This is a genomic window from Levilactobacillus huananensis (assembly GCF_003946145.1).
Lineage (GTDB): Bacteria > Bacillota > Bacilli > Lactobacillales > Lactobacillaceae > Levilactobacillus > Levilactobacillus huananensis.
In genome coordinates this window covers 1-57,671 of record NZ_RHOC01000002.1, presented here as the reverse complement: position 1 = coordinate 57,671, position 57,671 = coordinate 1, and the positions used below count along the sequence as shown (strand labels likewise).

Sequence of the window (57,671 nt, the reverse complement as noted above, 5' to 3'; positions counted from 1 at the left end):
ACTTTGCTAATTCTAAGATTGGTGTCATCAGCTTCATCATGGCCGTGACAGCCATCACCGTCTTATTGACCATGGCGAATGCTGCCACAGGCTACCTACGGGTCATCACCGCACTTGCCATCTGGCTGATCCTAATCCTAGGGTATGCCCTGGTGATCTCGCTGCTGACTAATCTGACGGTGCGCTTGATTCTACGTCGGTAAGGTCGCTGGTCCCCATGGCCGATGACAACACCCGGCGATGACTTTCTTTTGGAAAATTAGGCGCATGGGCTCTATAAATACAAACGTTCACCTAAAAGAAACCACTCTGACATGTTAAGCTCATCGCTGGATCCTTCGTTACCGAGTCACTCTGGGGCTTATGATCGAGAATCCTAAATGCGTTAAAGTCATCCAATAAGACATTTGATTTGGCCTGGCAACATTTTTGTTGTGGGGCCCTTTTTGTCTAACCAACGCCTTCTCAAACCAGACCACTTGGCTCGCTAAAATGACGCAACCGTCAGCTCTTTACCGAGCGATTATTTATGATGAAGTCGCCTGTTCATGGCCTTAAAACGCCCTTTATCGCTGCACTTGCGATATGCTTGACAACTTCTATTACCGTGACTACATTTAGGCCAAAACTGGTAGAAACCCTTCGAAGTAGGCTGCGATCAGTTTCTAAATCATCACCCGGGGAGGCAACATCATGACCAACAATCACTCTTTTCACGATAAATTCAGCAAATGGTTTTATGGGGTCAATGGCGAATTCGATGATACCAAGCGACTGGCGGCCCAGCGGCTTGAAGATCGGGCCCTCTTCTGCAGCCTGATCTTTGTGTTACTGGCCCCCATCGTCACCAGTTTCTTCGCTCAGCGTCACCTGACCACTGCACTCTCGTGGTTAGCCCTCATCAGTCTCTTTTTCCTAACCGGCATCGTTATCTATCTGCTGGGGGCAAGCTATGTGTTGGGCATCGGCAACCGACAGCAACAGAGACTCGATCGTGCTCAGCCACATTGGCTTCAAGCCATCACCACTGGCATCAATTATGGTTTAATGTATGGCTGCCTGACCTATCTTTACTTTGCCGTCATCGACGCCATTGATTCGAAGACGGGCGTCTGGGGCATCACTCAAAAATCAGCTTTTTCAGAAGGATTTCCTTCCGAAAAAGCTGATTTTTTTGGCCATTATAGTGTCGAAACGTCCGCCACAAGGCAGTTTGTTGCGCTTAACCCGAGAACAGGAATTGCGCCAAGACCAGGCATACCCTCTGTTCTCACGTTAATACTCGCAAACTAACCGCCTGATGTCCCATGCTCATTCTTGTTACTTATCTGTTTTTTGATGTTTGAATACAATTGCATACAAGCCAAAGTTTAAAAGGCTTAGAACTAGAATCAAACCGAAGGCGAGCTGACTCCCCTGTGCCGTTTGTTGTGACGTTGACAAGCCTGGTGTCTTCACCGAAGACATCAGCGCTGCTAAAATCGTCGTTCCCAACGACCCGGCGAACTGTTGCCCGGTATTGTAAATGGCATTGGCATCAGCCCGCTGCGACAACGCGACCTCCTTCAACCCATTAGTCAGGGTGTTACTGAAGGCCATCGACCGGCCAATACTGAACAAGACATAAAGGATTGCAATGATTAGCACGCTCAAGTGTTGCCCCAACACGGTGAAGAAGACGGCTGCTAAAGTGAACAGACTACTTCCCAACAAGATCGGCAGCCGAGCCCCGTGTGCATCCAATAAGTGACCAAACCAGGGTTGGAGCAGAGCCGTCACCAGGCTTCCAGGAAGCAACATCATTCCTCCAGCTAGTGAACCCGCTGCCACGACAATCTGAGCGTAGTTGGGTAACGCGAAGTTAATCCCAATATTACAGAACTGTAGGCTCACGTAGGCTAAAAAGCTAAACGTGAAGACCGGGTTTTTAAAAATTTCTAGTTTAAGAAGTTGGTGCTCGCTGTGCTTGGACAGCTGAATATAGCCCCAAATCATCACCAGAGCCAGACCAACACCACCCAGGAATTCCCAGCTCAGGAGACCCGCAGTACTGAGACTGTTTACCCCCATCGTGAAGCTGACAAAGGCGATGGCGAGTAAAATAAATTGTCCCCAGTCGAAGCGAACCTTTGACACCGGATCAAACTGCTTAATCGCCCGGAAACCCAGGAGTAAGACCAAGGCCTCTATCGGAATTGTGGACCAAAAAATCATCCGCCAATCGGCTAAGGCAACCATGATTCCACCAAAGGTCGGACCGCTCGCCGGCGCAATCATAAGGATTAACCCGGCCATCCCCATGTAGAATCCGAGGCGCGAACGGGGCACACTTTCCATGACCACGTTAAACATCAGTGGGATGGCAATCCCGGCACACCCCGCTTGAATGACCCGGCCGAACAACAGAATTCCAAAACTGGGTGCGAGCGCACAAATCGAAGCGCCCAAAATAAAAGCGGTCGCGGCCGCCACGAAAAGTTGTCGATTCGTAAAGCGTTGTTTGAGGAAGGCTGAGGTAATCATCAGCAAAGCTACCGTCAACAGATACCCCGTGGTAATCCACTGCACGGTGCTAAGGGACACATGCATGGTTTTCATTAACGTTGGAAATGTCACATTCATGGACGTTTCCACTAGGATTCCCAGGAAGGCCATCAGCGCTACCGCAAAGATGGCAATTAAGTTACTCCGCGAGACCTTGTCTGGGTCAGAATTTACTTGCGTCATTTTAACATCTCTCTTTCAAATTAGCGTCACTGCTTACTATCATACGCACATTTTTCGAAAAATGCATGGGTAACTTGATATTTTCTCATTAAATCACACCACTTCCAGTTCCGACTACTGATTAAATTCAAATTTCTAAAAGCTTGTTACCACTATCTCCAATGCATCACACAATAAAAAAGGACCAGCATATGGCCAGTCCCTGATATAGGTTCAATTCAAAAGTTTACTTCTTAGCTTTGTCGACCGCGTGACCACCGAAGCCATTCCGCAATGCGGCAACAACCTTCCCCGTCATGGTGTCGGTTTCCATTGAGCGGTAACGCATCATCAGCGAAAGCCCGATGACTGGCGTTGCGACTTGTTGGTCAAGGGCTTCTTGCAAGGTCCACTTACCTTCACCAGAACTGTGCATAATACCCTGAATATCGTCTAATTTCTCATCATCCGCAAAGGCTTCTTGAATCAATTCCATCAGCCATGAACGAACGACAGAACCCGAGTTCCAGAGCTTAGCAACGGCTTCGTTATCGTAGTCAAAGTCGCTGTGAGCCAGAACATCGAACCCTTCACCGATGGCTTCCATCATCCCGTATTCGATCCCATTGTGGACCATCTTTAGGTAGTGCCCGGAGCCAGCGGCACCGGTATAAAGGTAACCGTTCTTGTCAGAGATACCTTCGAAGAGTGGCTTCAGGGTTTCAAAGGCTTCAGCGCTTGTCCCACCGATCATGAAGTTCCCGTTCTTACGGGCGCCGGCCTGACCACCGGAAGTCCCACAATCAAAGAAGTTGATGCCTTTAGCTTCCGCCAACTTAGCAGCGGCAGCTGAGTCTTTCCAGAAGGAATTCCCACCATCGATAATGAAATCGCCCTCACGCAGCTTTTCTGTCAGCGTGGTAATGGTCGAGTCAGTTGGCTTGCCGGCTGGCAACATCAACCAAACAATCTTGGGCGTGGTTAACTTGCTTAACAAGTCTTCGAGTGAGGTTGCGGCCTGAGCACCAAATCCCGCAGCTTCATTGACAAAGTCCTGGTTCAAATCGAACGCAACAACTTCATTTCCGTGGTCCATCATGTTTTGAGCTAAGTTACTACCCATTTTTCCTAATCCAACTAATCCAATCTTCATGGTTTAAGTTCCTTCCTTTAATCGAAAATTCGCATCAACCTAACGATTCCTAGTATATGAAAAAAAGTTACAAATTTCAAGATATTTTTGTAAATAATATACAAAACAAACTAAGAAAGCCGTTATAATGGGATTTTACTTTTGCCATATTGTGAAGAAAATAACTGAAAAAAATGACCGACATCCTGTCATTTTATTTAAGCCTGAGCATTCCATTCTGCCTTGTATTCTGCCAGGAAGTCGCGCATCACCTGTTGCCGGTGTTCAGCCACCCGCTTAGCGGCATCGGTGTTCATCAGATCTTTCAGTTTCAATAATTTTTCGTAGAAGTGGTTAATAATGGTTTCGTTGTCCAGATTCCGGTACTCCTCATGCGTCATGCTTGTTCGGGGTTTAACAGCCGGATCGTAGATCTTTTCACCGAAATGGCCGCCAAAATAAATAGCCCGAGAAATTCCAATTGCGCCAATCGCATCCAGCCGATCGGCATCCTGAACGATTTGACCTTCCAATGGTAATGGCTTAGCGGTCCCATCAATCGTCTTGTGATAAGACATGTTATCCATAATCAGAAAAACCGTGTCACTATCGGCAGCACTGAAGCCCTGCTGAGTCAGAAAGTCACGCACTTCGGCGCTGGCCGCGGCAGTATCCGCAACCAGCTTCTCATCAATAACGTCATGTAAATAAGCCGCGGTGACGGTTAGAACCCGGTTAGCTTTGGGATATTCCCGCACTAACTTGTCGGCGAGACTAACAACCCGTTGGATATGATCGAAGCCGTGACCGGTTTCATCATCCCCCATTTTGCTCTGTGAAAAGGTTCGAACTGCTGCTAAAACATCATTTTTCGTCATATTTGCGCTCCTTAGAAGTTTTTTCTTCTGCATCCGAGGCAATCCCCACGAACCCATAGAAGAATAAGTGCATTAGTTGGTCAATCAGTTGCCGATACTCTGGAATATCATGGTCCGGCGAACTAAAGTAGTCGACATACATATCCAGATACATCGTCAGGGCCGCATTGGAAATCTCAGGGTTAATCATCCCTGCGTCCCGGCCCCGTTGAATGACGGCATCCCAAAAGGACTGCTTGCCGGCAACATACGTCGCCTTGGCTTCACCATTACCAAATTTACCCTGCATGTCCGCAACCGTGAAATTATAAAAATCCTGACTCATCCCTGCGGAAACTTTAACCTTAGTCTTCATCATGAACTGAACGACCTCACGGAACGACTTCTTGGGATCATCAACCACCGTGCGGTACTGGGCATAACCACCTACGATAAGATCCAAGACGACTTGGTGAGCCAGGTCATACTTGCTATCAAAGTATTTGTACAGGGTGACCTGCGACACGCTGGCCTCATCCGCCACGCCCTTAACGTGCGTGGGTTTATAGCCATCACGTAGAAATAGCTTGGTTGCGGCGGCCAAAATTTTACGCCGCTGTTGGTCCTTTCTCTCTTGGTTCGTTGCCATTTGGTTCACGTCCCTTTGCCTGCTTTTTAAATGTCAGCGGTTTCTTCTTAGCTGTTATTATTTTAGCACATTCGACCTTGGTGTATTTAAATTTGATGAACTATTCAAGAAAAATAGTTCACTTTTCTATTGACTTCCCCTAAACCAAGGCTTACGATGATAGCGATTTAATAACCGTGAGGAGGGGATTTAAATGGCGACACAGCCTATTTTACAAATTCATCAATTACAAAAAAAGTTTGGCCGCTTTCAAGCGTTAAAAGATATCACCTTCAGTGTGAATGCCGGTGAGGTGTTCGGGTTCATTGGACCTAACGGTGCTGGTAAATCAACAACTATCCGGGTACTTCTGGGCCTAATCCGGGCGACTGGCGGTTCGGCCACTATCTTCGGTCAGGACGTCTGGCACGACAGCGTTACGATCCATCAACGTCTGGCCTATGTCCCCGGCGACGTCTACCTCTGGCCGAATCTGACCGGTGGTGAAATCATTGACCTCTTACTCAAAATGAATGGCGCGGCTCATTCCGACAAGACTGAGGCGCTGATCAAGCAGTTCGGTCTCGACACCACCAAGAAAGCCCGGACTTACTCCAAAGGAAATCGCCAGAAGGTCGCGTTGATTGCTGCGCTCTCTCAAGATGCCGCCTTCTATATCTTCGACGAACCCACCTCCGGACTTGACCCTCTCAACGAGCGGGTCTTCCAGGATGCCGTTTTAGATCTGAAACAACGCGGCAAGGCCGTCTTACTCTCGAGTCATATCCTTTCGGAGGTCGAACGCATGTGTGACCGCATCGGCATTATTCGTGAGGGGCAAATTATTGAGACCGGAAGTCTCGCCGAGATGCGTCACCTGACACGTACGATGGTGACAGTCACACTGGGTGATGACTTTGACGTCAATACCCTGACTGGGGTTCACGGCGTCACCCCCGGCCATCAGGCACACGAATGGCAATTTGCTGTCGAGGATTCCCAACTGGCCACAATCATGGCTACCCTGGCCCAGCACCAGGTCATGGCCCTACAAAGTACGCCACCAACCCTGGAAGATCTCTTCATGCACTACTACACGGGAAAGGAGTGATCGTCATGTCACGTTACGGACGTACCGGTCAATTGATCCGGTTAGCCTTTCGCCGTGATCGCTTCCGAATTCTTATGTGGATTGTGATTCTGGCCGCTCTGATGGCCAGTGTGGCTTGGAAATTTGAGGACATCTACGGGACCCAATCCGAGATTGACGCCATCAAGGGAACCCTTGCTAGCCCGGGGATCGTCGCGATGTTTGGGGCCTTCTCCTTTAAAGGGAAGGTCACCACTGCCGAAATATTTGCCAATGAAATGCTCTTATTCATGGCATTGATTCAAGTTGTCATGAACCTCGCGCTCAGCATTCACGCCACCCGCGGTGAAGAAGATCTGGGAATCACTGAACTCGTGCGGTCTCATGCGGTCGGCACGGCTGCGCCATTGGCAGCTGCCGCCTGGGAACTGGTCATCATCAACAGTCTGCTGGGTGTCCTCTACAGCGTCGGTCTAACCGCCGCTAACATGCCAGGTGCTTCGATTGAAGGGAACTGGTTAATTGGGATTGGCTTGGCCTCCACCGGACTTCTATTCGGTTTCTTAGGCCTCCTCATGGCCCAAATCGCCGATCACGCGGCCAGTGCTACTGGTCTCGCCTACACACTTTTCGGAATCAGTTATTTAGCCCGGATGGTCACCGACGTGCAACATCCAAGACTCACCTGGTGGTCACCACTGGGCTGGGTGGAAAAGCTAGCCCCCTACAACGATGCCAATTGGATACCTGTCTGGTTGAGTTTGGCCACCGCGCTGCTGCTCTTTAGCCTAGCCGTCATGGCCAATAACCGCCGAGACCTCGGAGCCGGTGCACTGACCACCCGTCCCGGTAAGCGTCAGGCCTCAGCCTTTCTACGAGGACCGCTTTCCTTACTGTGGCGCCGCCAACGCAACATCATACTTGCGTGGCTCTTAGCAGTCATCATCTTTGGCGTTGCCTATGGCACGGTCTTCAATACTATCGGTAATATCTTAAAAACCAATCCGACAATGCAACAAGTCTTCGGAGCCGCAATGGTCCACGAGGCAAATCACAAAGTGTTGTTAAGCTTCACGTCACTTCTGGCCGTTGTCATGGCCGCCGTGGCCACGATTCCCGGTATTCAGTTGATCCTAAAGACCCACACGGACGAAACCCGTGGGTGGCTGGAAGCCGTTTATGCACGGCCAGTAAGCCGCACGCGACTCTTCTTCAGCTACATTGGTCCCGCTTTTTTGACCAGCACCCTGGCCTACATTGGCGGTCTGGGTGGCATCGTCGTCATGGGTGATGCTAGCCTGGATCATGTGAAGGACGGCATCAGTGCACACGAATTTTGGCAAGGAATTGCCGGACAACTTCCCGAAATCTGGGTCTTCCTGGGCATTGCCGTGTTACTCGTCGGTTGCTGGCCACGGATCAAGACCTTGACCTGGCTCTATCTGGCATTGGGCTTCGTTTCCGTCTACATGGGGAGCCTACTCAAGTTGCCTAACTGGGTTAAAAACGTCACTCCTGCCGGCTGGATGCCGCGAATTCCGCAACATACCGTCAACTGGACAACCTTTAGCTGGATGGTGGTCTTAGCCATCGTTTTGATTATCGTGGGGTGGCTGGGTTACCGCCGCCGTGATCTTCAGATGCGATAAGATTGGAAGTGGCTGTAGCCGATCGCTATCTACACAGTCAAAACCCGCTAACTTTCGTCCGACAGCTCACCACGATATCAAATTGGCGACGACCAATTTGATAATAAAGCTTGTCCACCAAATCTGCATCGCAACTGAGATTATTTAAAAATCATCATAAGCGTAAAGCCCTCAACCGTGCTGACCAGCACGGTTGAGGGCTTTTTGACTATTAACTTTGCGAGACCAGTAGCTGATCCTGATAATTCCAACCAGAATCATCCCCGTCGTAACTCACTACCTGAACCGGGGGCCAAGGGACAATAAGACTAAATCCAAGCCGTCTGACGACCTTTTAATGACAAGATCTAGTGGGATAAACGGTCCACGTCGCGGACAATCATGAGTTCTTCGTTGGTTGGAACGACCAGAACTTTAACCGCCGCATCGTCAGGACTCACGACATGTTCTTCTCCCCGGAAGTCATTCTTAGCGGGATCGATTGCAACCCCGAAGACACCAAGTTGATCAGCAATGGCCTGGCGCATGGCAATACCATTCTCACCGGAACCAGCCGTGAAGACAATGGCATCTAAGCCACCGAGTTCGGCCACATAACTTCCCACGTAGCGAACCACTCGGTTGACGAACATATCCAACGCCAGCTTAGACTTTGGTCGTTCGTCTTGGGTATCTTCCAAGTCACGTTGATCAGGAGACAATTCGGATACCCCTAATAGACCCGACTTATGGTTTAAGATATCAACCATGGCTGGCATATCAATCTGAAGTTTCTCTGCCAGAAAGGCAACCAGAGAAGCATCAATGTCTCCCGAACGCGTCCCCATCATGACCCCTGCGAGGGGTGTGAAGCCCATCGAGGTATCGAGCGCCTGACCGTGGTCAAATGCTGTGACCGAGGATCCTGAACCCAAATGAAGCGTGATCATTTTCAGGTCTTCCAGCGGTTTACCTAGAATTTCTGCTGTTCGGTGAGCGACGTAACGGTGACTGGTTCCGTGGGCGCCATATTTACGGGCCCCAAACTTTTCGTAGTATTCGTAAGGCAAGCTATACATGTAGTTCACGGCTGGCATCTCAGTATACAGAGAGGTGTCGAAGACCGCGACCTGTTGGGCATCTGGCAATAACTGCTGGAAAACTTCAATGTAATAGGCCTGAACCGGGTTATGAAGCGGCGCATAGTCCTTTAAGGACTTGATCTGGTCCAAAACTTTCGGGGTAATCAGGGCGGAGTCCTTGAAGATTTCACCCCCGGCCACGATTCGATGACCGACACCGGTGATGTCACTCAAATGATCCAAAATTCCGTAGGTCTTCAAGTGCGTCAACACCATAGCCGCCGCCTCTTGATTGGTGATATTGTCCTGGGTATCCGTAAATTTTTCGCCATTAGCCAACTTGACCTTGAAGATCGAGCCAGGTAGATTTAAGCGATCAACCAACCCAGATGCAATGACCGTCTCCTCTGGCATTTCAAAGAGTTTCCACTTCAGCGTTGAACTTCCCGCGTTAATTGCCAATGTTTTTCCCATAATTTCCTCCTACGCTTTTTCTCAGTTAATTACTAGTGTAATCAACTTTGTATCCGCTTTCAAGAATTATTTGAAAAATTCGTCATTTTCACCCACCAATTGTTGTGGCGACAATATCCGCGTTGCCTTAAAGATCGTATAGGCGTGCTGTGGCGGCAAGACCACATCTCGTGTCAGCCAATAACGAATAAAGTCAAGAATGCCCTGCGCAACAATTTCTTGGGCAAAGTCGTGTGGAATTAAAGCTTGTGCGTCAACTGAAACTGCCACAATGGACACGATAAGTTCCTTGAGATGCGGTCCTATTTTTGACGCTGGGCATTGTAACAAAGCTTTGCTAAGCACGTGTTGGCGGTAGAGATATTGGAACAATTGCCAAAAAGCATCTCGTTGGTCCAGTGCCATGTCCCCCGTTGGCTTGGGATATTGGGCAAAAATTTTCCGCACCGCTTCCACCAATTCATTTTCATAGCTAGTTAGTAAATCGAATTTATCCAGGTAATGTTGATAAAAAGTGCCGCGATTAATCGCAGCCTCACGAGCCAAATCTCGAACTGTGAGACGATCAAATCCCTTGTCCGCCAACAGTTTAACGAAAGCGCGCTGTAACTTGACCTCTGTTGTCAAAATTCGCATATCCGTTTCCATAACTTCATCACCTCCACTGAATGACGCGATTCTAAAACTATTAGATAACTTTTCTTAGACAGCGTCAATGAACACTCTTGGTAAAACTGTCGTTGGCCTTTTCAGTTAATCAGCCGGTCTTTTATGCGCGACCGCTCTATAATTACTGTCCTTCTTTCCGACACTTTCCCCCAGATTGTCGATTGCAACACTTGCCTGATGGCCTTACGCTCGAGATGTTTTAGAGCAACACAACATCTCCTCGAAAGGTGGGATTTTCATGTTAAAAAGTGAATGGCATGCCTTATGGCAACACAAACCTCTGATTCTAGTTCTACTCATGATTGCCTTAATCCCGGCAATCTACTGTTATCTTTATCTATCGTCCATGTGGAACACATATGGTCATACCGATAATATTCCCGTGGCCATCGTGAATCACGACCAACCCGCAACCATCCATGGCAAAACAATTGCAATTGGCCGACAACTCACCCACACTCTCAGTCGATCTGATGGTCTCGACTTTCACCACCTCTCAGAAGCCACGGCGAAACGACGGTTGAAGGCCGGAAAAGTTTACCTCATCGTCACGGTTCCTCGTGACTTCTCTCAGGACGCAACCACCTTACTCACGGCCCATCCACAGCAAATGCAGCTTCACTATACCCAAAACTCCGGCCAAAACTTCATCGTTTCCAAAATTACTAGTGGGATGGCCACGAGCATTACAACCAGGGTCAGCCGAGAAGTCACGAAATTGAACGTTCAGGCCCTCTTAGCTGCGGTTCACGGCGCGGCTACTGGCATGGCTACCGCAGCTAAAGGATCGACGGAACTTGCCTCTGGAAGCCAACAACTCGGTCTGGGAACGCAAAAACTTCTGACCGCCACAGCACCGGTTCATAACCATACGCTAACCACGGGTCTAACTGCTTCACAGCAAGGTATTCAGCGTCTCCAGCAAGGAGCCACTACGCTGGGGCAAGGCCTCACTAAGGGCCATCAACAACTCACAACGATTGCCGATACCACCACAACAGCGACTGCTCTCGCACAACCGGTGGCGGTCCAAAGTCACGATATTGCCAAGGTTCCTAATAATGGCACCGGTATGGCGCCGTTCGCCATTGCAATTGGCCTTTATGTCGGCGGGATTGCCCTAGGGACCATGTATGACGGGGCAATATTTTATCGCAAACCCCGCTTAGCCCTCACTTGGTGGGGCAGTAAAGCCAGCGTCGTCGGGGCGGTTGCCCTCATTCAAAGCGGTCTACTCTTCTTCACCCTACGACAAGCTAATGGACTAACCGTCCGTTCAGAATCCGCCCTCTTCTGGGCCATTCTTCTGGGATCAGTCCTATTTCTTTCCCTCATCTTCTGTCTCCGACTACTACTCGGTGGTTTCGGTACCTGGCTCATCTCGATCGTCTTAGTTCTCCAACTCGCCAGTTCTGGCGGCCTATATCCGACACCATTGGTCAGTACCTTCGCTCAGCGGCTTAATCCATGGTTACCTATGACCTATCTGATTGATCTCTTACGATCGGCTATCTCCACGAATACCGACACCAATACAGCTTGGGGGATTCTCTTAAGTATGATCGTGGGATTCAATCTATTAGTTATTCTAAAATTTCACTTGCTCATGAAACAAGACCCCCTCGCTAAAGCCTGATTAAAAATGACGTCATAACCAGCGTAAGTGCTGTCTATGACGTCATTTTATTGCAAGTGGTAATCGCCAATTCTAAATCTTTTAAAGGTATTAGGGTCTGCCACAACAAGGACAACCATCAAAAAAATGGTGATTCTCCCCAAAGGAAGAACCACCATCGTGATAATTTTTAGTTTAGCCGGTTAATCTTAGTACCAGCCGTTTGCTTGCCAGAATGACTTAGCAGCAGACCATGAACCGTAACGTGAGGTCACATAGTTGTTCGCAACCTTTTCTTGGTTGGCAGCAGAGTAATCCCCATTCAAGTAAGAAGCGCTCAATTGGTACTTCCCAATGTATTGGCCGTTACGAGCTGAGTATGACCCACCGGATTCCTTATTGGCAATCCAGGCCTTGGCAGATGATCCGTTGCCTGAAGTTGACGTCGTTGAAGCAGAGCTGGTCGTCCCAGTTGTAGCAGATTGACTGCTGTAGTTGTTAGTTTTGCTGTAATTGTTAGTTCCACTGTAAGTATTCGTTGAACTGTAATTAGCAGCGTTATTTGTATTAGTCGTCGTATTGTTAGACGTTGTGGCTTGGCTAGGCGTTGAAACTTGGCTATTAGTCGTAGTCGTGCTGGTTGCGGCAGCTGATGGCACAACCAGAGATTCACCCACGTAGATTAAGTTAACATTCTTTAAACCGTTAGCCTTTTCGATTGATGACACACTGGAATTGTATTGGTTTGCAATCTTAGAAACCGTGTCTCCGGACTTAACCGACACCCGGACGTCGGCGTTAGCGGAAGTGGTGCTGGCAAAGAACCCGGCACCTAATACTGCGGCAGTACCTAATGTAGAAACTAAAACTTTTTTGATATTCATAAAATGAATGTCCTCCTTTGATTAGTGAAGCGTTCTGTGTCTCAATTACTTAACGAGACCTATCATAACCTGTGGACGTTACACGGTGGTTGTTGCTGCGTTACACGCTGGTTAAGAAAAATCGCCTTGCGTGACAAACCGTAACATGGTTAATCACGCCGCAACATAGGCTAGCTTTTCAAGGCTTATGTTGCCACGGTGTAACGAATTCTTGGGTAAAGGCGGGGGTTCAACGAATTCCTCGGTGTTAATTTCCGCCGTATACCGCGATCTTTCGCAAATAAAGTGGCAGTTTTTAACCATTCTGCAGCGTAATCCTTCCTAACTATAGGTAAAAGTCGTCGTAGTTAAGTCAATTCTGCCGAAAAGAACTAACACTTACCCGACTTCTTTACGAACGGCTCTTCTCCAAGTCAGTAAACACGTTCACTGATAGAGGCAAGTTATTCATAAAAGCCACGCAACGTTCCGTGGCTACCCAATGGCTTTCAAAAAATCATGCTGATGCGACTCTAATTCTTCAGCGCACCAAAAAAGCACAGTGGACCTGCATCCACTGTGCTGACTTGAATTTAAACATTAAATTGGCTGAGTTTTAGTACCAGCCGTTTGCTTGCCAGAATGATTGCGCAGCAGACCATGACCCATAACGGGAAGCAACGTAGCTGTTCGCAACCTTTTCTTGGTTGGCAGCTGAGTAGTCACCGTTAAGGTAAGAAGCACTCAATTGGTACTTCCCAATATATTGGCCGTTACGTGCTGAGTAAGAACCGCCAGATTCTTTACCGGCAATCCATGCTTTGGCACTAGATTCTGAACCAGATACACCAGTAGAAGCAGTTGTATTGCTGCTAGTCGTAGCTTGTTGTTGCGTAGAAGTCGTGTTTTGCGTTTGGCTAGCCGTGTTGTAACTTTGACTAGCAACGTTAGCTGAGCTCGTCGAAGTCGTTTGCGTGCTACTTGGCACGTTTAACTTTTGACCAACAAAGATCAAGCTGCTGTTAGCTAGGCTGTTTGCCTTTTCGATAGCATGTACAGATGAGTCATACTTGTTAGCTAATGACCAAACAGAATCCCCCTGCTTGACCGTAACCTTAACATCGGCATTTGCCGTGTCACTAGTGGCGAAGAATCCGGCACCGACAACAGCAACCGTTCCAAGAGTCGTAACTAAAGCTTTTTTGATATTCATAATAAATGAATGTCCTCCTTTGTTTGCTTAACGGCTATTAGAATAACTGATGGTTATGTCAGCGAGATTGGCGTTAGGTTACACCAGCATTAAGAAAAATATTACAGTATGACAATCCGTAATATTTGTTACACATCTGTCATATAAACCGCTTTAAACGCCCCGTTTTTACCCATTTTAGCCAAAAAGACCGCCTTTTTCCCGTGTCTTTTGCACCTAAAAAAAGAAAAAAATCGTCATTTTTCATGATAATTTGATGAAATTATGACGATTTCCAGCCATTTTCAACCAAAATCATCCGAATTTCATGCGCGATCCCCCCCATGTTTGTCAAAATTAGGGGGGATGACCTATGTTGTGATATAAATTTGCTTGTTTTTAAGCCCCCTTCTCCCCAAATACCCGCCCATTAACAAATACCGAACAGAGACCCATCCATTCATCAAGATGTTAACTTCTAGCTGTTATAACTATAGTAGAAAACGGATCATTTTTTTGACAAGTATGACTTAAAACCGGCTGCCTAGTCGACATCTCGTGACGATTGTCGTTAACCATCTCATCATATCGACCACTATCTCCATCATTACCACAACCAGAGAGAACCCTTGGAATCCAATTCTCGACCAGTAAAAAGGCGGTACCCTCGCTGGAGTACCGCCTGGTATCACTTATTCTTCGACGTTTTTCCCGTCGTATTCGTCAATCATAATTTGCTTCAGCTCAGACACGAGTGGTTCCCGAGGATTGGCCGTCGTACACTGGTCCTGGAAGGCCAATTCAGCTAGCTTGTCCACAGTCCGGTCAAAGTGTGCCTTATCCACACCGTTAGCCTTCAAGCTCAAGGTAACGTCAACGGAGTGCGCCAAGTCAATAACCTTGGCCACAAGTGCTTCCTTCAACTCTTCCTTGGTCGTTCCAGTTAACCCAAGGTAGCGGGCAATCTGAGCGTAATCTTCATCGGCTCTGAAGGTTTCATACTTAGGCCACATGGCCAGCTTCGTTGGCTCCTGGAAGTTATAGCGAATAACGTGTGGCAAGGTGATGGCAATAGCCAACCCATGAGGTAAGCCGAACTCCCCACCTAATTTGTGGGCAATCGAGTGGTCAACCCCGAGGAAAGCGTTGGCAAAGGCCATCCCGGCCAACGTTGAGGCGTTGTGCATCTCCTCCTTGGCCGTGACATCCCCATTGTAGGAAGCCGTCAGATTGTCCATAACTAACTTGATAGCTTGCAGAGACCATGGTCGCGTGTAATCAGAAGCCATAGCAGAAACGTAGGATTCGATGGCGTGGGTTAACACGTCTAATCCGGAGTAAGCCACCGTCTTTTGGGGCACCGTTTGGATAAATTGTGAGTCCACAATCGCCACATCAGGTGTCAAAGCATAGTCTGCTAATGGATATTTCACGTGCGTCTTGGAATCGGTAATAACAGAGAATGGTGTCACTTCTGAACCTGTCCCAGATGTCGTTGGAATGGCCACAAATTGTGCCTTGTGTGGCTTGTGGAACTTGTAGGTTCGCTTCCGAATGTCCAAGAACTTCTGCTTAGCCCCGAAGAAACTAGCGTTAGGGTCTTCGTAGAATAACCACATGTTCTTAGCTGCATCGATTGGTGACCCCCCACCTAAGGCGATGATCGTATCTGGCTTGAAGGTCCGCATCTGTGCAACCCCACGTTCAACCGTATAGGTCGTTGGGTCGGGCTCCACGTCAGAAAACAGAGAGTATTCGATCCCATTTGGCTGACGCTTCAATTCGTTTAAGACGGTATCGATGTACCCCAGTTCAACCATTGATGGGCTGGTAACCAGGAAGACCCGCTTGATGCCAGGCATGTCGTCGAGGTAACGAACGGACGTCTTTTCAAAGTAAACGCGAGGTAATTTAATCCACTGCATATTATTTCGCCGCTTTGCAATAGTTTTGATGTTCAACAGATCGAATGAGGAGACGTTATGGGACACGGAGTTCTTTCCCCATGAACCGGTTCCCAATGTTAATGACGGAATCATCTCATTGTAGAGGTTCCCAATCCCACCAATTGCGGAAGGCGTGTTGACGAGGACCCGGCTGGCCTTCATCTTGATCCCGAATTCCGTGGCAAGATCATCGTTAGTCGTGTGAATGCCGGCCGTATGGCCCAACCCACCGAAGTGGAGGAGGTCGTCACAGATTTGGAAGGCATCTGCCTTGTCCTTCGCCTTATAAACAGAGATCACTGGCGACAACTTCTCTTGAGAGAGTGGGAACTTAGGCCCAACACCCTTCAATTCAGCAGCTAGTACTTTGGTATTAGCGGGAACTTCAATCCCAGCTAATTCTGCGATCTTAACGGCAGCCATCCCGGCGATTGGGCCCTTGACGCCACCCTCTGGTCGGAACATAGCATCAGCCAAGGCTTTTTCGTCGGCCTTCTTAATGAAGAAGACGCCGCGATCTTGCATTTCTTGCTTAACTGTCGCATAGATTTCTTGGTCAATGACGGCACTGTTTTCAGAAGCACAGACCATCCCATTATCAAATGTCTTCGAAAGGACGATGTCGTAGACGGCACGCTTGATCTTCGCCGTCTTTTCAATATAGGCTGGACCATTACCAGGGCCAACTCCTAAGGCTGGCTTTCCAGTTGAGTAAGCGGCCTTAACCATGCCAGGACCACCGGTTGCCAAGACACTAGCAACCATTGGGTGATTCATCAATGCCGTCGTGGCATCCAAGCTAGGCTTGTCAATCCACTGAATCACGCCTTCTGGCGCACCGGCAGCGATCGCAGCGTCGCGGACAACCTTAGCCGCCATTACAGAAGACTTCTGTGCCTGTGGGTGAAAGGCAAAGATGATTGGATTCCGAGTCTTCACGGCAATCAGTGACTTGAAGAGAGTCGTTGAGGTCGGGTTCGTCACAGGGGTCACCCCTGCTAAAATCCCTAAGGGTTCAGCGACGGTAATCAGTTGACGCTCGCGGTCATCCTTGATGATGCCGACAGTTTTGTCATGCTTGATAGAATGCCAAATTTCCTCGGTGGCAAACATGTTCTTAATTGCTTTATCTTCCATTACGCCACGGCCAGTTTCTTCGAAAGCCGCCTTGGCCAACGTCATATTTTGGTCAAGACCGGCAATCGCCATCTGGTGCACGATATGGTCGACCTTGTCTTGCGTAAAATCGTCCATGGCGCACAGCGCGTCGTGGGCTTTAGCCGTCAATCGGTCAATCATCTGGTCAACGGTTTCAGTTTTTTCAGTTACCTTTAATTTTGGATTTTCTTTCACGTTCTTTAACATGCTTATGCCTCCGTTTTTGAAAACAGTCTTGTTAAGTTATTCACGAGTTACATCTTAGCACGTTTTAGGAATTTCGCAAGGCGATATGTTAAAAAGATCACAAAAAAGTTTTTGAACTTATCAAACGTTGATTTATCAAGATTAACCGCATAAGCGCATGTAAGCGCATACACATAAATTCACTCATCAGCACAATTTTATTTGTGTGAATGTTATCACTTTCAGACTGTTACATTTTCACATGCTGTTTTGCTTCTTTTCAATCGGCTCGAACTGGCTTCATTTTCCCAAGATATTTTATCTACCGCCATAATTCTTCAAATATTTCAAGAGACTCTATGCTAAAGTAAAGGTATCAAAACAATTTTAGGGGAGAAGGATTGATCCCATGCGACCTTGGGCCTTTTGGCAGGAAGCCACCCGCCACTTTTTCAACCATTGGGGAAGCTACGTTACCCTGGTCTTCATGACAAACATTGTTGTTAGTTATCTCGCAGTTCCAGCCTTTACTTGGTTAACCGCCGAACTCATGCGTTGGCAACACGTGCCCTATATTTCTTATACCAATATTGGGTCACTCGTCATTACCCATCCACTAGCCCTCATTGGCTTGGCTCTGATTTTATTGACGATTATCACGCTAATTTACTGGCAATTTGCCTATCTATTACTCGGCGTGACCAATATTCGCCACGGCCGACCGCAGAGCTCCCTAGCAGTCTTGGGCGATACTGTCCGAAGCATTGCCGGCGCCTCACCCAGCACCTTTCTTTTCTTTATTGGTTACTTCATCGTCATTATTCCCTTTGGCAGTGAACTCTTCTCTACGCCCCTCCTCAGTAAGGCCAAGATTCCAGCATTCATTGTCAGCTATCTGATGGAAAAACCACTCATGGCCATAGCCCTGGGCCTTTTCTACGTTGGAGCTGCCTACCTGGGAATACGCCTGATCAGTGTGTTGCCCCTAATGATTCTCGATCAACAACACAGCCACCAGGCCATTCGCTTGAGCTGGCAGCGCACCCGCGGCCACTTCTGGACCTACCTTAGCCGCATTCTGATTACCCTGGCGCTAGTTACCGCCACCGTATGGATCATTTATGCTGCCATCTATCTCGCACAATTAGTAGCCGATCGCACGCACTTCGGGCTAGCCGTAGCCACGATTAACCTGCTCATCATGGAGATTATCACTGAATTTATCGTCTGCTACACGACCGTCATCTTCATGATGGTTATTCTCAGCAGTCATACGGATCAGCGCCTGACCCCCACGACCCTCTTGCGGTTCCACGAGCCCGCCAAGACGAAACTTCGGACTCGTCTTTTCATTACGGGTGGCGTCATCCTCATTTCTGGATTACTCGTCATCTTCAACCTGGTTTACCTCAACGGCTTTGCCATGAGTCGTCCCCTGACGATTGCCCACCGGGGCGTGGACCACAATAACGGGGTTCAAAACACCATCCCTGCTATGGTCAAGACGAGCCGGAAACATCCAGATTTCGTTGAAATGGATGTCCGCGAAACCAAAGACCATCAGTTTGTGGTCATGCATGACGGCAATCTCAAGGCCTTAGCGGGCTTAAACCGCACTGTTTCTAAGATGACATTGAAACAACTCACCGCAGTAACCGTGACCGAAAATGGCTATCAGGCCAAGATTCCCAGCTTTGACGCCTACCTCAATTCAGCTATTAAGCACAAACAAAAACTCCTGATTGAGATCAAGACAAGTCGCCGAGATTCCAAGGATCTGCCCGCACTATTCTACCGCCAGTTCGGGCAACGTATCATGGCCAATCATGATGAGGTTCACACGCTAAGTTACGGGATTATGAACACCTTGAAGACGGCTTATCCCAAACTCTTCGTCAGCTACATCATGCCGTACAACCTCACCTTCCCACACACCAAAGCCAATGCTTATACGATGGAGTCCACAACCCTGAACGATACCTTCATCGATCAGGCAGAGAAAAACCACAAACGCGTCTACGCCTGGGATATCGACACCGTTACCCAGACTGATCAGATGATGTTCCTCGGCGTCAACGGTGTCATTACCAATAACCTCAGTACCATTCAACAAGAAATTAAGGACAATACAGATCACCCGAGTTACGCCAACCTGCTGTTAACCTTCATGAACGACTTATCCTTAGAATCACAAACCCAATAACAAAAGGAAGCCACCGTAACAATTCCCAATGGGGAAAGTTACGGTGGCTTTGTGTGATCACTTATTTCTTTTCAATTTTACGAATTGGTCTTTTGATAAGGTGCAGGAGTTTCTCGGACTGAAGCCGGGAAACGACGGCATCGATAGCCACCTGCATCAGCTTTTCATTTAAGTCCTTCGCGGCCGGCTGAACCTGTTCTTCACCCAAGTGGTGCAAACGGTCTTCCAGCTGACTAATGAAGTTGTCATAAGCCTGCTTCGGATAATCCCCCGCTGTAATCTGATCGATCCCGGAACGAACCGTATCCGTCTGAAACATCGGCTTTAAGAGACTGATCATCAGAATATCCGTGAGCTGCATGGTCTGATACTTCTTCTTGACTGGCGCCAAGATCACGTGGTGCTTCACGTAGTTGTTAATCATTGCTGGCGTGATCGTATCAATGCCCAAAGGTCCGAGAATATCGTTAATTAGCGCTGTTACCTGGTCCATGTAAAGATCAAACTTAGGGAGATCGTCCCACCGTGGCAATTTAACACCATGCATCTGGTGTTCCCACCGCGTGTATTGATTGAAGTCAGCCATGTCTCTTTCCTACCCTTCCGGTTCTTACTGACAAGTATAACATATTACCTAGTTTTAATGACTAGATAAGCATTAATTGTTCAGTTTTCAGCTAGCGCCAACGTATGCGGCTCAAGATGCGTTTCCCCAAGATCTCCTGAACGACTAGGAAGATCGGTTGGACACTGATCATCAGCGGGATATAAATCAAGGCTAATCGCCAGTTCAGCAGGTTAACCAAGGAGAAAAGCGATCCAAAGAAGAGGAAAACAACGGCGAATAATCCCGCCATCAACGCTACCAAAGCAATCTTGAACCGGTTGAGGGGCCGGGCCACTCGGAGTAAGGCGTTGAGGCTGATCAATCCAGTCATCAAGACACTCAGCGTTGAGGTTGTCGCGAAGTCGAGGTGAAATTGTGTGCCCAAGGCAAGAATGACCAAAATGTATCCCACCACGCAGACTGCAGCCGGGGCCGCAATTTCCATAACCTGTTGCATAAACCGCCCCTGAATGCGGGCATAGTTGGGCTGCAGGGCCAAGAAGAAGGTGGGAATTCCCACCATCAGTGAAGAAATCGGTGTTAACTGAATGGGTTCAAATGGATAGCTTCGACTCATGAAGATAAAAATCAACGTCAGTACTACTGAGTACATGGTTTTGATTAAGTAAAGTGACGCCACCCGCTCGATATTGTTAATGACTCGACGTCCTTCATTGAGGACATTGATCATCGCATCAAAATTAGAGTCCACCAACACGAAATCCGCGAGACTCTTAGTGGCTTCACTCCCAGAAGCCATGGCAATGCTACAGTCCGCCTGGCGTAAAGCCAACAAGTCGTTGACCCCATCTCCGGTCATGGCTACGGTGTGCCCTGCTGTCTGATAGGCCTGAATCAGGCGCTGTTTTTGACTCGGCGTCACACGACCAAAGACCGTGTAGTCTTCAACTAATTTCGCGTAATCGGGCGTGGCCCCCACCTGACTCATGTCGATCAACTGATCAGCACCAGCAATCCCAGCGCGCTTGGCAATGCTAGCCACGGTCACAGGATTGTCCCCAGAAATAACCTTGAGGGCCACTTCCTGGGTTGCAAAATAATCAAAGGTATCCTTAGCCCGTGGCCGCAATTCATCCGTAATACACAGCAAACCCAGCGCCTGTGGTACGGTAGGTTGCGGCGTCGTCAGCTGATCAACTTTGGCCAACACAAGCACACGGTAACCTACAGCCGCTAGATCCGTGATCCGACGCTTGATTTCAGTAGGGATCGTGGCAAAGATGAACTCTGGCGCACCTAATACATAAGCCTGGCCACTAGATAACCGCGCACCACTCCACTTTCTCCCGGATGAGAACGGTAAGACCTCGGTTGGCGTCACACTTGGCGTCCCTAGGGCATTTTTTATCGCTTGGGCAGTCTCGTTGTCATCACCCGTCGCTGCAACCATCTGAGCCAGCGTCGTTTGCAAGTTTTTGGCCGACTGGTTCCCCACAGGTTCGATGCGGTCAAATTGCAATTGACCGTTGGTAATCGTCCCAGTCTTGTCCAGACACAACACATCAACTCGCGCCAAGGCCTCGATTGCCGGTAATTCCCGCACCAACACATTACGTCGGCCCAAAGTAAAGGCACCGGCCGCCAAAGCCACGGACGTCAACAGGACAAGGCCCTCAGGGATCATCCCCACTACAGCAGCCACCGTTCCTAGAATGGCTCGGTTCTGAGCCTGTCCCCGTAAGAGAGAGGAGACGAAAAGCACGGCTCCCAATGGGATAATGGTAACCGTCAACACTTTGATAATCCGATTGATAACCGTGAGAAGCTCACTGGCTCCCCGTTTTTTTTCTTTAGCGGAATTGGCTAGTTTTTTAACAAAGCTCCCATGACCAACCGTGGTAGCCTGGACGATAGCACTGCCCCCCAGAATGACACTCCCGGAAATCAGTTCATCCCCGGTCCCCTTCATAATGGGCGTCGACTCTCCGGTAATCTGAGACTCATCAACTTCGATTCCAGTCGTTTCTCTGACGCGACCATCTACGGGCAACTGGTCCCCACGACCTAAAATCATCAGATCGTCGACAACCAAGTCATCCTGTGAACGTGCCGTCACTCGGCCGTTACGTCGCACCTTAATCTTGCTTTCAGAGAGCAATGCCAACTTATCTACCTGGCGCTTCGATCTGATTTCTTGGAAGATTCCGATCCCCGTATTGAAGACCACAACACCAATGAATAGAAGATTTTTATAGCTTCCCGTCAGTAGCACCAGGCCTCCGAGAAGAAGGTTGATCAGGTTGAATAGCGTTAGTAGGTTATCACGAAATATCTGTTTAACGCTTCTGGTCAGCGGGGGTAACGGATCGTTCTGTTGGCCGGTCGCAATCCGCTGACGGACCGCCGTGTCATCTAGACCCCGATCCAGTAAGGGTAACTCACGTTCTGGCATCGTCAATTCCTCCCTTTACAGGTTCTTTAACCACCATTGTACGCGATAATCCGCTTTCAATCCTGTAATCACTCGACATTTTCAGGAACTTTAAAAATTCAGTAATAGTTCACAGGACCTCGTCAGAGTGGTTAAATGGAAGTATAGGCTGCGGAAAATGGGGACTAGCGCTTATGGCTTGGACGAACTCTTTTCGCCACAGGATTGGCCTCTTAACCTGACAAATTCGTCAGTGTGGGTCTACAGCATTATGATCAGTGACGTTTTCACTGGTCCGAATTATCACGCTTCACTACATAAAGGAGGAATCATCATGAATCACAAGTCTTCATCAGTTATTCTGTTTATCCTCTATATTGTTCTTCTTGGTTGTATGTTAGCCCACAAGGATATGTTGGCCATGTGGCTAATGACCTTCGGGATGTTGATTGAGGCTTCAATCAACCTGTACGACCAATTCAAGCGACCACGCTAAATTAACCAAGGAGACGATAATCATGACCATTAAAAATCTTGCTTCAACCCGTTTGCTCGCGGATGGCAACACCATTCCCGGTCTGGGATTCGGGACCTACTTATTGAGCGACCAGGATACCATGGACACCACGATTAAAGCCGCTTGGGATGCTGGCTACCGACTTTTTGATACAGCGATGCTCTACCGCAACGAAGATATCCTCGGAACCACCCTACAACATCTACAGATTCCCCGTCAGGAACTCTTTTTGACCAGTAAAGTCGCCGAAGTGGCCCAGGGCTACGACAAAACGCTGCAGGCCGTCACTGGTTCTTTAAAGCGGCTTCAAACCGATTACTTGGATCTCCTGCTGATTCACTGGCCCGTCCGTGACCACTTCTTTGACACCTGGCGTGCTCTCGAACAACTAAAAGCAAACGGCCAGGTGAAGTCAATTGGCGTATCCAATTATACTGTGGCTCACCTGGAGTTGCTGGCAACCAAGGCTCAGGAAATGCCCGTCATCAATCAGGTTGAATATCATCCCTACTTGAACCAGCAAGCGTTAAATGACTTTGATACTGCCAATCATATCATTACTGAGGCTTGGAGCCCCTTGGGTCGTCGCGTAGACTTGGCTGATCCGATGATCGCTAAGATTGCCGGTCACCATAACAAATCGGTTGCCCAGACCATTCTGCGCTGGGAACTTCAGCATAATATCTTGCCAATTCCAAAGTCTCAGCACGCCGAACGAATTCGCCAGAATGCCGAAGTTTTTGACTTCACCCTCAGCGAGGATGAAATGACGATGATCGACCTGCTGAACAAGAATCAGCGAAACGGGAATGAACCCGAAATCGTTTACGAAACCGGGAAACAATATTAGTCAGACACTAAGCCATCAACACTACTAAATGAAAATAAGGCGTCGGATCTCTTATCTTGATGATAGAGATCCGACGCCTTATTCCTTTGTTTCCTGAAGGTTTTTAAAAGAAACACACGCACATTTCTGAAATCACGAAACTAAAGACTACTCTCTGTTAATCAATACTAATCTCGTGATTATTATTAACTTCCGCTTGCTTAGGCAAGGTCAGTGTCAAGACACCGTCCTTAAAGCCAGCCTTGACCTGCTTCAAATCGATGTTTGGCAGATAGAAGGAACGTGCCACGTTCTGACTGTGGCGTTCTTGCCGTAAGATCCGGCCGTCGTCATCCTTAGTGGATTCATTGACGTCTGACTTACCGGAAATCCGCAAGGTTTCATCACGATAGTCAATGTGAATGTCATCCTTCTTGAAGCCTGGCAATTCAGCGGTAACCACATAGTCCTTGTCGTGTTCGACCACATCGGTCTTCATAGCCGCATCACCACTAAACATATCGTGACCTAAGTTGCCCACTTCATTGAAGAAGTTCATTGGATCAAAGAAATCATAATTCCGGTTCATTACATCATTAGCCATAATCAATTAACCCCTTTCTGCTTTACTTGATTACATTTTCTATAATAGTCAGTATTGGTCAAAAATGCAAATAATTAGCACTCATGTCGTTAGAGTGCTAATTTATAGTGCTTAACAACTGAAAATACTGAACTATTAGGGTTCATATCCTAGATCATTTCCCTGCCATTTTCAATTATTTTATCTAAAGGTCAAAAAAGGTAAGCAATTCATCACGAATTGCTTACCTTTTCGACTCACTAAATTAACGTGCCGTTTCGATCACGACATCGTCTGGAATGGCCGTGACATCTTCCACAGTTTCCAGGTTAGCGACTAACCAATTTTTATCATTTTGAATGAGTTTATCTGTAAAGTTCCGAGCCCAACGACCGTTAGACTTTTCTTCGGCTGGTAAACTGGCATACTTGTTCGCCACCAGGTGCCGTAAGAGTGATTCATTGACGTGCCACTTTTTGCGCAACGTCCGACAAACAATCTCCCCAATCTCATCCGGCGTGTAGTCGGCGAAATTCAGAGTCAGCGGAATCCGTGACCGCAATCCGGGGTTAGCCCCCAAGAATTCATCCATCTGGTCGGTATACCCAGCGAAGATAGCGATGAACTTATCACGGTTGTTTTCCAGTTGCGTGATCAACGCTTCGACGGCTTGTTTCCCAAAGTCATTGCTCCCGTTACCACTCGCTGTTAACTGATAGGCCTCATCGACGAAGAGCACACCACCCATGGCGTCTCGTACGGCGTTCGCGGTCTTCTGCTCCGTCTGACCGATGTACTGGCCAACCAGGTCAGGCCGTCCAACTTCCATGACCGTCTTCTTTTCTAGAATGCCAAGATTATAGAAGAGTTGTGCAAGGATCCGCGCAACGGTCGTCTTACCCGTCCCGGGATTCCCAGCAAAGACCATGTGGTAAGTGGGCTTCTGGTCTTCCGGCAAGGCGCCCTTTAACTTCCGGTCACCAGCGACTCGGTCCACCAGCTTGTGAACGAAATCTTTGACCTCATCCAATCCAACCAACTGATCGATCTGCGTCAAAAGTGCCTGAACCTTGGCTTCCTTTTCTTGTTCGTCGCCACCGACAATCTCGTTCAGATCGCTATCTAAGATAGCCGTCACATCACGGTCTGGATCCTCGATACAGTTATTGGCGACGATCCGGACCAATTTTTCGTTAAAGTTCCGGACCCAGCGTCCGTTACTATTTTCAATATTCATCTTGTAGGCATCTTCGATGGTCGTGGCGTAAAGATCGCGATTAAAGGTAAACTGCTGGTCATCCAGCAGTTTCATCCCGATCTCAACCACTTCCGTTCCAGTGTAATCCTGGAAATCAAAGATGTTCGGTGCCCGCGAAATTAAGCCCGGATTCATGTGCATGAAGTCCTTCATTTCCTTGGTGTACCCGGCAAAAATGATCATCAGGTCGTCACGGTGATCTTCCATAAACTTCAGAATAGTATCGACCGCTTCTTGGCCCCAGTTCACCGAGCCGCCATCCTGATACAGCGTGTAGGCTTCATCGATAAAAAGCACCCCACCAAGCGCTTTTTCCAGAATTTTTTTAGTCTGAATGGCCGTGCCCCCAACGTTTTGGGAGACCAGATCTTGGCGAGAAACCTCAACGTAGTTATCCTTAGGCAAAATGCCTTCTTCAAACATAATCTTACCGACTAGCCGCGCCACCGTGGTCTTCCCAGTCCCAGGATTTCCTAAATACAGAGAGTGGTAAGACTGTGCCACGCCCTTAAGCCCCTGTTCCTTACGCTTCTGATTGAAGACCGCGAGCCGAATGAACTGGGTCACCGCTTCTTTAACTTTGTCTAACCCGATCATCGCGTTAAGTTCATCTAGCGCTGATTCTTCTGGTTCAGCTTCGATTTCCGCAACCTTTTCCTCTGGTTCCTGGGTTTCAGCCACTGGTGCTGGCTTCTTTTCCGGTTTCGGTTCTGGTTCTGTAGGGGTGCTGCTGACTCCCACCAGACGAACCTCCGCGCCTTCCACTTCGGCTGAGGACTGTTCATCCATCGAGACTGTGAGCCGAATCTGATCACTCAGGTTACTACTACCCGCTTTCAAAAGTGCATGCGTCAATGAGGCCGTCGTTTGCGGACAATCAAAATTCAAAGCATCCACCACGAACTGTGATCCCGAACGCAAGGTAATCATGTTATCCTCGCCAGCGGGGCCACTAAAGTAAACGTCACTCCCCTTATACTGGGAATTGTCGACGCCACCTAAGTCCCGCAGAATCTGTGTGGTCTGCACATCAACAACTGAACCATCCTTGGCCCAAACGCCATTGATAACAGACTTACTGAGGAGAATATTCGCCCCGTTTAAACAGTAGAGGCCTTCCCCATTAGCTTGGCGAATCTCCGAGTTGGTCAGCGTAACATTGCCACCCTCAGTCCACAGAGCAGGGTAAGTTTCTTCCGTCCGACTGTCGAGGATGGTGCGATTCAAAATGACCGTCCCATTCCTCTTATTAGAAATAATATTATGTTCTGATTCCTGGATTGTCAGATTTTCAACTTCAAAATAGCCATTTTCCTTCAGAGAGAAGTGAGAGTTAATCACCACATCTCCGGGTTGTTGACCGTTCCCACGTAAGCGTAAATTACCCACGTTAAACCCGTTTGGAAAGACGTAAGTTCCCGGGTCGATAACCACAACATCCCCGACGTGAGACGCCTTAATGCCTTCATCAAAGGCCTTTTTCCCAAAGCCTTTTCCAACTGAAATTGCTTTCTTCAACTCGCCATCTCCTTACGCGACCAACTTAAATGTGCATCTTCTTCGCTTGACTGTTCATGTAAATTAACCCAATAGTTCCCAGAATAAATCCCAGGCCCCAACGGACGAAGAAGAGCACCACTTGGCTTAACCACACAACGGGTGCCATAATGCCCCCCCAACCGAGACGCTTAAAGTCCCCTAGGAGAAAGAAGGTGACGTTCCGCAAGCTGCTTGGGAAGTTTTCAATCGCATTATCGGCTTCAAGCATAATCGTCGTCGCAACCGGGTACAGCACCAGGTTCAGCAATAGCCACAGTGGCTCTAACGGCACATTGAGTGACGAATCCCAGATGAAGACACACGCAATAATCGAGAAAATATACTGCTTAACCCAAAACTTCGTGGGTTGTAAGGCGTAAATCCGTTGAATAAAATTCGATTGAGTTTCGGTCGGCGACTCCGCGGCCTGAGTCCCAAATTTAGGGGCCGACTTGGCCTTCGGCTGTTCTTCTGGAGCTGATGCCTGCGTTCCGAACTTAGGGGCTTCACTAGCCTCTGGCTGAACTTCAGTCGGTTGCTGCTCTTGTTCGGCTGGTGTACTATCGACCCCAAACTTAGGCTTGTTTCCATTATCCATGTTCATTCCTCCTAATATATAGGCCAGATGATCGGTCATCTTATCAAAATTTCACCACTGAAAATGATGCTACCTCAGCAGTTAATTGGTCTCAAAAACTATGTATAGCACCCAATAGCGTGCTCAAAATGATTATATCACAAGGATTTCCCCGTCAAAAGGCCGAATCACACCACTTTACGCCAACTTGATCGCGCTAACTTCACAACCCAAACGCGATCTCGAATTCTTCACTCACACTAGCGACACTTCGCTAAAATTTTTCGCAGGTTTAAGAAATGAACACGGAAAATGGTGGTCTATCGGCATCAATTTCACGAAAAAGCGGCTAACAACGTGGTGCTTGACGCTTCACACCGAACCTTCGTGGAAAATTTTTGTCTGCGCGTATGTAATCCTAGACACGATAAGCGACTTTAAAAGCCCACAGAACTGAAGCATTACCACCACAAGCGATTAATTCTAACAAATTACCCAGCAACATAAAAAGAGGCACCCGGAACAAGTCCGAGTGCCTCTAAATTCACTAACAATTTTAGTAAGTTTCTTGATCTTCAACTGGCTTAGGCTTAACAATCTTTTCGCCTAAAACATTCGCCAAATCCTTCAATGCAGCTTCACGAGTTGGAATAATGTCCATATTAAAGATAATGGAATCGATGTCCCCACCAGCAAAATCGAATTGTTCGAAGTAGACGTATGGGTCATGCTCGTCGTCATCGTTCAAGAAATGCGCTGTAACGGCTTCTGAAAGTGCGGTTGCCCAAGATAAATCTTTCATCTTTGGTAGATCGTGCTTCGTCACATACCCCGGTTCCAACAACAATTTAGCTGCCTTATCCACGTCTTCCGTTGGAATTTGAACAGCTTCTTTTTCCGTGTCTTCCTTTGGTGTATCTGCCATAATCAAAATCTCCTTTGATGTTACTATTTTTAGTCTAATCCTTTTTCCCGGAAACGTTAAGTATCTCATTGCTAAATGGTAATCACGTGTTCTTACGCTGTTCGGTTGCCAGGCGCGTGAAAAACAGGTACAATTTTGGTCAATTCACCTACTATAAAAAGGCACGGAGACGCGCTATAATAAGGGGATAGAAATAACGAAATGAGGAATGATGTGTGGATAGCGGTCAGATAGTTGTGAACTTAATTATTATTTTAATTACTTTTCTCTTTGCAGCTTTCTTTGTTGCCTGCGAGTTTGCCTTAGTTCAGACGCGGCCTAGTGCCCTCGAAGAAAAGATCGAGGCACAAGACAAACCGTCGACGAAGCTTAATCGGGCTTTGAAAATGGTCACCAATTTAAATGAATATTTATCAACAACTCAGGTTGGGGTTTCCCTAGCCGGAATCATCTTAGGGTGGATCGGGGAAACGTTCTTCGTGGACATTCTCCTCGCCGGGATTGCCCCGGCCCACATTAACAGCGCCACGGCGCACACGATCAGTGTGATCATCGGGGTACTCCTGTTAACCTACCTAGAAGTGGTCTTTACCGAAATTGTGCCAAAGAACATTTCCATTGATATGCCAATGCGGGTTCTGATGCTCGTCGTCACGCCCTTACACTACTGTCACGTGATCTTCTACCCCTTCGTTTGGTTGCTAAATTCCAGTGCGTCTGGCGTAGTCAAACTGATGGGCTTGAAGGTTGCCAATGAAAGTGACGAAGTCTTCTCTCAAGCTGAAATTTTGAACCTTTCACGGAGTGCCGTGGAAGGTGGGGAACTCGAAAAGAATGACCTGGTTTACATGCAACGGGCCTTTGAACTCAATGATAAGGTTGCCAAGGATATCATGATCGACCGGACGCAATTAATCGTGATTGACATTACGTCGACGGTTAAGAGTGCCCTTAACGTTTATCTTCAAGAACGTTTTAGCCGCTTACCCGTCGTTGCAGATGGTGATAAGGATAAGATCCTGGGTTACGTCTATAACTATGATCTGATTCGCCAACAACAGGTGGATCCTAAGGTCAGAGTCGATAAGCTGATCCGAGACATTTCCACGACGCCGGAAACAACACCAATTACAGAAGTTCTCCAGCAGATGATTAAGAAACGGACGCCAATCGTGGTCGTTGTCGATGAATACGGGGGAACCTCCGGCATTATTACCGACAAGGATATCTACGAAGAGTTGTTTGGAACCGTTCGTGATGAAATCGACGATGCCAATGACCAGTACATCTTCAAACAACCAAATGGCACCTTCCAGGTTAACGGAAAGATGACCACTTACGACTTTGAACGATACTTCAACACCGATATCAAGGGCTTTGAGACAACGGAAATTGTGACGATGGCCGGTTATATCATCGACAATTACCCAGATGTCAAAGTGAACGACGTCGTTCACCTCCAGAACTTCGATCTGAAGGTCTTGGACTACGAAAACTCCTTCATTAACTGGTTCGAAGTCACGGTTAAGCCGCAACTACCAGTTGTTAATCCGGATGAGTCGGACGATGATGAGTCAGACAAGTAAAGAATTAATGCCAAACAGCCGTTGGGGATAACCCCAACGGCTGTTTTCGTGTGCCATGAGTCTATACTTGATGAAAACTTTTCGTAAACAGGTTTTGGCCAATGCCATCTCTAGTAAACAAAGACTTAGGTCGTCATACCCGCAAACCATGGACACAGTTAATCGCGGCCATCTTTGCCGTTGACAGGCTCCCCACGTCACGACCATAATAAACGGTATGCTCATTTAGAAAGGAAGCCGCGTCGTGGCTATCGCACAATTAACCAATCAAATTATCCTCATGTTTCTCTTAATGGCCGTGGGTCTGCTGATCAACAAGTTGGGGTTCATGCGTGGTCAAACAGCCAGTGACCTCACCAATATCTTACTCTATGTGGTATCACCTTGTCTGATTATCAAAGCCTTCGAGCAACACTTTTCGGCACCCCGGCTGCGGAGCCTTGGCCTCGTCATGCTCGGAATCATCCTCACTTACCTGGCGATGGTGCTCATCACTCAAATCGCCTTTCGGTCAGTCCAAGATCTCAATCTCCAACGTATCATGCGGTTCGGTGCCGTCTATTCTAACGCTGGCTTCATGGGGATTCCCCTAGCCAGTGCCCTTTTTGGAAATAATGGCGTCTTCTTTGCAGTGGCCTCATTAGCTGGCTTCAATCTCTTCTGTTGGACACACGGTATTGCTCTCTTTCGAGCCCACTCCGGTGATCGTAATTGGCGCATGATCCTGTTGAATCCGAACATCATTGCAATTGCCCTGGGCCTATTGCTCTTCGTGAGCCCATTCCATTTGCCTAGCCTGTTAAATCAAACCGTCACGGCGATCAGCTCAATTAACACCCCACTCTCCATGATCGTCATCGGTAACAGTTTGGCGGTGGTTCGGCTGAATCGACAGGCTTTGAACTACCGATTATTGTGGGCCCTGGCCTGCCGTAACCTGCTATTTCCAATCATCGATATTCTGCTGTTACGACTATTGGGTGTCACGGGAATTCCGTTCTACACCACAATTCTTATGGCGGCTTGTCCGGTCGCTGGTAACGTGGTGTTGTTCACCCTTCAAGCCCATGGTGATACGACGCCAGCCGTAACGTTAATGAGCGTCTCGACTATCTGCAGTCTTGTGACGATCCCCTTGGTATTTGCTTTAGGAAGTTTATAAATTCTAAAAAGGCGACCGTTCGCCAGGATAGTTCTCCTGGTGAACGGTCGCCTTTAGGTTAATCTCAATTTTCTTGATCAGGTGTCACCTGACGCCGATTCACGAAGAAACCACTCACGACTGGTGCTAGGCGCTTGTAACCATAGGCCATCCCCAGCAACAGGCAAGAAGCCAACAACGCTGCAAGTGGCAGCGTACGGAACATGCCGGCCGGTAAAACCAAAGCTAGTAACGGAAAAGCATAGGCCGCTGGCAACTTGACCCGCAAGAGTTGCAGAAGCAAGAAGACCAGGGGGAGGCTAATCAATGTCGTCAGTAACCCTGAGGCAATCAGCACATGCACCACGACCCCAATCGTCGCAGCCCCACTGAGCGCAATAATCTGCTTGACAGCCATTTTCCCCGCGTACTTGGGCTTCTGAATCACTTCGAAGAAGACCACGAAGACTGGTGGAATACCAGCCATCTGGGGATGCCCAGACAGCCATACAGCCGCGACCCAAATCACCGCAGCAATGGCAAATAGCACCATGTGTTTCAGTCGGATGGGTTCCGGCGTGGCCTGGCCTTTCTGTAAGCCAGCGAGTAAGACCCCCGCCATTAAGACCAGCGTGAAGGCAAAGATCGCCACGATAAAGGACAGATGCGTGGCATTAACGATGATCGGCAACAGCCCTGTCGCAAATGAGGGGGCCAAAACCGACCGTAAGCTTTTCAGTAGAATCAGCACAAACAGTAAGGTTAACAGGATCTTCTCGGGATAGTTAATCGGCAACTGATTCACAATAAACCCAATCACAGCCGTCCCCGATGGCGCCAAGAATATTTTCAAGGGTTGGCTAACCCAATCGCTCTTACGGTAAATCCACGTTCCCGTAGTCAGTGCAGCAATCTCGGGGAGAATGATTTCGGCGTCATTTAACCAGGTCGCCACGCCAACCATTGCCAACACGAAAGCAAACCCTACTAGATAATCTCGACGCTCATGTTTACTCAAATGCATGACGTTCTTTGATCCTCCTAACTGTCATTCAATGGAATACAAGTCGTTCATTAACAAAGTATTTTCGATTATAGCACAACCGATCGCAAGATTCAGGTCAGATCACCCGTTCTGTGATCGGATCACTCGCCTAATCCCTTTCCGAAAAAAGCAAAAGGCCCCCAGCTAATCAGCCGAGGTCCCCAACAATTAAATTTAATTTATCGCGCCTGCTTAGGTAAACGGAGGGCTAAGAGGAAACCGACCACCGCTAATACGAAGGTAAAGTAAAAACCATAGTGAGCCCCGTTTACGAAAGCTGCCGCATGACTCCCGCCACTATAAGCAGCTTGCCCGATACCTAACAGACTCGTGGCGATCGCTGTGGCAATGGCACCGACGATCTGTTGCAGGGTATTCATAATCGCACTACCATCGGCCGCAATCGGTCCCGTTAAGGCGTTGAGCCCATGGGTTTGCGACGGTGACATCGCCAGGGGTGCCCCAATCATCAAGATGACATGGGCCAAAATGATGTACCAGATGGCACTGTTGGTCGTGGTGAAGGCCAATAAGAGCGCCCCAATCATTGAAATGATAAAGCCTAACCGAGCCGGCATCCGTGCTCCGATTCGGTCATACAACCGACCAGAGACGACGGAGACAATGGCGTTCATGACCCCACCAGGAAACATGATAATCCCAGTCAGAGCCACGGGGACCAATGCCCCTTTTTGAATGTACATAGGTAACAGGTACATTGCGGAGAGAATAATTCCGAAATTAATCATAACCAGACTGGCCCCAATTCGGAAACCAGGAATAGCAAAAGCCCGTAAGTTTAGAATCGGCTTTTCCATATTTAATTGCCGATGCGTGTACCAGGCGAGGACAACAATCCCGACGAGCAGACTCCCGATAACGGCTAATGACCCCCAACCGTGGTCACTGGCCAGGCTGACACCCACGACCAGGCTACCAAACCCAATCGTAGATAACACGATTGAAAGAAAGTCGACTTTAGGCCGCGTCACCGGTGCGATATTTTCTAGTGATGTCACCGCAAAAATAAAGGCGATCACCAAAAATGGCACGAATAACCAGAAGATCCACCGCCAAGAAGCGATTCCGAGAACCAGACCCGCCAATGTTGGTCCCACCGCGGGGGCAAACATAATGACCAGGCCCACCATTCCCATGGCAGCCCCTAGCTTGTAGGGTGGAAAGATTTGCATGGCAACCGTGAACATCAATGGCAGAATCAATCCGGTGGCGATCCCTTGGATCATTCGACCGAAGAGTAACACTCCGAATCCTGGTGCAGAGGCCGAAATCACGGCACCAACGGCAAAATCTACCAATGCAAACAGGATAACCTGTCGCGTCGTAAACCACTTCGTAATAATACTGGATAATGGCAAAACCACGCCAACCATTAACATATAACCCGTCACCAACCATTGTACCGTTGCAGTGGTCACGTTCAATTGAACCATTAGCTGAGGCAAAGCAATATTCAAAGATGTTTCAGAAAACATCCCGACAAAGCCCCCAATGAGCATCCCCATCATGGCAAGCATGGGATGAGCCACAGGTACCCGGCCACTTTTGTTTGGCTACTTTGTACTGAATCCATTTGTTTTCACACTCTCCTTCATATATTCACACACAATGGATTACTCTACCAGAAAAAAAGAAACTTCGTAAGCGATCCCGCTCAAAAAGTTTCTAAAGAAGAACTATTTTCCTTTTTAACTAATAATTGCCAGAATTAGGCACGTTTAGCCTGCGCAATCTGATCACGCAGTTCCCGCAATCGTTTCGTATCTAACTCCGGTGCCATCATCAACTGATCGTACTCAAACTGCAGGCGGGGCAGATCCGAAGCTGGGACTCCCTTAGCACTGTGCGCAGGGTCTCGTAGTTCTTGATCCTGCAGCACCACCGTGCGTGTGGCTACCTTCTGGCGAAAGGCCTGGTCGTGAGCGACGAAGAGCATCGTTCCCGGATAGCCCACGAGAAAGTCCTCTAAGGCTTGCAGAGCTGGTAAATCCAAATAATTCGTGGGTTCGTCTAAGACCAAGAGATTGCTAGCACTCACCAGAATTCCCAGGAGCTGTAACTTCACCCGTTCACCCCCACTGAGATCGCCGATAGGGCGGTCGTAGAACGTCGCCGTCAGGCCGAATGCCCCCATGATCTGTCGCGTGCGGTTGCGGTCAAGCGTGGTGGCTCGACTGAGGAACCCCCAGACCGTTTGATCGGCAGGTAACTGGGTCATATCCTGATGGAAATAACCTACTCGGGCACTGGGAGCTAGGCGCGTCTGAGCTGCGTGAGTGAGCACGGCGGTAATCAGCGTCGTTTTCCCGCTTCCGTTAGGGCCACTCAGAGCAACCCGTTCCCCGGGCTTGATCCGCAATCGAACATGGCTGGCCAGGTCGTGTTTGCCATGGGTCAGATGCAAGTCATCCACGGTGATCAGATACTTCCCCGTCACTGGTGGCAGGTCAGTTGCTAACAACTTAACCGGTGCGGCTTCATGGGGCTTAACCGTCGTCGTTTGGCGATCGGCACGATCCTGTAAGGCCCGAGCACCTCGTTCCATCTTGCCGGCGTTCTGTTCTCGAATCGAACGCGTATTACTCCGTTCAGCCGCCGTTAACCGCCGACTCCCCTTACGAACTCGAGCGGCCTTCTCGTGCCGTGCCTGGACCGCCTGCTGGAGTTCGCGACGCTCGCGTTGTTCCCGGTGATACTGCGACAGATTGTTGTCCCGCGTTTGCTGCCGTTCACTCATAAAATGAGTGTAGTCTCCGTTATACTGCGTATATTGGTGGTTTTCAAGCGACCAGATTTGCGTTGCTACCGTCGTTAACAGGTCCCGGTCATGGGAAATCACAATCAGGAGACCCGGATAATGTAAAAGCTGTTGTCGAAGCCAATCCTGATGACGGTCATCCAAGTTAGCTGAAGGTTCATCCAAAATCAGAATTGCTGGATGTTGACTCAACGCGCGACGGACCCGATCTAGCATACTTTGCCCGCCAGATCGACCAACGACTGGTGCAATCTGTGGTACCAGCTGAACACTCGCATTCACGGCGCGAGTTCCCTCAAAATCGGTATCGACACCCGTGATGATGCGGGCCAATGTGGTTTTTCCCCCACCATTAGCGCCGATAATGCCGACACGATCGCCGGTCTGCGCCGTTAGGCGTTCCGCCGTGAAAAGTGTTTCACCGGCAACTGTTTTCGTTAAATTTGTTAAGGTTAATTGTGTCAAAAGATCGTCCCCCTTTTGAAAGCAGGGATTGATGGCACCGCACAAAAAAAGTGGTCGCGTTTCCCAATTGGAAACGGCGCCCACCGGTTGCTCTGGCAACTCAGTCGGCGTAACCATCAATCCCAAATGCAGGCCCACTCCACCCCTAGACTCGTGGGATGGTGCTGACAAACAGTTGAGAATTGATTAGTTACGCATCGGCTGAATACCTCGTTCTTTCTTAAAGTAGCCCCAGAATAGCATATTGACTGAACTTTGACAAGTCTCCTCCCAGATGTCAGAAATTAGCGAGGCATTCTTAAGAGCATTTCACCCCTGATCCGAGTACACTGGTATTAATTGAAAATTTTGAAAGCGGAGGGAAATTTTATGCAGTCATTACGTGTTTTATACATTTCGATCGAGGGTAATACCCGGAACTTTGTTGAGAATCTCACGGCCTTCGCCGCCAAACAACACGAAAGTAACCCAGAGCTACCAACGATTACGGCCACGGAAATCAGCGAAGCCAGTGACTTTGTCGACGAAACGCAACCCTACTTCTGTTTCGTCCCCACCTATCTAGATGGGGGAAATGGTATCGACAACGGCGTTAAGGAACTCATGACCAATGTCCTGGGGGAATATATCGCCTACGGTCAGAACGCCAAGTACCTGGTTGGTGTCGTCGGCAGTGGAAACCGAAATTTCAACGAACAATACTGTCTAACAGCTAAACGTTACGCTCAGAAGTTCGACGCCCCCTTCATCGCCAACTATGAGCTCCGTGGCGTTCCTCGTGATGAACAACGCGTCTACGACGCCCTCGTCGCCCGCATGAAAGTCGTGCTTGTCGATGACTAACCCCACGATCGCGACCCTGATGGCTCACCGCAGTATTCGCCACTTTACCTCAGAAAAACTGACGACCGCAGAGATTGATACCCTGATTACGGCAGCCCAGCACGCCGCCACCAGTACTTTCTCCCAACAGGTCAGCATTATTAGTGTCACCGATCCAGCCAAGTTGACAATTCTCGGTGAAATCACCGGTCACCAGTGGCTCGAACAGGCTGGTCATTATTTTCTTTTTATCGCCGATCAGGCTCGTAATGCCCGACTAGCGGGAACCTCAGTCTTAGCGCAGAGCAATCTTCACAGTACCGACAAACTCTTAGCAGGCATCTTTGATGCCACGATTGCAATTGAGGCGATCGTCACGGCCGGTGAAAGTCTGGGACTTGGAAGCACCATCATGGGCAGCATCCTCAATGATGTTCCCCGCCTCATCCAAACCTTTGACCTGCCCAGCCTTACTTTCCCTGTGTTGGGCTTGGCCATCGGCCACCCAGCGGAACAACCTGAGCAGAAGCCACGGTTGCCCCAAGAACTCATGCATTTTAACAATACCTACCAGCCTTTAGACCCTGCCGATCCACAGCTAGCGGCTTATGATCGCGCCATTACCAGCTACTACCAACAGCGGGGGAACCATCGGCGTGAGGAGACCTACACGCACCACATTCTCACGGAGTTTTCCCGTGATCCGAAACAAAGGGCCGGTATCACGACAGCTTTGAGGCAACAAGGTTTTCTAAGCGACTAATCTGAATTGCTTTCACTAAAGCATTGTGACACTGCTTGATCCTCTTGACAGTTAGAACTGCCCTGCTGTAATATTATGTTTAGGGGTTAAATATTTGGTGGGTGTTCGATGAAAAAAGGAGTTATAACAGCTATTTTAACGATATCATGTGGCTTGTTATTGGTCGGATGTGGTAAGACGAGTACTGCTTCGACTGGAAATACCAGCGCCAAAAATCAGCCAGATAAGTTGCGTTTATACAGTGATGGTAAAACGGCCAAGCGAATCTGGTATCGGGTGGATGGCGATGAGTTAAGCCATACGATAACAAAGGATACCTTAGTGTCTGATGTTTATGCGATTAACACTGGCAAAATGACACATTACACTGTTGGCTACAAAAATGACGACGGTAATTTTGCAATCCCATTAAAAGATTTCAAAGGTTTAACTTATAACGGTGTGATCAAAAAAGCCAAAAAATTGGTTAACGATCAAAAAGAAGCCTCGATTGAACCAACCAAAACATATAAAACAGTGGCTTTAAAGGCTCAAGTAACCGCGGATGATAGTGGCAACGCAGCCTCAAGTGAAGGCATGATGGACGGCAGTCACTTCTACTGGATGTACGGTCAGACACTTGGGGTTTTCCCAGTTTATAAGCAGTACTACTCCGGTTATTTCCGTAATACCTACGACTATGGTCTCCATGGAAACCGTATGCACGCACTGATCACAGCCGTTGGGGAAAACACAAACATTGAATTTGATTCTTTAAAAACAAAAGGCCTGCGAGTTCTTGATGAATAAAATAAATCTAGCTCACGAACAAGCTTGGCTATGATAATAACAAAGTTATACAACACATCATTGCTTAAACCCATGCTACACTTATAAATAAAAGCCGGTTGAGAAAAATCTGAGGATTTTTTCAACCGACTTTTTAATTTTAAAATTGAGATCAACATTAAAGCCCCCTAAACTGGTAGCCAGCTTAGAGGGCGAGATCTCAATTTATTTATTCTGTTCCTTGCGCAACCGCCTTTGGTTATGCCGATTACGTAACATGACGGCAGCCAGTGCCACCAACATCACGGCCGTTACGGATAGGAAGAGCGAATGGTAACTCCCATATTCGATAATCATCCCACCATACAACGGGCCGACTGCTCGACCAAAAGAAATGGCCATGTTATAAATCCCTTGGAACTTCCCTTTTTCGTTGTCACCGGCCAGCTTGTCGATCCACGCGGGAATGCCAGGGAACCCGGTCATTTCACCCAACGTTAAGACGATCATGGTGATCACGAACATCGCGTACGTCTTAGCAAACACCAACATTAAGAACGACATGATAAAGACGAACGTTCCAACCCCGATCTGTGAACTCATCTTGAAATAAGTCCCAATTCGGTTGGCCAGTGGTTGCCCAAAGACGATGAGAATTCCATTTAGTGTCCAGAGCAAACTATACTTTTCAAAGGAGATTCCTAGGCTGGTCATGTGCACAGAAATCACACTTTCCCAGAGGGAGTACCCCACGTACAGACAGAAGACCAAAGCACTGATCAGCCAGATCAGCTTCAACTGGGCTGGCTTGGCTGGACCCTTGGCGTGCTTATGCGTCTTGGTAGTAATATCCATTCGAAAGTCGACCACGAAGATAATCAGCAACGCCGTATAACAGATGCTGGCGGCCATAAAGACCAGGGTGACCCCATGATCCATCAGATACCCCACCATCAGCGTCCCCAATACCACCCCTAAGTTCATCCCAATATAGAGGTAATTAAAGACCCGGCGACTACCAATCGATTGTACGTTGGCCGCGTAAGAGTTCACCACGGTCATCACGATTCCGTCACCCAGGCCAATGAAGAGCAGCATAATCCCGAAGATGGGCCAGCCATGGAAAAAGATCAACAGGAGCATCGGAATAAACGATGTCAACGTCCCCAGAAGCCCTGTCTTGAATGGCGACCAGTTATCAAACAACCAGCCCCCTAACCAATTTCCCAAAATCATACACAGCGACATTCCCAACAGCGCGATCCCTGCGAGCGTCAGAGTTTGATGTAACTCATCATGCATATACACAGTCGTTAATGGCCACATACACGCCGCAGCCGCATTAAGTAACAGGGTTGCTGAGAGGATCCCTGCTAGACTGACTTCCTTGTTGCTTTTCGACATTTACTTTCCCTCACTTATTTTGTCTCATTGATGCTATTGTCTCATATTCATAGATAAACTGAAACTACAACGCTCCAAAATCGCCTATAAACCGCCCTTTTTCGCGATTTTTGATCACTTTTCAAAAAAAATTAAATATTTGCGCAACTTGATCTGAGTCAAGTAATTCCAAACCAAGACCCCCTATACTAGGTTATGTAATCAAGACAAACGAAAAACCTAAGGAGGTTTTATTTATGAGTAAAGTAACCATGAAATTAGACGACCTGACTTGCCCGTCATGCATGACTAAGATCGAAGGTGCCCTTAGTAAGAAAGATGGCGTTAAGGACGTCAAGGTGCTTTTCAATGCCAGTAAGATTAAAGCTGAATTCGACGAGGACACCGTTACGGCCGAGAACCTAGCTGACACGGTCACCGATCTCGGCTACACCGTTAAGAGTTCTAAAGTTAAGGCTCTCTAATCCCCTAATTCTGAAAGGAAGTTCATCTAATGACCACAACAACCATGACTATTGCAGACCGTTACGCTGCCGAACAAGCTCAAACCGAACATGATCACCACGTTCCAACGGCTGGGGCCATGACTAACCACATTCTAGCCAACCTTCATATTTCTATTGTGAAATTTCACCAAGTTCGCTGGTCCGTTAAGGGACCGTTAGCACTCAGTGTTCGCCAGTTACTAAGTGACTACATTGCCACCTACCGAACACAATTTGACGCGTTAGGTGAACGCCTCTTGGATGAAGGCGAGATTGTGTCGACCACCACGAAAGAATTCCACGACTACAACATGCTACAAGAAAGTGGTGACAAGAAGTATCTGGCCGCAGCGGACCAAGTCGGTGACCTGATCCACGATGCCGATACGCACAACCTCTTCATTGACCGAGCTATCAAACTCGCGGATAAGGAAGAGCGCCCGGCTTTGGCCAGCTTTTTAATCAATCTGCGCGGAATTAACAACCACATCATCAGAGAACTTCAAGCCGTATTGGGCAACGATGCCCGTGACGGTCTGGATGAAGAAGACGATGATGATGAAGACTAATCTGTAAATTTTAAACAGGATCGCTCACACACTGCGAGGTGCGGGCGATCCTGTTTTTTATACGAAAAAGGCTCGCCATGATTGCGAGCCTTTCATTTATTTTTTCAGATGTTTAACACTACCACGTTTATCGATCCTGACTGGGACAAACGTTTCCACATCGTGTCCCATGACCTGATCAACGCTCCGACTCCCAATACGATAGAAGTCCTGCGTCACACTGGTCAACCCCGGCGTTGTGATATTACAAATGATGGTTCCGTCGATGCTCACCAAAGACAAGTCTTCAGGAACGCGAATGCCCACCTCTTGGGCGGCGTTCAGAATACCCGCCGCAATCATGTCACTAGCCGTGATAATTGCCGTGACCTTGAGTGGGAGAAATTCCTGTAGAAGTTTGCGGCCGGACTCATAACTATAATCCCCGTACTTGATACAAGAGGTTGTGAGGCCATGGGCCTTCATCCCGGCTTCATACCCGGCAATCCGTTGCGTCCCGGTATGGTAGCCATCGATCCCAGCTAAAGCGATTGCCGTGTGTCCCTGTTCAACCAGGTAATCCACGGCTTGTGACGTGATACTCTCATTATTTGAACTGACCGACAAAATCTTTGGTTGATTTAAGTAAAGGGAGACGAAACAAAACGGGATCCCGGAATTCTTTAATAAGGTGAGATCCGCATCATCCGGTTCGATGGCAGTCAGGAGAATCCCGGAAACGGACCGTTCCAACGCCGTCACAATCGCCTGGTGAAGCATCTGGTCATCACGATTTCCCGCATACAAAATGATGACCCCCTGGCCCAACTCGCCAGCGCGTTTTTGAATACCATCGATAACTTCCGTCGAAAAGTTTGTGGGGGTTGCATTCAAAATCACGGCAATCACCGCTGATCGTTTCTTCACTAACTCGACTGCCGCTGTGTTTTTTCGATACCCGAGCTCTTTGGCAATTCGCAGAATTTTAGCCTGGGTCTTCTCACTATAAGTCCCGGTTTTCTGGCTCAGCACTCGTGAAACTGTCGCAATTGAGACCCCAGATCTGGCCGCAATATCTTTAATTGTTGGCTTCATCACAACCCCCTCTTTCGTTTAAGATATGTCCATTATAGTCTAAAATTGTTAATTTTAACAGCTTATAGCGTAAACGTTTACCTCGGCGTCAATAGGGTGTTGTAAACGTTTACGTAAAGTGCTACGATGATCCTGTCAAAAGGATTTCTGAAATTATACATACCAAGGGGATGCAATTATTTATGAAACAGCAAACAGTACCTGCAGCTAACCCAGTAGGAGATCACAAAGTCACGGCCGATACCGGCAAACAGACCGCTTCACTTTCTAACTCACTACCAAATTTACCGTGGAAGACCCTCTTTGCCATCACATTTGGTTTCTGTGGTGTCAACATGGCCTTCTCACTACAATCGTCTCAAATGAGTCGGATTTTCCAAACCATTGGTGCCGACCCGAATAGCTTAGGCTTCTTCTTCATCTTGCCACCATTGGCTGGATTAATCGTTCAACCACTTGTTGGGAAGTATTCCGACCGGACCTGGAACCGTTTTGGTCGGCGGATGCCTTACCTATTGTTCAGTGCGCCAATTGCCGCACTGGTTATGATTCTCCTGCCTAACGCCGGGTCATTTGGCTTCGGTTACGGGTCCATGGCTGCCTTGCTCTTCGGGGCTATCGCCATTGCCTTCATGGATCTGTCCAGTAACATCTGTATGCAACCATTCCGGATGATTATTGGGGACATGGTCAACGAAAGCCAAAAAGATAAAGCCTGGTCTTGGCAACAAGCCTTCAGTAACCTTGGTGGGGTGCTTGCCACCTTACTCCCATTCGTCTTAACCTTCCTTGGGGTTGCCAACGTTGCTAAGAAGGGGGTCGTCCCATTATCCGTCCGTTTAGCCTTCTATATTGGTGCCGCTATTCTGTTAGGCATTTCTGCCTACACAATCCACACCGTTAAGGAATACGATCCTGAAACATTTGCGATGTATCACCACATCGATCCAGAATCACACAAGAACACGAAGCCACTCTGGCAATTAATCAAGGACGCTCCAAAGGCCCTTTGGGAAGTTGCAATTGTGCAGATGTTCGCCTGGATTGGGATTCAATACATGTGGACTTACACCACTGGTGCTATCGCTCAAAACGTTTGGAACACGACCAACGCCACTTCTGCCGGCTACCAAGCTGCTGGGAACTGGTACGGGATTTTAACCTTCGTCCAATCTATGGCTGCCGTTTTATATGGGTTCTTGGTCTTATCTCACACCAACCCATTCAAGCGTAAGTTCTGGTACCGTTTCGGTATTGGAAGCTTTGCCGTTGGCTTAATCTGGGTCTTCTTCATTCACAACCAGTACTTATTAATCCTACCATTCATCTTAATCGGAATTGGTTTCTTCACGGTTCACGTTGAACCATTCAACATTTTCACCTCATCATTGGATGGATCTAATGAAGGGTCTTACATCGGGATCTTTAACGGAACCATTTGTTTACCACAAATCATTGCATCAGTTGCTAGTTTCTTCGTCTTCAAGTTGGTCGGCAAGTCCATGCCTGGCATGATGTTAGTCGCTGGGATCTCGATGTTAATTGCCGTATTGACGATCAGCGTTATCAAGCAAGACAAGCCACAAAAGGACTTATCTGACGACGCTGCTTAATCACGGATTTTTAAAGGAAGAAGAGCGAATCTTTATGTCTGAATTACCACAATATAAACAAGCTAATCAAACCGTGACCTTTGACTATCCAGAACACCCCTTACAAGTAACGGTGCTCACCGACGCTATCGTCCGGATCTTCGAAGACCGCGGAGATAAGGGACAATCCTATGCCATTGAAGGCAATAAGGAAACCAAGGCGGCTTATACCGTCACAGATGCTGGTGACCATTACGAATTAAAGACAGCGGCCCTCACCATCAAGTTAGATGCTGACCGTCATGTCGATGCCTATGACCAGGACGGTAATGCCTTAGTTACAGACTATCGTGGTAAGCGTCAATTGCTCGACAAGGGAATCGACAAGGTTCATGAACGCCTGGTTAAGGCCGAGGGCCACTCCGTTTCCAAGTCCACCGTCAGTTCTGACACTGGCTTCTTCGAATTGATTAAGTCTTTGGCTCCTGACGAACATCTCTATGGACTCGGTGATAAGACCGGGTACCTGGACAAACGTGGCTTCGAATACGACAACTGGAACACCGACAATCCACAACCACAATTGGAACACTTTAAGAACCTGTACAAGTCCATTCCCGTTATGTTGGGTTTGAAGAATGGTCACCCATTTGGCCTGTTCTTTGACAACACCTATAAGGCTCACTTCGATATGGGTAAGGAAAGTCCTCACTACTACTTCTATTCAGCCGTCGAAGGTAACCTGGACTATTACATCTTAGGTGGATCTAGTTTGAAGGATGTCGTCACCAACTATACCTACTTGACCGGTCGCGTGCCTTTACCACAAAAGTGGACGCTGGGTTACCAGCAATCACGTTGGGGCTACAGTGCCAGCCAGAAGCAAGTTCAAGATATTGCTGATGGTTTAAAGAAGTACGACTTACCATGCGATGCCATTCACTTCGACGTTGACTACATGGACGGCTATCGGGTCTTCACCTGGGACAAGAACAAATTCGAAGGTGACCCTAAGGCCTTCGTTGCTAAATTAAAGAACCGCGGTATCAAGGTTATTCCAATCATCGATCCCGGTGTTAAGAAGGATCCTGACTATAAGACCTATGCCGAAGGAATTAAGCAAGACTACTTTGTTAAGACACCAGACAACAAGGTTTATATCAATAAAGTTTGGCCTGGGGACTCCGCCTTCCCTGACTTTGGTCGTCCCGAAGTTCGCAAATGGTGGGCTAACAACAATAAGTTTCTGACTGATAACGGCGTTGGTGGTGTCTGGATCGATATGAACGAGCCTGCGACCTTTGAAGGTGACATCCCCGATGATACCGTCTTCAGTGACCAAGAAACGCCATCAACTCATAAGAAGATGCACAATGTCTATGGTCACAACATGGCCAAGGCAACCTACACTGGCTTGAAGGAACAACAAGGCCGTCGCCCATACGTTATCACGCGGGCAGCCTATGCTGGGACTCAAAAGTATGCCACCGTTTGGACAGGTGATAACCGCAGCATCTGGCCACATATCCAAATGATGATTCCTCAAATCTGTAACTTAGGAATGAGTGGTTTCAGCTTCGTCGGCACCGATATCGGAGGCTTTGCTTCCGATACCAACGCCGAACTGTTGACGCGGTGGATCGAAGCTGCCATCTTCAGTCCCCTGTTGCGGAACCACGCGGCCATGGGTACTCGGCATCAAGAACCTTGGAGCTTCGGTGAACCAACCTTGTCGATTTACCGCAAGTACTTGAAGTTACGTTACCACTTCATTCCATACCTGTACGACTTGTTCGCTCAGGAGAGTCAGAATGGTCTGCCAATCATGCGGCCACTGGTCTTGAACTACGATGACGACCCACGGACTCGCGATTTAAACGATGAATTCATGGTCGGTGACGACATTCTCGTGGCCCCTGTTGTTGAAAAGTCCAAGATCAAACGGTTAGTCTACCTGCCAGCCGGCAAGTGGATTGACTTCTGGAACAACCGCGAATACGACGGTCAACAAGACATCGTCGTGGATGCCCCACTCGACAAGTTACCTCTGTTTATCAAGGCTAACACCCTCTTACCATGGGGGCCTAGCGTCGACCATATCAGTGAAGAACCTGATACAGCCATGACGTTCAAGCTCTTCGGTAACGAAGGCACTTATGAACACTACCAAGACGATGGCTTAGACTTCAATTACCAAAACGGAGAATTTAACCGTTATGAAGTGACCGTCAAGGATGGTGAAGTTGCGGTTAACTTGTTACACCACGGCTTCGCACCAGCCTATCAGACGATTACCATCGACTTACCTGACAGCTCTGTCACCTTACATTACGACACAGCTAGCGATGGCTACATCCTCAAATAAGCTAACCTCATTACCCGCCACAAACCTACCTTTGGTTTGTGGCGGGTTTTTGCGTCCATAAGTTGGTTTGACCGTCGAAGGCTAAGATTGCGGACTAATTTACCCTAACATCGACTATGTTTAACGCTTCATTCCATACTTCATATCCCCAGACGACCCCTTACCTGTATTTTCTAGATGGGGCTACTATGCCGTTTGACAATTTCACCTGGAAAAAGTCTGCCCTTAACCCCAATGAGACCTTCGTTCTTTGAGAGGAAAAACACGCTACTTATCTCATCGATCGTTATCGCCATAGTCGGAGGCGATCCAAACAAAAGGATCTTTAAATTAAATTCGCCAACTTGATTCACATCAAGTTAATCATCCCCAGTCGCAGGCATAATAGAAACATAAACAAGGACGAAACAATTTAACCAATTTAGTCAAAGAAAGGATCGCTCACTTATGGCATTTCAACGTTATATCTACTCTCACACGAACCCCATTACCTTTTGGTCGGCCGGGCTCATCATTCTCGGTTTCCTAAACACCTGGTTCACTCACGTCCCTTATGTCACGGATACCGCGTGGATCATTGCTTCCCTTATCGCCGCAGCTCCCATCGTTCTCCGGGCCATCAGTGCTTTACGTGCCAAAGTCTTCAGCATTGAGCTTCTGGTCGGCATCGCCGTCATTGGGGCTTTCGCCATCGGTGAATTTGAAGAATCCGCCATCGTCACCTTCCTCTTTCTCTTCGGATCCTACCTTGAACAAAAAACGTTGGCCAAGACACGTGGGGCCATTCAGTCGCTGACCGAAATGGCCCCAACCACGGCACTCTTAGTCGCTGACGACGGAACGACGGATGAGGTCGATGTCGATGACCTTGAAGAAGGCAACGTCGTTTTAGTTAAGGCCGGTGGTCAAGTTCCCGTTGATGGTAGCATCGTCGATGGATCCGGCTACGTTAACGAATCCTCTATCACCGGTGAATCTCGTCCCTTAAACAAGCATCATGGTGATAGTGTCTACTCCGGAGCCATCGTCGAAAGTGGCACTTTACAGGTTAAAGCCACCCAGGTTGGGGACGAAACGACCTTCTCTAAGATTATTGAACTGGTCGAAGAAGCCCAAGATACCAAGTCTCCTGCCGAAAAATTTATTGATAAATTTGCCCAATACTACACACCAGCTGTTCTGGTGATTGCCATTCTGGTCTTCATCTTCTCACAAAACCTGCGACTCGCCATCACAGTTCTAGTCCTCGGATGCCCTGGTGCCTTGGTTATCGGTGCACCCGTCTCCAATGTTGCCGGTATTGGTAATGGCGCGAAAAATGGGATCCTCATCAAGGGGGGCGATGTCGTTGACAGTCTAGCCAAGGTCGATACCCTTGTCTTTGATAAGACGGGAACCCTGACCACTGGCAAGATGGACGTCACTAGCCTCAAGCGTTACACCGATGACGATCACCTCTTAGGTGCCGTCGCTCAGGTCGAACAGACTTCTGATCACCCCTTAGCCACCGCTATTAGCCAGCACTTAGCCGCTCACGTCGAGGCAAACACTGACAAGATGACCACTGAAACCATCAAGGGGCGGGGAATGGTTGGCCAGTGGCACGATAACCCCCTCTACGTCGGGAACGCAGCTCTCTTAACGGACAATGGAATCAACCTGACTGCCGCTCAACTCACTGACCTCCATGCCCTACAAGATGATGGCCAATCCACGGTCTTAGTCGGCTACCAGGGCCAACTAGCTGCCATTCTCGGTGTCGCTGACACGGTTCGCCCAGAGGTTCCGGCCGCATTAGCCGCCCTCAAGCATCAAGGTATCAAGCACCTGGTCATGTTAACCGGTGATAACCAAGCCACGGCTCAGGCCGTCGCCGAATCCTTAGGAATTGACGAAGTCCATGCTGACCTCTTGCCGAGTGACAAGGTCACCTTCGTTAAGAAGTTCCAAGACATGGGTCGCAACGTCGCCTTCGTTGGTGATGGTATTAATGACAGTCCCTCCCTAGCCACTGCCAACATCGGGATTGCCATGGGTGGCGGGACCGACGTTGCCATCGAAACAGCCGACGTTGTGCTGATGCAATCCAGCTTCACTACCTTGAACCATGCGATTGGCTTAGCCAAAAAGACTTCAGCCAACACCAAGGAAAACATCTTCATTGCTATTGCCACAGTGGTCTTCCTATTAATCGGATTGGTCTATGGTTACATCTACATGGCCAGTGGCATGTTCGTTCACGAGGCCTCAATCCTCGTTGTTATCTTCAACGCCATGCGATTGATTGGTTACCGGCCTCGATTAAACAAGCCGACCCCTGAAGCTGTTCAACAACTCGTCACAAATTAACAATCTAATAAAAAAGCCCCATTCATCATCACTGACGAATGGGGCTTTTAATTATCTATTTTATAGGAACAAGAGGTGTTTACTTCTTAGCAAAAGTCCACTTAGCAGCTGGCGCAACGCCGGCCTTAGTCGCGATAACCTTGTTCTTTGCGTTAACGATCTTGAACTTCTTAGCAGATGTGAAACGTAAGTAAACCGTCTTCTTGCTCTTAGCGTTCTTAGGTGCATAAGTAACCTTCCAGAATGTTGGTGTCTTAGCAGAAACACTGTAAGTTGCGTAAGACGTCAAGGTCTTAACCTTCTTACCATTCTTGTAAAGATATTGGTTTAAACCAGTCTTTTGGCTAAACTTCCAAACTTGAGAATACTTGTTGGCTGTATTGGACTTCCAAGTACCCGTTGGGGTCTTAACTGTGAACTTAGCGGCGCTCTTCTTAGCCGTTGTGGTCTTCTTGGCAGTCGTCTTCTTAGTCGTTGTCTTCTTAGCAGTTGTCTTCTTAGTCGTTGCAGCAGCCTTCTTGGCTTCAACCCGGATGATTCGGTAGAAGGACGTCTTAGACTTCGTTGCGTAGACGTAGACATTACTGTTCTTCTTCAAAGACTTAGCTAACTTAACCGTGTACTTACCGGTCTTGCTAGAAGCCGTAGCGCTACCTAGATTCTTCTTGGCATTCTTAGTTGCCTTGATAGTAATCTTAGAGCCCTTCGTGGCCTTCCCCGTTACCTTCTTGGAAGAACTGTAAATTGCGTTGACACTCAGACTAGGTCCCACATGTGCGGCGTGTGCCGTCACAACAGAGTTAACTGCCGTAGCTGGAACAACAGCCCCTACTGTTGCTAATGTTACTAACCCAGTCAAAGCCACCATAAATTTTTTCATTGTTTTCCTAACCCCTTAGTTGTCCGACGGAAGCCCGCCAGAACAGTATTTTCTAACCGACTGCTAGTATACCAGAAATCCCTGGAAACGGTTCAGATCCACCATCAAATTTATCGTTTTTTAATAACACTTAAAATTAACCTTATATAAAATTTTTAATATCCAACGTTACCCCCAATTTGCGGCTACTTTTAGCAAGTCATTTTTCGTTACTTCCGCCAATGAATCTGCTAAGCTGTGCCTGACAGCGATTTCATTATCCAATGTCAACGAAACCTGTTTTCATGATTACTTCGGCTAATTTATTTTGTTTTCATAAAATATGAAAGTAGTTGTAAGCGTTGATTACACTGTGTTGCAACCGGTTGTCTTTATTTTGATTTCTTGCTTTAAAAACAGTCGCGTTTCACCAATAATTAGCGTATAATGAATGCCAGAAGTGGTCTAGACATACCGTCTAGACAAATCACGGATCCCGGCACCGGCACTGACCCGGGAGAGCAACGCGTGCACCGCCGATTTTCTTTGACAGACACACTAACGGATTTTATAAACTTAAGGAGTGACGATCTCTTGGCAACTGAACGCAAAGCTGTATTCTTATTCTTCGGGGGTACCGGTGACTTAGCTTACCGGAAACTCTATCCAAGTCTTTTTAACTTATACCGTAAGGGTAACTTACGGTCTCATTTCGCTGTGGTTGGTACCTCACGGCAAAAAATGGACAACGAAAAGTTCCGTGACGCTATCAAAAAATCCTTAGCAGATAGTGGTAATCGGACTGACTCCAAAGAAGCTACCGATTTCGTTTCCCACTTCTACTATCAAGACCATGATGTGACCAACGCAGCCCACTACTCCGTCTTGAAGGAACTTATCGAAAAGCTTGATAAGAAGTACAAGGCAGAGGGCCACCGAATTTTCTACCTATCTATGGCGCCTCAATTCTTCGGCACGATTGCCCAAGACTTAAAGACCCAAGGCTTGTTGTCCGAAGGCACAGATGTCTTCAACCGTCTGGTCATCGAAAAGCCATTCGGTCGTGACTACGACTCCGCAAAACAGTTAAACGATGCCCTGAGCCAATCCTTTGATGAAAACCAAATCTTCCGAATTGACCACTATTTGGGTAAGGAAATGATTCAAAACATCGAAGCCCTGCGCTTCGGTAACACCTTAGTTGAATCCCTCTGGAACAATCGCTATATCGACAACATCCAAGTGACGTTGTCCGAAAAGCTGGGTGTTGAAGAACGGGCCAACTACTATGACAACAGCGGTGCCTTACGTGACATGGTTCAAAACCACATCATGCAAATCGTTTCCCTGTTGGCTATGGAACAACCCGTTGCCTTCACGGATACTGATATCCGGGCTGAGAAGGTGAAGGCTTTACGGAGTCTGCGTGTTTATAACGTTGCCGACGCCGCAACCAACTTCGTTCGTGGCCAATATGGTGCCATCAATAACCAAGCTGACTACCGTCACGAAGACAATGTGCCTCACGACTCAACGACTGAAACTTTCGTTGCTGGAAAGCTCCTCTTTGACAACTACCGTTGGTCAGGAACCCCATTCTACATCCGAACTGGGAAGATGTTAGCCGACAAATTTACCCGAGTTGACGTTGTCTTCAAGCGCCCACTCGTCGACATCTTTGCCTTTCCACAGAGCAAGAACACGCCACTGGCTGCTAACGTTTTGACGATCTTCGTTGAACCACACGCTGGGTTCTCCTTACAATTGAACGCCAAGACCAATGACACCGGCTTCTCTACGGAACCAATCAAGTTGGATTACCTAGTTGACGCCGAAAAATCTAAGGACACGCCAGAACCTTACGAACGTCTGTTACATGACGTCTTGAAGGGTGACGGAACCAACTTCTCCAGCTGGCCAGAAGTTTCTTACGCCTGGAAGTTCGTGGACCAAATTCGCCGTGTTTGGGACTTACAAGAACCACAATTCCCTAACTACACCCCACATTCTATGGGACCAGCTGCCGCTGAAGAACTCATTCAACGCGACCACCGCGAATGGATCTACCGTTTAAACAAATAAGCTTTAAAAAAAACAGGATTGGCCAACTGGTCAATCCTGTTTTTTACTTGCCTGACACGCCTAATGGGGCCTTATCCATTCGGATATGGGGACTACCATTGAAGTCAAACACGGGACCCTGAGCCACATACCCAAATTTTTCATAGAAACCCTGCTTATCAATCTGCGCTTCGATTTGAATGGGACAGTTGGCAAAGTCTCGCCGAATCTCTGCTTCAATCTGAGTCATCAATTGTCGACCCAATCCCTGACCGCGCACTTCTGGAATCGTCAAGACCCGACCAAAAGTGACGTGATCTCCCTCAGGAAATACCCGTGCGTAGGCTACCAGTTGTTTTCCTCTCATCCCCAAAATATGATGAGCCACCGGGTCAGTCTCATCAATCTCCTGGTAAGGCCGGTCTTGAGCAATGACAAAAGTTCGAATACGTTCATATGCAACTTTGTAAAACTCAGACACCGGCAATTCAACGAGTTCTTTATTACGCCAAATAACCATCTAGTCATCCTCCATATGTTATAATGTAGTGACTATCATCCTACTTTTTAATTTCATATGCAACTATATCAGGAGGAAAAAATGCCAAATTCATTTCGGAGTATCGGTCTCATCGCCCGGGCGACCTCGGACGTCGGTAATCATCTTTTTCAGAAGAATGACCTACAAAATAGTCAGTTCATCTATTTGATGCGTATCAATGAACACCCTGGAATCACGCAAACCGAACTGGCCAGCCAGCTTCACGTGGACCCCTCGACCTGCCTGCGGGTTATTCGTCGCCTCGTCACCCACGATTACGTCGACCGCCAGACTGACAGTGCCAATAAGAAGGCGCGTCCCCTCGTGGCCACCGCCAAGGGTCAGGCTATTTATCCTGAACTAAAAGCTTACGAACAGCAGATCCTAACCATTGGGACCGCCGGACTTTCAGAGGGGGAAAAGCTAATTTTAGAAGAGCTTTTGGCCAAGGTTGCGCATAACATTCGGAGCTATCAGACCAAGTAAGCGTTTCCTAATGCTGGTAAAAGAAATTTTTTTACAAAAATAAATATTTTTTGAAAAAAAGTAGTCAAAATAGTTTAATTTCCTATTGTTCAATGCTACACTAGGAGATGGAAAATTCGAATCTAATTTCAATCAGAAAAGGAAGGTTTCTAATGGCAGAAAAAGCTAACATTGGTGTTGTTGGTATGGCAGTTATGGGTAAGAACCTTGCCCTTAACATCGAAAGTCGCGGCTACACAGTCGGGATCTTCAACCGTTCCGAAAGCAAGACGAAACAAGTCATGCAAGACCACAGTGAAAAGAAATTAATCCCTAGTTACAATGTAGAAGACTTCGTTAAGTCTTTGGAAACACCTCGTCGGATTCTTTTGATGGTTAAGGCTGGTAAGCCAACCGATGCCGTCATTCAAGAACTCTTACCTCTGCTTGACAAGGGTGACGTGTTAATCGATGGTGGGAACACGAACTTCCACGACACGATTGCACGGAATGCTGAACTGGACAAGTCCGGTATCAACTTCATCGGGATGGGTGTTTCCGGTGGTGAACTGGGTGCCTTACAAGGACCTTCCTTGATGCCTGGTGGCCAAAAGGAAGCTTACGACTTAGTTGCCCCAATCTTGGAACAAATCTCTGCTAAGGCAGAACAAGATGGCAAGCCATGTGTAACGTACATCGGGCCTAACGGTGCCGGTCACTACGTTAAGATGGTCCACAATGGTATCGAATACGGTGATGAAGAGCTGATCGATGAAGCTTACAACATCATGCGTAACGTTGCTGGTATTTCAGTTGATGACATGGCTGATATCTTCAAAGACTGGAACAAGGGCGAACTTGACAGTTACTTAATCGAAATCACCGCTGACATCTTGACTCGTAAAGATGACTTAGGCGACGACAAGAGCAAGCCAATTGTTGACATGATCTTAGACCGTGGGAACAACAAGGGAACTGGTAAGTGGAGTTCAGAAGATGCTTTGAACATTCAAGTTCCTCAATCTGTTATCACTGAATCCGTTTACGCTCGTTACATCTCCATGATGAAGGACGAACGTGTCAAGGCTTCTAAGGCCTTACCAGCTGCTGCAAAGCAAGGTAACGTTGACTTTGGTGACAAGACTGAATTTATCGAAAAAGTTCGTCAAGCCCTCTTCTTCGGTAAGTTGATGAGTTACGCACAAGGTTTCGAACAACTGCGGATCGCTTCAGAATCTTATGATTGGGATCTCCAATTCGGTCAATTAGCACAAATCTGGCGTGGCGGCTGCATTATCCGGGCCCAATTCCTCCAGAACATTACGGATGCCTTTGACAAGGATCCTAAGTTGACCAACTTGCTGTTCGATGACTACTTCAAGGACATCGCCACTAAGTACCAAGAATCAATCCGCGACGTTGTCTCTGTAGCCGTTCAAGCTGGAATTCCAGTACCAGGTCTGTCTGCTTCAATTACCTACTACGACAGCTTCCGTGCTGAAGTCTTGCCAGCTAACTTGCTGCAAGCACAACGGGACTACTTCGGTGCTCACACGTACGAACGTACTGACCGCCCAGGTAACTTCCACTACTCATGGTACGAAGAACAATAAATCTTTAAACCTAAAAAAGACGCCTTCGCGGCGTCTTTTTTCGTTCCAATCAATTCACTGTTAATCCCGATTTATTGCCGTGTATGGCCTCTGTAAGTTCGACCAGTGAGTTTATCCGTCAACGCCAATTGCAAGGCGTGAAGGCTTTCCCAGTGGTCAATTTCGCTAGCTAATCCCGCTTCCCACTCCGACTTCTCGCGACTCTTGGCAATGAAGTGATCCCAGTTAGAATCGGCCGTATCGCGGTCTTTCATTTGCCGCCAATGAGACCACTCATTGAGGTGGTCGGCTGCACTTGCAGGTCCTTCGGCTCTAAGAGCAGTTTTTCAGTCATTGGAAATTCCTCCTTTTTTAGATAAAACTAATGGTCATCAGTTAATTTTATTTATAGGTATAGTGTAACAAAGTTAATACCCTATGACAATGGTTTTTCAAAAAAAAATTGCCACCTACGCGCGTAACTCCAGCTGCACCGAAAAAATTTCACCAGTTTACTTTACCCGCGTGTAAAGTGTGCCATAATAAAGGTAGCGCACCGATCGACACGACCGATACCAATTGAAACTTAGACTTTGAGGAGGTCACCATTTTGCAAAACCCAGATTTATCAATCACTGACCTGGATGAACACGCTCAGTCAACCGCATTGACCGACTTCGTCCACTTTTACATTGCGCACTACCGCAAGAACGACTTGGAAATCTTGTCTCAGTATAAGGTGGACTACGTGATGAATGATGTTAATCAGTACCTGTACGCTAACCAGTCGTTCAGCCCGGAACAACTCGCTGCTGGGGTGTTGCAGTATAAGCACTCGTCATTCATTGAAATTTTAAAGACTATCGGTTTATCATTCACCGATAATGGTGCCCTGAAGGATAACACTTGGGAAGGCTGGTACACTCAGCAATACGCCAAGGTACAACAAGGGATCTAACTGAAAAGTCCGGTTTGTTTACCGGTCTAAATAAGGGAGGCCCACCGATTACCGGTGAGCCTCCCTAGCTGTATACTCATTTCAAATTTTAAAGTTTACCCACGAGGTCAGTGCCTGGCTTCAGCGTATTTTCGCCTGGATGCCAGTTGGCTGGACAGACCCGATCGCCGTGTTCCGCCACGAATTGTGCGGCGGCCAACGTGCGGAGGATCTCTTTGGCATTGCGGCCAACCCCCATATCATTCACGGTATAAGAGCGAACCCGTCCCGCCTCATCGAGGATGAAGACCCCACGGTAGGCCTGGCCTGCCTGTTCATCTAACACGTCGTAGTGCCGGGCAAGAACACCGGCTGGATCGGCAATCATGGGATAATCTACCTTCCCAACCTCGGGACTTTGAGCATGCCATGCCTGGTGAACGAACTCCGTATCTTCCGAAATACTGTAGATTTCAGCATTTAATTTCTGGAAATCCGCATAATGATCGGCCAAATCACCGAGTTCCGTGGGACAGACAAAGGAAAAATCAGCTGGGTAGAAGAATAAGACCGACCAGTGATGCTGCAGGGTTGCCGGGGTAATCGGAATAACCTCGCCTGCTTGAAACGCGTTAACTTGAAAGTCGGGTAATGCAGTGCCAATAAAGTTCATGATAATTGCTCCCCTCATTCTAAATAGTTATGGTTCACCCTCAGGATAACCGCTCTTTATCAACTAGTCAAGAATCATTCTAAATTAAGTAGAATTTTATAAATATATTTTTAGTTCGTTATTATAATAATCATTCGCTTTTCATTAAGCTAAAGGGTTGCAATCGCTGTGAAAATCAGTTAAACTGAACTTGTAAGATAAAGTAGAAGCTGTTAGGTGAGGCTCCTATACGGAAAATGCTACTGCTCAGAAACGTCGAGAAACGCCAATGAGTCAGCTGTACAGGTCAAATTAAGGCCTGTTCTAATGTAGCTGTTATGCAGTTTTTAACTACGCCGTATAGTGCTAAAACTCAACGACTGGCATAATCTGTACACAAGTTGCTTTTTAATTGTGCGCTTAGCCGGTCGTGGCTAAGCGCTTTTAATTTATCACAGTTGTCACTGTCGTTTACTTTAGGAGGTGATTGAACATGACAACGCCACATATTGATGATCCTGGAGCGAGTTATTACTCGCCGGTGGGAAAGTTATTGCCAGTTCACACCTCTTGGTTGACGCTTTGAGGAGATCTGTTCTCTAGCTTTCCCGTGCCCGGACTCCGTAGCTTGATGCGGAGGTTCGACCACTAGACTTTGAACGGAATCGATTAGCTGCCTTTATTCAGCCGTCGTTGGTGTTGCAACCAACCGTATGACGACTGACCTTCTCTGAACTCGTTTGGAGCTAATCGGATTCGGCCACTTAATGGATAACGCAAGCTAGAGTTACATCGTTTTTCTCGGCACTATTCCACTGTGATGCACTGACGTGTTAGTCCGAATAGCGTTACAACAACTGTAACCTGCTCTACCCCTGGGGGAACCCTGAGGTGAGAAGAACTTCTCGTAACTGACGCCGTTTCAACTAGGTTGGTTTTTAATCTCTGACGGTCGATACGACTAACAACCACAATTCTAAATTTATCTGATTACTAGCCGGTCGCCGTGACCCATGGGCTGATGGGAATCACCCCCGCAAGCACAGCAAGCCACTATTAATCGGTTATTGCCATTATCAATGTAAAAACCCCCACAATTCTAGCCAGAATTGTGGGGGTTTTTACTTATTTATTTGGCACTCGCTTCTCGTAATTTAGCAAGATAGGCTTGACTCTTTTCTTCGCTAAATTCATGCTCGGACTTGCCGATAATAACCGTAGCTAATGAGTTCCCGACCACGTTAACGGCCGTTCGACCCATGTCGACTAATCGATCAATCCCGGCAATAAAGGTCAACCCACTCATTGGCACGCCAATAGTGGATACCGTAGCCAACAGCACCACGAAGGACGCCCCTGGAACGCCCGCCATGCCCTTGCTAGTAATCATAAGGACTACGAGGAGGGTAATCTGTTGGCCAAGGCTCAGGTGAATATGGTAAGCCTGAGCAAGGAAGAGCGCTGCCAGTGATTGATAGATTGCAGACCCGTCCAGGTTAAACGTATACCCGGTTGGAATCACAAACGACACGATCCCCTGGCTAACACCAAACTTGTCCATCTTGTCGATCAAACGAGGTAAGGCAGCTTCAGAGCTCGCCGTTGAAAAAGCCAGAACTGCTTCATCCTTAATGACATAAAGTAAATCCTTCAGGTGAAAACCAAACATCCGGGCAGCAAGTCCCATAAAGACCACAATGAACAGCGCCATAGTGGCGTAGGCTAACAGGATAAAGTAACCCAAGGGGGCTAAAGCCGACAGGCCCATTTGTGCAATAGTTACCCCAATTAAGGCACAAACCCCAATTGGTGCGGTATGCATGACCCAGTTGGTCACTCGGAACATGACTTGAGAGACCGCATCCAGAAAGTCGATGATGACCTGGCCCTGCTTGCCAATAGCCGCAGTCCCCAGTCCAAAGAAGACAGAGAAGAAAATAATAGGCATCATATCACCCTCGGAGAGTGACTTGAAGAAGTTGGTGGGAATAATCCCCATCAGTGTGGCCCAGATACCGGAATCCTTAGCAGACTTGGCCGAGGAAACGTATTGACTAATATCGGTACTATGTAGTTGATGAATGTCGATAAAGTCCCCTGGATGGAAGATATTGCCGACCAGCAACCCTAGGGCAATCGCAATGGTCGTCATAATTTCGAAGTATAAAATAGTCTTCCCACCGACCCGGCCAAGCTTCTTAATGTCGCCCATGTTGGCAATTCCAACGGTTAGACAGGACACCACGATTGGCAAAACAATCATCTGGATTAACCCGATAAACATGTTCCCGATGTTCTGCATGGCTGTGATGGCAATCTTGTTTTGATAGAAGATTGATCCCAGTACAATACCCAGTACCAGCCCAATCAAGATCTGCCACCCCAGACTCAGGCGGTAGCTACGATACGTCTTCATAATATTTTCCACCCATTTCCAAGATAGTTTGTTTTTAGGTTCTATTTGTTCATTAAACTAACGACAAGTCCCAGCATAGCACAATGCTTTGGCCCGACCAAGGGCCTGACACGATAACTAGAGTTAGCCCTTTACTAATTAAGACGGTCGCAAATTTAGTTTATAAAAAAAGTGGAACCCATCTCTGGATTCCACAAGTCGCGTGGCAACGTCCTATCCTCGCAGGGGGCGATCCCCCAACTACTATCAGCGTGCTGAAGCTTAACTTCCGTGTTCGGCATGGGA

General features: G+C 47.8%; 47 protein-coding genes, 1 rRNA gene and 1 riboswitch (1 of these 49 running past the window's edge). Of the genes, 22 read left to right on the top strand and 26 right to left on the bottom strand.

Annotated features, from left to right (window positions below; all coding sequences use genetic code 11):
• Window positions 1–203, top strand: the end of a protein-coding gene (locus EKM71_RS02330; RefSeq protein WP_125573070.1) for a hypothetical protein. The gene continues 583 nt to the left of window position 1, outside the view; 203 of the gene's 786 nt are visible here — the last part of the coding sequence; the start codon falls outside the window, past its left edge; its stop codon occupies window positions 201–203.
• Between the two features lie 490 nt (window positions 204–693).
• Complete coding sequence (locus tag EKM71_RS02325) at window positions 694–1,293, top strand: DUF3278 domain-containing protein (RefSeq protein ID WP_125573069.1); 600 nt, start codon at window positions 694–696, stop codon at window positions 1,291–1,293.
• A gap of 27 nt (window positions 1,294–1,320) precedes the next feature.
• On the opposite strand, the gene EKM71_RS02320 is transcribed toward EKM71_RS02325, so the two are convergent.
• The 4 genes from EKM71_RS02320 to EKM71_RS02305 form a co-directional block, all read right to left on the bottom strand.
• Window positions 1,321–2,727, bottom strand: a complete 1,407-nt coding sequence (locus EKM71_RS02320) for an MFS transporter (protein ID WP_125573068.1) — start codon at window positions 2,725–2,727, stop codon at window positions 1,321–1,323.
• 226 nt (window positions 2,728–2,953) lie between these two features.
• Window positions 2,954–3,859: a phosphogluconate dehydrogenase (NAD(+)-dependent, decarboxylating) gene (gene gnd / locus EKM71_RS02315; RefSeq protein WP_125573067.1), complete on the bottom strand. Its 906-nt coding sequence runs from the start codon at window positions 3,857–3,859 to the stop codon at window positions 2,954–2,956.
• A gap of 197 nt (window positions 3,860–4,056) precedes the next feature.
• On the bottom strand, window positions 4,057–4,716 hold the full coding sequence (locus EKM71_RS02310; RefSeq protein ID WP_125573066.1) for an HD domain-containing protein: 660 nt from the start codon (window positions 4,714–4,716) through the stop codon (window positions 4,057–4,059).
• Window positions 4,703–5,344: a TetR/AcrR family transcriptional regulator gene (locus EKM71_RS02305; RefSeq protein ID WP_125573065.1), complete on the bottom strand. Its 642-nt coding sequence runs from the start codon at window positions 5,342–5,344 to the stop codon at window positions 4,703–4,705. The genes EKM71_RS02310 and EKM71_RS02305 overlap by 14 nt, the downstream gene beginning before the upstream one ends.
• 193 nt (window positions 5,345–5,537) lie before the next feature.
• Here EKM71_RS02305 and EKM71_RS02300 point away from each other — a divergent pair, with 193 nt between their 5' ends.
• Both EKM71_RS02300 and EKM71_RS02295 read left to right on the top strand, forming a co-directional pair.
• On the top strand, window positions 5,538–6,434 hold the full coding sequence (locus EKM71_RS02300; protein ID WP_125573064.1) for an ABC transporter ATP-binding protein: 897 nt from the start codon (window positions 5,538–5,540) through the stop codon (window positions 6,432–6,434).
• A gap of 5 nt (window positions 6,435–6,439) precedes the next feature.
• Complete coding sequence (locus tag EKM71_RS02295; RefSeq protein WP_125573063.1) at window positions 6,440–8,062, top strand: ABC transporter permease; 1,623 nt, start codon at window positions 6,440–6,442, stop codon at window positions 8,060–8,062.
• Between the two features lie 347 nt (window positions 8,063–8,409).
• On the opposite strand, the gene EKM71_RS02290 is transcribed toward EKM71_RS02295, so the two are convergent.
• Together EKM71_RS02290 and EKM71_RS02285 are read right to left on the bottom strand one after the other, a co-directional pair.
• Window positions 8,410–9,597, bottom strand: a complete 1,188-nt coding sequence (locus EKM71_RS02290; RefSeq protein WP_125573062.1) for an acetate/propionate family kinase — start codon at window positions 9,595–9,597, stop codon at window positions 8,410–8,412.
• Window positions 9,598–9,663: 66 nt separating this feature from the next.
• Window positions 9,664–10,245 (bottom strand): TetR/AcrR family transcriptional regulator, encoded by a 582-nt coding sequence (locus tag EKM71_RS02285; protein WP_125573061.1) that lies wholly within the window; start codon window positions 10,243–10,245, stop codon window positions 9,664–9,666.
• 259 nt (window positions 10,246–10,504) lie between these two features.
• Here EKM71_RS02285 and EKM71_RS02280 point away from each other — a divergent pair, with 259 nt between their 5' ends.
• Entirely contained in the window at window positions 10,505–11,902 is a 1,398-nt protein-coding gene (locus tag EKM71_RS02280) for a YhgE/Pip family protein (RefSeq protein ID WP_125573060.1), read from the top strand.
• Between the two features lie 188 nt (window positions 11,903–12,090).
• On the opposite strand, the gene apf (EKM71_RS02275) is transcribed toward EKM71_RS02280, so the two are convergent.
• The 3 genes from apf (EKM71_RS02275) to adhE form a co-directional block, all read right to left on the bottom strand.
• A complete protein-coding gene (gene apf / locus EKM71_RS02275) occupies window positions 12,091–12,765 on the bottom strand; it encodes an aggregation-promoting factor (protein ID WP_125573059.1) in 675 nt (224 codons plus the stop codon).
• 595 nt (window positions 12,766–13,360) lie between these two features.
• A complete protein-coding gene (gene apf / locus EKM71_RS02270; protein ID WP_125573058.1) occupies window positions 13,361–13,957 on the bottom strand; it encodes an aggregation-promoting factor in 597 nt (198 codons plus the stop codon).
• Window positions 13,958–14,628: 671 nt separating this feature from the next.
• Window positions 14,629–17,247, bottom strand: coding sequence for a bifunctional acetaldehyde-CoA/alcohol dehydrogenase (adhE, locus tag EKM71_RS02265; RefSeq protein WP_125573057.1), 2,619 nt, complete (start codon window positions 17,245–17,247; stop codon window positions 14,629–14,631).
• Window positions 17,248–17,635: 388 nt separating this feature from the next.
• On the opposite strand from adhE, the gene EKM71_RS02260 reads away from it, so the two are divergent.
• Entirely contained in the window at window positions 17,636–19,429 is a 1,794-nt protein-coding gene (locus tag EKM71_RS02260) for a glycerophosphoryl diester phosphodiesterase membrane domain-containing protein (RefSeq protein WP_125573056.1), read from the top strand.
• Between the two features lie 61 nt (window positions 19,430–19,490).
• On the opposite strand, the gene EKM71_RS02255 is transcribed toward EKM71_RS02260, so the two are convergent.
• Both EKM71_RS02255 and EKM71_RS02250 read right to left on the bottom strand, forming a co-directional pair.
• A complete protein-coding gene (locus EKM71_RS02255) occupies window positions 19,491–20,015 on the bottom strand; it encodes a DUF1836 domain-containing protein (protein WP_057878967.1) in 525 nt (174 codons plus the stop codon).
• A gap of 91 nt (window positions 20,016–20,106) precedes the next feature.
• On the bottom strand, window positions 20,107–22,449 hold the full coding sequence (locus EKM71_RS02250; RefSeq protein ID WP_125573055.1) for a cation-translocating P-type ATPase: 2,343 nt from the start codon (window positions 22,447–22,449) through the stop codon (window positions 20,107–20,109).
• Window positions 22,450–22,762: 313 nt separating this feature from the next.
• On the opposite strand from EKM71_RS02250, the gene EKM71_RS11025 reads away from it, so the two are divergent.
• Both EKM71_RS11025 and EKM71_RS02245 read left to right on the top strand, forming a co-directional pair.
• Entirely contained in the window at window positions 22,763–22,924 is a 162-nt protein-coding gene (locus EKM71_RS11025; protein WP_164504699.1) for a hypothetical protein, read from the top strand.
• Between the two features lie 22 nt (window positions 22,925–22,946).
• A complete protein-coding gene (locus tag EKM71_RS02245; RefSeq protein WP_125573054.1) occupies window positions 22,947–23,795 on the top strand; it encodes an aldo/keto reductase in 849 nt (282 codons plus the stop codon).
• Window positions 23,796–23,952: 157 nt separating this feature from the next.
• Here the strand turns inward: EKM71_RS02245 and EKM71_RS02240 are convergent, their stop codons facing one another.
• From EKM71_RS02240 to EKM71_RS02225, 4 genes are all read right to left on the bottom strand, one after another.
• Complete coding sequence (locus tag EKM71_RS02240; protein ID WP_125573053.1) at window positions 23,953–24,378, bottom strand: Hsp20/alpha crystallin family protein; 426 nt, start codon at window positions 24,376–24,378, stop codon at window positions 23,953–23,955.
• A 244-nt stretch (window positions 24,379–24,622) separates the two neighbouring features.
• A complete protein-coding gene (locus EKM71_RS02235) occupies window positions 24,623–27,133 on the bottom strand; it encodes an AAA family ATPase (protein ID WP_125573052.1) in 2,511 nt (836 codons plus the stop codon).
• Window positions 27,134–27,158: 25 nt separating this feature from the next.
• Complete coding sequence (locus tag EKM71_RS02230) at window positions 27,159–27,752, bottom strand: hypothetical protein (protein WP_125573051.1); 594 nt, start codon at window positions 27,750–27,752, stop codon at window positions 27,159–27,161.
• A 535-nt stretch (window positions 27,753–28,287) separates the two neighbouring features.
• On the bottom strand, window positions 28,288–28,656 hold the full coding sequence (locus tag EKM71_RS02225; protein WP_125573050.1) for a hypothetical protein: 369 nt from the start codon (window positions 28,654–28,656) through the stop codon (window positions 28,288–28,290).
• A gap of 215 nt (window positions 28,657–28,871) precedes the next feature.
• On the opposite strand from EKM71_RS02225, the gene EKM71_RS02220 reads away from it, so the two are divergent.
• Together EKM71_RS02220 and EKM71_RS02215 are read left to right on the top strand one after the other, a co-directional pair.
• The gene (locus EKM71_RS02220; RefSeq protein WP_125573049.1) at window positions 28,872–30,242 is read left to right on the top strand and encodes a hemolysin family protein; all 1,371 of its coding nucleotides are present in this window, start codon (window positions 28,872–28,874) and stop codon (window positions 30,240–30,242) included.
• A gap of 244 nt (window positions 30,243–30,486) precedes the next feature.
• A complete protein-coding gene (locus tag EKM71_RS02215) occupies window positions 30,487–31,404 on the top strand; it encodes an AEC family transporter (protein WP_125573048.1) in 918 nt (305 codons plus the stop codon).
• A 64-nt stretch (window positions 31,405–31,468) separates the two neighbouring features.
• Here the strand turns inward: EKM71_RS02215 and EKM71_RS02210 are convergent, their stop codons facing one another.
• The 3 genes from EKM71_RS02210 to EKM71_RS02200 all read right to left on the bottom strand — a co-directional run bounded on the left by EKM71_RS02210 (window position 31,469) and on the right by EKM71_RS02200 (window position 35,672).
• Window positions 31,469–32,407 (bottom strand): hypothetical protein, encoded by a 939-nt coding sequence (locus EKM71_RS02210; RefSeq protein WP_125573047.1) that lies wholly within the window; start codon window positions 32,405–32,407, stop codon window positions 31,469–31,471.
• Window positions 32,408–32,607: 200 nt separating this feature from the next.
• The gene (locus EKM71_RS02205; protein ID WP_125573240.1) at window positions 32,608–33,966 is read right to left on the bottom strand and encodes a DHA2 family efflux MFS transporter permease subunit; all 1,359 of its coding nucleotides are present in this window, start codon (window positions 33,964–33,966) and stop codon (window positions 32,608–32,610) included.
• Window positions 33,967–34,157: 191 nt separating this feature from the next.
• Window positions 34,158–35,672: an ABC-F family ATP-binding cassette domain-containing protein gene (locus EKM71_RS02200; RefSeq protein WP_125573046.1), complete on the bottom strand. Its 1,515-nt coding sequence runs from the start codon at window positions 35,670–35,672 to the stop codon at window positions 34,158–34,160.
• Between the two features lie 369 nt (window positions 35,673–36,041).
• Here EKM71_RS02200 and nrdI point away from each other — a divergent pair, with 369 nt between their 5' ends.
• From nrdI to EKM71_RS02185, 3 genes are all read left to right on the top strand, one after another.
• On the top strand, window positions 36,042–36,515 hold the full coding sequence (gene nrdI / locus EKM71_RS02195; protein ID WP_125573045.1) for a class Ib ribonucleoside-diphosphate reductase assembly flavoprotein NrdI: 474 nt from the start codon (window positions 36,042–36,044) through the stop codon (window positions 36,513–36,515).
• Window positions 36,508–37,257, top strand: coding sequence for an NADPH-dependent oxidoreductase (locus tag EKM71_RS02190; protein ID WP_125573044.1), 750 nt, complete (start codon window positions 36,508–36,510; stop codon window positions 37,255–37,257). Before nrdI ends, EKM71_RS02190 begins: the two co-directional genes overlap by 8 nt.
• 108 nt (window positions 37,258–37,365) lie before the next feature.
• Window positions 37,366–38,046, top strand: coding sequence for a hypothetical protein (locus tag EKM71_RS02185; RefSeq protein ID WP_125573043.1), 681 nt, complete (start codon window positions 37,366–37,368; stop codon window positions 38,044–38,046).
• 204 nt (window positions 38,047–38,250) lie between these two features.
• Here the strand turns inward: EKM71_RS02185 and EKM71_RS02180 are convergent, their stop codons facing one another.
• A complete protein-coding gene (locus tag EKM71_RS02180; RefSeq protein WP_125573042.1) occupies window positions 38,251–39,429 on the bottom strand; it encodes an MDR family MFS transporter in 1,179 nt (392 codons plus the stop codon).
• Between the two features lie 236 nt (window positions 39,430–39,665).
• On the opposite strand from EKM71_RS02180, the gene EKM71_RS02175 reads away from it, so the two are divergent.
• Together EKM71_RS02175 and EKM71_RS02170 are read left to right on the top strand one after the other, a co-directional pair.
• Window positions 39,666–39,893: a heavy-metal-associated domain-containing protein gene (locus tag EKM71_RS02175; protein ID WP_125573041.1), complete on the top strand. Its 228-nt coding sequence runs from the start codon at window positions 39,666–39,668 to the stop codon at window positions 39,891–39,893.
• A gap of 29 nt (window positions 39,894–39,922) precedes the next feature.
• A complete protein-coding gene (locus EKM71_RS02170; RefSeq protein ID WP_125573040.1) occupies window positions 39,923–40,483 on the top strand; it encodes a Dps family protein in 561 nt (186 codons plus the stop codon).
• 96 nt (window positions 40,484–40,579) lie between these two features.
• Here the strand turns inward: EKM71_RS02170 and EKM71_RS02165 are convergent, their stop codons facing one another.
• Window positions 40,580–41,557 (bottom strand): LacI family DNA-binding transcriptional regulator, encoded by a 978-nt coding sequence (locus EKM71_RS02165; protein ID WP_125573039.1) that lies wholly within the window; start codon window positions 41,555–41,557, stop codon window positions 40,580–40,582.
• A 182-nt stretch (window positions 41,558–41,739) separates the two neighbouring features.
• Here EKM71_RS02165 and EKM71_RS02160 point away from each other — a divergent pair, with 182 nt between their 5' ends.
• The 3 genes from EKM71_RS02160 (at window position 41,740) to EKM71_RS02150 (ending at window position 47,863) form a co-directional block, all read left to right on the top strand.
• On the top strand, window positions 41,740–43,170 hold the full coding sequence (locus EKM71_RS02160; RefSeq protein WP_225417975.1) for an SLC45 family MFS transporter: 1,431 nt from the start codon (window positions 41,740–41,742) through the stop codon (window positions 43,168–43,170).
• A 34-nt stretch (window positions 43,171–43,204) separates the two neighbouring features.
• The gene (locus EKM71_RS02155; RefSeq protein WP_125573038.1) at window positions 43,205–45,514 is read left to right on the top strand and encodes a glycoside hydrolase family 31 protein; all 2,310 of its coding nucleotides are present in this window, start codon (window positions 43,205–43,207) and stop codon (window positions 45,512–45,514) included.
• A gap of 447 nt (window positions 45,515–45,961) precedes the next feature.
• Window positions 45,962–47,863: a heavy metal translocating P-type ATPase gene (locus EKM71_RS02150; protein WP_125573037.1), complete on the top strand. Its 1,902-nt coding sequence runs from the start codon at window positions 45,962–45,964 to the stop codon at window positions 47,861–47,863.
• Window positions 47,864–47,942: 79 nt separating this feature from the next.
• On the opposite strand, the gene EKM71_RS02145 is transcribed toward EKM71_RS02150, so the two are convergent.
• Complete coding sequence (locus tag EKM71_RS02145; protein WP_125573036.1) at window positions 47,943–48,743, bottom strand: Ig-like domain-containing protein; 801 nt, start codon at window positions 48,741–48,743, stop codon at window positions 47,943–47,945.
• Window positions 48,744–49,316: 573 nt separating this feature from the next.
• On the opposite strand from EKM71_RS02145, the gene zwf reads away from it, so the two are divergent.
• On the top strand, window positions 49,317–50,804 hold the full coding sequence (zwf, locus tag EKM71_RS02140; protein WP_125573035.1) for a glucose-6-phosphate dehydrogenase: 1,488 nt from the start codon (window positions 49,317–49,319) through the stop codon (window positions 50,802–50,804).
• 43 nt (window positions 50,805–50,847) lie between these two features.
• Here the strand turns inward: zwf and EKM71_RS02135 are convergent, their stop codons facing one another.
• A complete protein-coding gene (locus EKM71_RS02135) occupies window positions 50,848–51,303 on the bottom strand; it encodes a GNAT family N-acetyltransferase (protein WP_125573034.1) in 456 nt (151 codons plus the stop codon).
• 81 nt (window positions 51,304–51,384) lie between these two features.
• Here EKM71_RS02135 and EKM71_RS02130 point away from each other — a divergent pair, with 81 nt between their 5' ends.
• Window positions 51,385–51,810: a MarR family winged helix-turn-helix transcriptional regulator gene (locus EKM71_RS02130; RefSeq protein ID WP_125573033.1), complete on the top strand. Its 426-nt coding sequence runs from the start codon at window positions 51,385–51,387 to the stop codon at window positions 51,808–51,810.
• A 152-nt stretch (window positions 51,811–51,962) separates the two neighbouring features.
• Window positions 51,963–53,402: an NADP-dependent phosphogluconate dehydrogenase gene (gene gndA / locus EKM71_RS02125; protein WP_125573032.1), complete on the top strand. Its 1,440-nt coding sequence runs from the start codon at window positions 51,963–51,965 to the stop codon at window positions 53,400–53,402.
• Window positions 53,403–53,473: 71 nt separating this feature from the next.
• Here gndA and EKM71_RS02120 read toward each other — a convergent pair whose 3' ends face one another.
• Window positions 53,474–53,656, bottom strand: a complete 183-nt coding sequence (locus tag EKM71_RS02120; protein ID WP_225417974.1) for a hypothetical protein — start codon at window positions 53,654–53,656, stop codon at window positions 53,474–53,476.
• Between the two features lie 335 nt (window positions 53,657–53,991).
• Here EKM71_RS02120 and EKM71_RS02115 point away from each other — a divergent pair, with 335 nt between their 5' ends.
• The gene (locus EKM71_RS02115) at window positions 53,992–54,339 is read left to right on the top strand and encodes a hypothetical protein (protein WP_125573031.1); all 348 of its coding nucleotides are present in this window, start codon (window positions 53,992–53,994) and stop codon (window positions 54,337–54,339) included.
• An 88-nt stretch (window positions 54,340–54,427) separates the two neighbouring features.
• On the opposite strand, the gene EKM71_RS02110 is transcribed toward EKM71_RS02115, so the two are convergent.
• The 3 genes from EKM71_RS02110 to rrf all read right to left on the bottom strand — a co-directional run.
• Window positions 54,428–54,991, bottom strand: a complete 564-nt coding sequence (locus tag EKM71_RS02110; protein WP_125573030.1) for a peroxiredoxin — start codon at window positions 54,989–54,991, stop codon at window positions 54,428–54,430.
• A 201-nt stretch (window positions 54,992–55,192) separates the two neighbouring features.
• A riboswitch (M-box (ykoK) riboswitch) is annotated at window positions 55,193–55,362 on the top strand.
• Between the two features lie 737 nt (window positions 55,363–56,099).
• Entirely contained in the window at window positions 56,100–57,386 is a 1,287-nt protein-coding gene (locus EKM71_RS02105) for a dicarboxylate/amino acid:cation symporter (RefSeq protein WP_125573029.1), read from the bottom strand.
• Between the two features lie 200 nt (window positions 57,387–57,586).
• Window positions 57,587–57,671: ribosomal RNA gene (gene rrf / locus EKM71_RS11335) — 5S ribosomal RNA — on the bottom strand; the annotation flags it as partial.

Bases quoted from the DNA above. Each gene is read 5' to 3' on its own strand.
- EKM71_RS02325 (WP_125573069.1), top strand. From the start codon at position 694: ATGACCAACAATCACTCTTTTCACGATAAATTCAGCAAATGGTTTTAT.
- EKM71_RS02320 (WP_125573068.1), bottom strand. From the start codon at position 2,727: ATGACGCAAGTAAATTCTGACCCAGACAAGGTCTCGCGGAGTAACTTA.
- gnd (WP_125573067.1), bottom strand. From the start codon at position 3,859: ATGAAGATTGGATTAGTTGGATTAGGAAAAATGGGTAGTAACTTAGCT.
- EKM71_RS02310 (WP_125573066.1), bottom strand. From the start codon at position 4,716: ATGACGAAAAATGATGTTTTAGCAGCAGTTCGAACCTTTTCACAGAGC.
- EKM71_RS02305 (WP_125573065.1), bottom strand. From the start codon at position 5,344: ATGGCAACGAACCAAGAGAGAAAGGACCAACAGCGGCGTAAAATTTTG.
- EKM71_RS02300 (WP_125573064.1), top strand. From the start codon at position 5,538: ATGGCGACACAGCCTATTTTACAAATTCATCAATTACAAAAAAAGTTT.
- EKM71_RS02295 (WP_125573063.1), top strand. From the start codon at position 6,440: ATGTCACGTTACGGACGTACCGGTCAATTGATCCGGTTAGCCTTTCGC.
- EKM71_RS02290 (WP_125573062.1), bottom strand. From the start codon at position 9,597: ATGGGAAAAACATTGGCAATTAACGCGGGAAGTTCAACGCTGAAGTGG.
- EKM71_RS02285 (WP_125573061.1), bottom strand. From the start codon at position 10,245: ATGGAAACGGATATGCGAATTTTGACAACAGAGGTCAAGTTACAGCGC.
- EKM71_RS02280 (WP_125573060.1), top strand. From the start codon at position 10,505: ATGTTAAAAAGTGAATGGCATGCCTTATGGCAACACAAACCTCTGATT.
- apf (WP_125573059.1), bottom strand. From the start codon at position 12,765: ATGAATATCAAAAAAGTTTTAGTTTCTACATTAGGTACTGCCGCAGTA.
- apf (WP_125573058.1), bottom strand. From the start codon at position 13,957: ATGAATATCAAAAAAGCTTTAGTTACGACTCTTGGAACGGTTGCTGTT.
- adhE (WP_125573057.1), bottom strand. From the start codon at position 17,247: ATGTTAAAGAACGTGAAAGAAAATCCAAAATTAAAGGTAACTGAAAAA.
- EKM71_RS02260 (WP_125573056.1), top strand. From the start codon at position 17,636: ATGCGACCTTGGGCCTTTTGGCAGGAAGCCACCCGCCACTTTTTCAAC.
- EKM71_RS02255 (WP_057878967.1), bottom strand. From the start codon at position 20,015: ATGGCTGACTTCAATCAATACACGCGGTGGGAACACCAGATGCATGGT.
- EKM71_RS02250 (WP_125573055.1), bottom strand. From the start codon at position 22,449: ATGCCAGAACGTGAGTTACCCTTACTGGATCGGGGTCTAGATGACACG.
- EKM71_RS11025 (WP_164504699.1), top strand. From the start codon at position 22,763: ATGAATCACAAGTCTTCATCAGTTATTCTGTTTATCCTCTATATTGTT.
- EKM71_RS02245 (WP_125573054.1), top strand. From the start codon at position 22,947: ATGACCATTAAAAATCTTGCTTCAACCCGTTTGCTCGCGGATGGCAAC.
- EKM71_RS02240 (WP_125573053.1), bottom strand. From the start codon at position 24,378: ATGGCTAATGATGTAATGAACCGGAATTATGATTTCTTTGATCCAATG.
- EKM71_RS02230 (WP_125573051.1), bottom strand. From the start codon at position 27,752: ATGGATAATGGAAACAAGCCTAAGTTTGGGGTCGATAGTACACCAGCC.
- EKM71_RS02225 (WP_125573050.1), bottom strand. From the start codon at position 28,656: ATGGCAGATACACCAAAGGAAGACACGGAAAAAGAAGCTGTTCAAATT.
- EKM71_RS02210 (WP_125573047.1), bottom strand. From the start codon at position 32,407: ATGCATTTGAGTAAACATGAGCGTCGAGATTATCTAGTAGGGTTTGCT.
- EKM71_RS02205 (WP_125573240.1), bottom strand. From the start codon at position 33,966: ATGCTTGCCATGATGGGGATGCTCATTGGGGGCTTTGTCGGGATGTTT.
- nrdI (WP_125573045.1), top strand. From the start codon at position 36,042: ATGCAGTCATTACGTGTTTTATACATTTCGATCGAGGGTAATACCCGG.
- EKM71_RS02190 (WP_125573044.1), top strand. From the start codon at position 36,508: ATGACTAACCCCACGATCGCGACCCTGATGGCTCACCGCAGTATTCGC.
- EKM71_RS02185 (WP_125573043.1), top strand. From the start codon at position 37,366: ATGAAAAAAGGAGTTATAACAGCTATTTTAACGATATCATGTGGCTTG.
- EKM71_RS02180 (WP_125573042.1), bottom strand. From the start codon at position 39,429: ATGTCGAAAAGCAACAAGGAAGTCAGTCTAGCAGGGATCCTCTCAGCA.
- EKM71_RS02175 (WP_125573041.1), top strand. From the start codon at position 39,666: ATGAGTAAAGTAACCATGAAATTAGACGACCTGACTTGCCCGTCATGC.
- EKM71_RS02170 (WP_125573040.1), top strand. From the start codon at position 39,923: ATGACCACAACAACCATGACTATTGCAGACCGTTACGCTGCCGAACAA.
- EKM71_RS02165 (WP_125573039.1), bottom strand. From the start codon at position 41,557: ATGAAGCCAACAATTAAAGATATTGCGGCCAGATCTGGGGTCTCAATT.
- EKM71_RS02160 (WP_225417975.1), top strand. From the start codon at position 41,740: ATGAAACAGCAAACAGTACCTGCAGCTAACCCAGTAGGAGATCACAAA.
- EKM71_RS02155 (WP_125573038.1), top strand. From the start codon at position 43,205: ATGTCTGAATTACCACAATATAAACAAGCTAATCAAACCGTGACCTTT.
- EKM71_RS02150 (WP_125573037.1), top strand. From the start codon at position 45,962: ATGGCATTTCAACGTTATATCTACTCTCACACGAACCCCATTACCTTT.
- EKM71_RS02145 (WP_125573036.1), bottom strand. From the start codon at position 48,743: ATGAAAAAATTTATGGTGGCTTTGACTGGGTTAGTAACATTAGCAACA.
- EKM71_RS02135 (WP_125573034.1), bottom strand. From the start codon at position 51,303: ATGGTTATTTGGCGTAATAAAGAACTCGTTGAATTGCCGGTGTCTGAG.
- EKM71_RS02130 (WP_125573033.1), top strand. From the start codon at position 51,385: ATGCCAAATTCATTTCGGAGTATCGGTCTCATCGCCCGGGCGACCTCG.
- gndA (WP_125573032.1), top strand. From the start codon at position 51,963: ATGGCAGAAAAAGCTAACATTGGTGTTGTTGGTATGGCAGTTATGGGT.
- EKM71_RS02120 (WP_225417974.1), bottom strand. From the start codon at position 53,656: ATGAAAGACCGCGATACGGCCGATTCTAACTGGGATCACTTCATTGCC.
- EKM71_RS02110 (WP_125573030.1), bottom strand. From the start codon at position 54,991: ATGAACTTTATTGGCACTGCATTACCCGACTTTCAAGTTAACGCGTTT.
- EKM71_RS02105 (WP_125573029.1), bottom strand. From the start codon at position 57,386: ATGAAGACGTATCGTAGCTACCGCCTGAGTCTGGGGTGGCAGATCTTG.